Origin of the sequence: Pseudomonas sp. NPDC089422 (assembly GCF_044749405.1) — a bacterium.
GTDB lineage: Bacteria > Pseudomonadota > Gammaproteobacteria > Pseudomonadales > Pseudomonadaceae > Aquipseudomonas.
In genome coordinates, this window is record NZ_JBIVHW010000004.1 from 1 (window position 1) to 55784 (window position 55784).

51 protein-coding genes (1 of these 51 running past the window's edge) are annotated in these 55784 nt (G+C 63.8%); 26 read left to right on the top strand and 25 right to left on the bottom strand.

Annotated elements, in window-relative coordinates; translation table 11 throughout:
- Window positions 1-404: 404 nt before the first annotated feature.
- Entirely contained in the window at window positions 405-1286 is an 882-nt protein-coding gene (locus tag ACIPZ8_RS08645) for a formate/nitrite transporter family protein (protein ID WP_400721576.1), read from the top strand.
- A gap of 2 nt (window positions 1287-1288) precedes the next feature.
- On the opposite strand, the gene ACIPZ8_RS08650 is transcribed toward ACIPZ8_RS08645, so the two are convergent.
- Window positions 1289-2383, bottom strand: coding sequence for an MBL fold metallo-hydrolase (locus tag ACIPZ8_RS08650; protein ID WP_400721578.1), 1095 nt, complete (start codon window positions 2381-2383; stop codon window positions 1289-1291).
- 128 nt (window positions 2384-2511) lie between these two features.
- Here ACIPZ8_RS08650 and ACIPZ8_RS08655 point away from each other — a divergent pair, with 128 nt between their 5' ends.
- A complete protein-coding gene (locus ACIPZ8_RS08655; protein ID WP_400721581.1) occupies window positions 2512-3588 on the top strand; it encodes a diguanylate cyclase in 1077 nt (358 codons plus the stop codon).
- Window positions 3589-3643: 55 nt separating this feature from the next.
- Complete coding sequence (locus ACIPZ8_RS08660; RefSeq protein ID WP_400721584.1) at window positions 3644-6214, top strand: EAL domain-containing protein; 2571 nt, start codon at window positions 3644-3646, stop codon at window positions 6212-6214.
- Between the two features lie 6 nt (window positions 6215-6220).
- On the opposite strand, the gene ACIPZ8_RS08665 is transcribed toward ACIPZ8_RS08660, so the two are convergent.
- On the bottom strand, window positions 6221-6541 hold the full coding sequence (locus tag ACIPZ8_RS08665) for a DUF2025 family protein (RefSeq protein WP_400721586.1): 321 nt from the start codon (window positions 6539-6541) through the stop codon (window positions 6221-6223).
- Between the two features lie 87 nt (window positions 6542-6628).
- Window positions 6629-7570 carry a LysR substrate-binding domain-containing protein gene (locus ACIPZ8_RS08670; protein WP_400721589.1) on the bottom strand — a complete coding sequence of 314 codons (942 nt, stop codon included), beginning with the start codon at window positions 7568-7570 and terminating at the stop codon, window positions 6629-6631.
- 112 nt (window positions 7571-7682) lie between these two features.
- On the opposite strand from ACIPZ8_RS08670, the gene ACIPZ8_RS08675 reads away from it, so the two are divergent.
- Window positions 7683-8441 (top strand): SDR family NAD(P)-dependent oxidoreductase, encoded by a 759-nt coding sequence (locus ACIPZ8_RS08675; RefSeq protein WP_400721592.1) that lies wholly within the window; start codon window positions 7683-7685, stop codon window positions 8439-8441.
- 39 nt (window positions 8442-8480) lie between these two features.
- Here ACIPZ8_RS08675 and ACIPZ8_RS08680 read toward each other — a convergent pair whose 3' ends face one another.
- From ACIPZ8_RS08680 to ACIPZ8_RS08710, 7 genes are all read right to left on the bottom strand, one after another.
- A complete protein-coding gene (locus ACIPZ8_RS08680; RefSeq protein WP_400721595.1) occupies window positions 8481-9350 on the bottom strand; it encodes an efflux RND transporter periplasmic adaptor subunit in 870 nt (289 codons plus the stop codon).
- Window positions 9351-9361: 11 nt separating this feature from the next.
- On the bottom strand, window positions 9362-9568 hold the full coding sequence (locus ACIPZ8_RS08685; RefSeq protein WP_054886934.1) for a DUF1656 domain-containing protein: 207 nt from the start codon (window positions 9566-9568) through the stop codon (window positions 9362-9364).
- Complete coding sequence (locus ACIPZ8_RS08690; RefSeq protein ID WP_400721598.1) at window positions 9555-11543, bottom strand: FUSC family protein; 1989 nt, start codon at window positions 11541-11543, stop codon at window positions 9555-9557. Before ACIPZ8_RS08690 ends, ACIPZ8_RS08685 begins: the two co-directional genes overlap by 14 nt.
- Window positions 11544-11712: 169 nt before the next feature.
- Window positions 11713-11829, bottom strand: coding sequence for a cytochrome c oxidase subunit CcoM (gene ccoM / locus ACIPZ8_RS08695; protein ID WP_400721601.1), 117 nt, complete (start codon window positions 11827-11829; stop codon window positions 11713-11715).
- A gap of 135 nt (window positions 11830-11964) precedes the next feature.
- Window positions 11965-12126 (bottom strand): hypothetical protein, encoded by a 162-nt coding sequence (locus ACIPZ8_RS08700; RefSeq protein ID WP_165837386.1) that lies wholly within the window; start codon window positions 12124-12126, stop codon window positions 11965-11967.
- 67 nt (window positions 12127-12193) lie between these two features.
- Window positions 12194-12526, bottom strand: a complete 333-nt coding sequence (locus ACIPZ8_RS08705) for an aspartate-semialdehyde dehydrogenase (protein WP_400721604.1) — start codon at window positions 12524-12526, stop codon at window positions 12194-12196.
- A 103-nt stretch (window positions 12527-12629) separates the two neighbouring features.
- Entirely contained in the window at window positions 12630-13325 is a 696-nt protein-coding gene (locus tag ACIPZ8_RS08710; protein ID WP_400721606.1) for a M949_RS01915 family surface polysaccharide biosynthesis protein, read from the bottom strand.
- Window positions 13326-13457: 132 nt separating this feature from the next.
- On the opposite strand from ACIPZ8_RS08710, the gene rapA reads away from it, so the two are divergent.
- Together rapA and ACIPZ8_RS08720 are read left to right on the top strand one after the other, a co-directional pair.
- Window positions 13458-16304 carry an RNA polymerase-associated protein RapA gene (rapA, locus tag ACIPZ8_RS08715; protein WP_400721609.1) on the top strand — a complete coding sequence of 949 codons (2847 nt, stop codon included), beginning with the start codon at window positions 13458-13460 and terminating at the stop codon, window positions 16302-16304.
- A gap of 280 nt (window positions 16305-16584) precedes the next feature.
- On the top strand, window positions 16585-18849 hold the full coding sequence (locus ACIPZ8_RS08720) for a putative bifunctional diguanylate cyclase/phosphodiesterase (protein WP_400721612.1): 2265 nt from the start codon (window positions 16585-16587) through the stop codon (window positions 18847-18849).
- On the opposite strand, the gene ACIPZ8_RS08725 is transcribed toward ACIPZ8_RS08720, so the two are convergent.
- The gene (locus ACIPZ8_RS08725) at window positions 18749-19636 is read right to left on the bottom strand and encodes an NAD(P)-dependent oxidoreductase (protein ID WP_400721615.1); all 888 of its coding nucleotides are present in this window, start codon (window positions 19634-19636) and stop codon (window positions 18749-18751) included. The genes ACIPZ8_RS08720 and ACIPZ8_RS08725 overlap by 101 nt on opposite strands.
- Before the next feature lie 198 nt (window positions 19637-19834).
- Between ACIPZ8_RS08725 and ACIPZ8_RS08730 the strand changes: the two genes are divergently transcribed.
- Complete coding sequence (locus ACIPZ8_RS08730) at window positions 19835-22009, top strand: hypothetical protein (RefSeq protein WP_400721618.1); 2175 nt, start codon at window positions 19835-19837, stop codon at window positions 22007-22009.
- Between the two features lie 160 nt (window positions 22010-22169).
- Here the strand turns inward: ACIPZ8_RS08730 and ACIPZ8_RS08735 are convergent, their stop codons facing one another.
- Window positions 22170-22475, bottom strand: a complete 306-nt coding sequence (locus ACIPZ8_RS08735) for a DUF2288 domain-containing protein (RefSeq protein ID WP_400721620.1) — start codon at window positions 22473-22475, stop codon at window positions 22170-22172.
- Window positions 22476-22835: 360 nt separating this feature from the next.
- On the opposite strand from ACIPZ8_RS08735, the gene ACIPZ8_RS08740 reads away from it, so the two are divergent.
- The 7 genes from ACIPZ8_RS08740 to ACIPZ8_RS08770 all read left to right on the top strand — a co-directional run bounded on the left by ACIPZ8_RS08740 (window position 22836) and on the right by ACIPZ8_RS08770 (window position 30254).
- Window positions 22836-23951 carry a branched-chain amino acid ABC transporter substrate-binding protein gene (locus ACIPZ8_RS08740; RefSeq protein ID WP_400721623.1) on the top strand — a complete coding sequence of 372 codons (1116 nt, stop codon included), beginning with the start codon at window positions 22836-22838 and terminating at the stop codon, window positions 23949-23951.
- Between the two features lie 186 nt (window positions 23952-24137).
- Window positions 24138-25061, top strand: a complete 924-nt coding sequence (gene livH / locus ACIPZ8_RS08745; protein WP_167070573.1) for a high-affinity branched-chain amino acid ABC transporter permease LivH — start codon at window positions 24138-24140, stop codon at window positions 25059-25061.
- Window positions 25058-26314, top strand: coding sequence for a high-affinity branched-chain amino acid ABC transporter permease LivM (locus ACIPZ8_RS08750; RefSeq protein WP_400721626.1), 1257 nt, complete (start codon window positions 25058-25060; stop codon window positions 26312-26314). The genes livH and ACIPZ8_RS08750 overlap by 4 nt, the downstream gene beginning before the upstream one ends.
- Entirely contained in the window at window positions 26311-27078 is a 768-nt protein-coding gene (gene livG, locus ACIPZ8_RS08755) for a high-affinity branched-chain amino acid ABC transporter ATP-binding protein LivG (RefSeq protein ID WP_008097486.1), read from the top strand. Before ACIPZ8_RS08750 ends, livG begins: the two co-directional genes overlap by 4 nt.
- Entirely contained in the window at window positions 27079-27780 is a 702-nt protein-coding gene (locus ACIPZ8_RS08760; RefSeq protein ID WP_003254879.1) for an ABC transporter ATP-binding protein, read from the top strand.
- A gap of 88 nt (window positions 27781-27868) precedes the next feature.
- Window positions 27869-28543 (top strand): COG3650 family protein, encoded by a 675-nt coding sequence (locus ACIPZ8_RS08765; protein WP_400721629.1) that lies wholly within the window; start codon window positions 27869-27871, stop codon window positions 28541-28543.
- Window positions 28544-28646: 103 nt separating this feature from the next.
- Window positions 28647-30254 (top strand): NAD(P)/FAD-dependent oxidoreductase, encoded by a 1608-nt coding sequence (locus tag ACIPZ8_RS08770; RefSeq protein ID WP_110639630.1) that lies wholly within the window; start codon window positions 28647-28649, stop codon window positions 30252-30254.
- 72 nt (window positions 30255-30326) lie between these two features.
- On the opposite strand, the gene ACIPZ8_RS08775 is transcribed toward ACIPZ8_RS08770, so the two are convergent.
- The 6 genes from ACIPZ8_RS08775 to dinG form a co-directional block, all read right to left on the bottom strand.
- On the bottom strand, window positions 30327-30791 hold the full coding sequence (locus ACIPZ8_RS08775; RefSeq protein WP_400721633.1) for a glycine zipper 2TM domain-containing protein: 465 nt from the start codon (window positions 30789-30791) through the stop codon (window positions 30327-30329).
- A gap of 222 nt (window positions 30792-31013) precedes the next feature.
- Window positions 31014-31661: a pyridoxamine 5'-phosphate oxidase gene (gene pdxH, locus ACIPZ8_RS08780; protein ID WP_400721635.1), complete on the bottom strand. Its 648-nt coding sequence runs from the start codon at window positions 31659-31661 to the stop codon at window positions 31014-31016.
- A gap of 19 nt (window positions 31662-31680) precedes the next feature.
- Complete coding sequence (locus ACIPZ8_RS08785; RefSeq protein WP_400721637.1) at window positions 31681-32658, bottom strand: OmpA family protein; 978 nt, start codon at window positions 32656-32658, stop codon at window positions 31681-31683.
- Window positions 32659-32757: 99 nt separating this feature from the next.
- Window positions 32758-33903, bottom strand: coding sequence for a serine hydrolase domain-containing protein (locus tag ACIPZ8_RS08790; RefSeq protein WP_400721640.1), 1146 nt, complete (start codon window positions 33901-33903; stop codon window positions 32758-32760).
- A 144-nt stretch (window positions 33904-34047) separates the two neighbouring features.
- A complete protein-coding gene (locus tag ACIPZ8_RS08795; protein ID WP_400721643.1) occupies window positions 34048-36285 on the bottom strand; it encodes a beta-galactosidase in 2238 nt (745 codons plus the stop codon).
- A gap of 81 nt (window positions 36286-36366) precedes the next feature.
- The gene (gene dinG / locus ACIPZ8_RS08800) at window positions 36367-38511 is read right to left on the bottom strand and encodes an ATP-dependent DNA helicase DinG (protein WP_400721646.1); all 2145 of its coding nucleotides are present in this window, start codon (window positions 38509-38511) and stop codon (window positions 36367-36369) included.
- A gap of 98 nt (window positions 38512-38609) precedes the next feature.
- Between dinG and ACIPZ8_RS08805 the strand changes: the two genes are divergently transcribed.
- The gene (locus tag ACIPZ8_RS08805; RefSeq protein WP_294326291.1) at window positions 38610-39074 is read left to right on the top strand and encodes a CopD family protein; all 465 of its coding nucleotides are present in this window, start codon (window positions 38610-38612) and stop codon (window positions 39072-39074) included.
- A gap of 35 nt (window positions 39075-39109) precedes the next feature.
- Here the strand turns inward: ACIPZ8_RS08805 and ACIPZ8_RS08810 are convergent, their stop codons facing one another.
- The 4 genes from ACIPZ8_RS08810 to ACIPZ8_RS08825 form a co-directional block, all read right to left on the bottom strand.
- A complete protein-coding gene (locus ACIPZ8_RS08810) occupies window positions 39110-39868 on the bottom strand; it encodes a collagen-like protein (RefSeq protein ID WP_400721649.1) in 759 nt (252 codons plus the stop codon).
- On the bottom strand, window positions 39861-40136 hold the full coding sequence (locus ACIPZ8_RS08815; RefSeq protein WP_079226805.1) for a DUF1145 domain-containing protein: 276 nt from the start codon (window positions 40134-40136) through the stop codon (window positions 39861-39863). Before ACIPZ8_RS08815 ends, ACIPZ8_RS08810 begins: the two co-directional genes overlap by 8 nt.
- A 101-nt stretch (window positions 40137-40237) precedes the next feature.
- Window positions 40238-40951 (bottom strand): OmpA family protein, encoded by a 714-nt coding sequence (locus tag ACIPZ8_RS08820; protein WP_400721652.1) that lies wholly within the window; start codon window positions 40949-40951, stop codon window positions 40238-40240.
- Between the two features lie 88 nt (window positions 40952-41039).
- Window positions 41040-41732 (bottom strand): OmpA family protein, encoded by a 693-nt coding sequence (locus tag ACIPZ8_RS08825; protein WP_400721655.1) that lies wholly within the window; start codon window positions 41730-41732, stop codon window positions 41040-41042.
- A 160-nt stretch (window positions 41733-41892) separates the two neighbouring features.
- On the opposite strand from ACIPZ8_RS08825, the gene ACIPZ8_RS08830 reads away from it, so the two are divergent.
- From ACIPZ8_RS08830 to pdeM, 10 genes are all read left to right on the top strand, one after another.
- Window positions 41893-42387, top strand: a complete 495-nt coding sequence (locus tag ACIPZ8_RS08830) for a DUF6231 family protein (RefSeq protein ID WP_400721658.1) — start codon at window positions 41893-41895, stop codon at window positions 42385-42387.
- A 2-nt stretch (window positions 42388-42389) separates the two neighbouring features.
- Window positions 42390-42866 carry a YchJ family protein gene (locus ACIPZ8_RS08835; RefSeq protein ID WP_400721661.1) on the top strand — a complete coding sequence of 159 codons (477 nt, stop codon included), beginning with the start codon at window positions 42390-42392 and terminating at the stop codon, window positions 42864-42866.
- A 2-nt stretch (window positions 42867-42868) separates the two neighbouring features.
- Entirely contained in the window at window positions 42869-43342 is a 474-nt protein-coding gene (locus tag ACIPZ8_RS08840; protein WP_400721664.1) for an LEA type 2 family protein, read from the top strand.
- A gap of 7 nt (window positions 43343-43349) precedes the next feature.
- On the top strand, window positions 43350-43550 hold the full coding sequence (locus ACIPZ8_RS08845; protein WP_023379046.1) for an SEC-C metal-binding domain-containing protein: 201 nt from the start codon (window positions 43350-43352) through the stop codon (window positions 43548-43550).
- 337 nt (window positions 43551-43887) lie between these two features.
- On the top strand, window positions 43888-46329 hold the full coding sequence (locus ACIPZ8_RS08850; RefSeq protein ID WP_400721667.1) for a penicillin acylase family protein: 2442 nt from the start codon (window positions 43888-43890) through the stop codon (window positions 46327-46329).
- A 213-nt stretch (window positions 46330-46542) separates the two neighbouring features.
- Window positions 46543-47559 (top strand): ligase-associated DNA damage response exonuclease, encoded by a 1017-nt coding sequence (locus ACIPZ8_RS08855; protein WP_400721670.1) that lies wholly within the window; start codon window positions 46543-46545, stop codon window positions 47557-47559.
- Entirely contained in the window at window positions 47556-49214 is a 1659-nt protein-coding gene (locus tag ACIPZ8_RS08860) for an ATP-dependent DNA ligase (protein WP_400721673.1), read from the top strand. The genes ACIPZ8_RS08855 and ACIPZ8_RS08860 overlap by 4 nt, the downstream gene beginning before the upstream one ends.
- A gap of 98 nt (window positions 49215-49312) precedes the next feature.
- Complete coding sequence (locus tag ACIPZ8_RS08865; RefSeq protein ID WP_400721676.1) at window positions 49313-50428, top strand: succinylglutamate desuccinylase/aspartoacylase family protein; 1116 nt, start codon at window positions 49313-49315, stop codon at window positions 50426-50428.
- Between the two features lie 67 nt (window positions 50429-50495).
- Window positions 50496-52946 (top strand): ligase-associated DNA damage response DEXH box helicase, encoded by a 2451-nt coding sequence (locus tag ACIPZ8_RS08870; RefSeq protein WP_400721678.1) that lies wholly within the window; start codon window positions 50496-50498, stop codon window positions 52944-52946.
- Window positions 52943-53602 carry a ligase-associated DNA damage response endonuclease PdeM gene (pdeM, locus tag ACIPZ8_RS08875; protein ID WP_400721681.1) on the top strand — a complete coding sequence of 220 codons (660 nt, stop codon included), beginning with the start codon at window positions 52943-52945 and terminating at the stop codon, window positions 53600-53602. Before ACIPZ8_RS08870 ends, pdeM begins: the two co-directional genes overlap by 4 nt.
- Here the strand turns inward: pdeM and ACIPZ8_RS08880 are convergent, their stop codons facing one another.
- The gene (locus ACIPZ8_RS08880; RefSeq protein WP_400721684.1) at window positions 53603-53830 is read right to left on the bottom strand and encodes a hypothetical protein; all 228 of its coding nucleotides are present in this window, start codon (window positions 53828-53830) and stop codon (window positions 53603-53605) included.
- A gap of 99 nt (window positions 53831-53929) precedes the next feature.
- A complete protein-coding gene (gene dcd / locus ACIPZ8_RS08885; RefSeq protein WP_003258001.1) occupies window positions 53930-54496 on the bottom strand; it encodes a dCTP deaminase in 567 nt (188 codons plus the stop codon).
- A gap of 328 nt (window positions 54497-54824) precedes the next feature.
- Between dcd and ACIPZ8_RS08890 the strand changes: the two genes are divergently transcribed.
- Complete coding sequence (locus ACIPZ8_RS08890) at window positions 54825-55034, top strand: cold-shock protein (protein WP_003254922.1); 210 nt, start codon at window positions 54825-54827, stop codon at window positions 55032-55034.
- Window positions 55035-55152: 118 nt separating this feature from the next.
- Here the strand turns inward: ACIPZ8_RS08890 and apbC are convergent, their stop codons facing one another.
- Window positions 55153-55784, bottom strand: the 3' portion of a protein-coding gene (gene apbC, locus ACIPZ8_RS08895) for an iron-sulfur cluster carrier protein ApbC (protein ID WP_400721686.1). 463 nt of this gene lie beyond the right edge of the window; the window shows 632 of its 1095 coding nt (coding positions 464-1095); its start codon lies off the right edge, out of view — the gene reads right to left on this strand; its stop codon occupies window positions 55153-55155.

Here is a 55784-nt window from a genome sequence, read left to right on the forward strand (position 1 = left end):
ACTATGTGATTTCTCGCATGGCCACTTGTGATGCTGATAATCTTTGTGACTATCAGTCCGTACTCACAAGCACCCACACGAATTGCTTGATTCGACTTGTTAAAGAGCGTTTGGTTAAGAGCCTTTCGTCTCAACCGAGGCGCGCATTCTACGCTTTCCTCATTTCGTGTCAAGCGTTATTTTGAAGTTTTTTCGAAGCTGCTTTCTTTCAAAAGCGTTCAACTTCAACAACTTACCGCTTGCCTCGTTGCGTTCAACGCTGCGAGGAGGCGAATAATACGCGCTTTGAAATCAGAGTCAACACCTTGATCTGAAAAAACTTTCGATCTTCATCTACGGCCGCCTGGCAACTAAATGCATGAAGCACCGCTCTGTAGAGAAACAACCCGTGGAGCGTAACGGCCATGAGCGATGCGCAGAGCGAGAAGACCCCAGGCCTGTCGGCGGACGAAGAGAAGGAAGTCAGCCACAACCAGCCGCCGCGGGCAGCGGTATTGCACGAGATCATTCGTTACCAGGGCGACCAGGAGCTGGAGCGCACAATCGCGGCGTTGTGGTGGTCCGCCCTTGCCGCCGGCCTGAGCATGGGCCTGTCACTAATGGCCATGGGGCTGTTCTATACCCGGTTGCCTGAAGGCGACAGCGCCCAGGTCATCGCCAGCATCGGCTACAGCGCCGGCTTTCTTGCGGTGATCCTGGCACGCCAGCAACTGTTCACCGAAAACACCCTCACCGCCGTGCTGCCCGTCATGACCACACCAAGCCTGGCCAACCTCGGGCGCCTGTTGAGGCTGTGGGGCGTGGTGCTGCTCGGCAACCTGGCGGGCACCTTGCTGGTGGCCTGGGTAATGCTCGAACTGCCGATCTTCGACAGCAAGACCGACGTGGCCTTCCTCGAAGTCGGGCGCAAGGTAATGAAGAACGACATCAGTCAGATGTTCGCCAAAGGCATCGTATCGGGCTGGATGATCGCCACCATGGTCTGGATGATCCCCTCCATGGAACACGCCAAGATCTGGATCATCCTGATGATCACCTACCTGATGGCGCTAGGTGACTTCACCCATATCGTCGTCGGGTCGGTGGAAGTTTCCTACCTGGTATGGGCCGGCGACGAAACCTGGCGCAGCTTCTGGCTGGCGTTCGCCTTGCCGACCCTGGCTGGCAACATCATCGGTGGCAGCTTCATCTTCGCCCTGATCAGCCATGCCCAGGTACGCAGCGACAGCGGCAAGCCGCCATCGCAACTATTGAAGGATGAGGAAAACCAGCAAGACCGTGACTGAACTCAGCGCGCCGCCAATGCCCGTTCGACCGCCCTGCCCCGCTGACGCGCCGGGTGCGGCTGCCACCAGTTCTGCCCCTCGTGCGGTGAGTCGATACTGACCCGCTCGCCCATCTGCGGCGTACTCAGCCGCAGTTGGGCTGCAGCTGCCAGGGCGACGATGCGCTCGAAGGGCTCCTGCCAGCCATGGATGGACAGGTCAAAGGTGCCGTTGTGGATCGGCAGCAGCCAGCGCCCGCGCAGATCCAGATGTGCCTGCAGGCTCTGTTCCGGTTGCATGTGCACGTTGGGCCAGGCCACGTTGTAGGCACCGGTCTCGATCAACGTCAGGTCGAACGGCCCGAAGCGCTCGCCGATTTCAGCAAAACCGGCGAAGTAACCGGTATCACCGCTGAAGAACACGCGGGTCTGGTCATCTATGAGTACCCAGGAGGCCCACAAGGTGCGGTTGCTGTCGAACAGGCCTCGCCCGGAGAAGTGCTGCGCGGGCGTGGCGACGAAACGCACACCCTCGACTTCGGTCTCCTGCCACCAGTCCAGTTGCACGACCTTTGCAGCAGGCACCCCCCACTCGATCAGCAGGTCACCCACCCCGAGCGGTGCCAGAAAGCGCTCGGCACGTGGGGCCAGTCGGCGTATTGCCTGCTCATCGAGGTGGTCGAAATGGTCGTGGGACAGAATCACCGCCGTCAGCGGCGGCAACTCATCCAGCCCCAGCGGCGGGGCATGAAAGCGCAGTGGCCCGGCCCATTGCACCGGCGAGGCGCGTTCGGCGAAGACCGGGTCGGTAATGAAGTAGCGACCGCGCAGCTTGAGCAATACCGTGGAATGGCCCAGGCGCCAGAGGCTGTGGTCCGGCGCATCGAGCACCTGCTGGCGGGTCATGGGCTGCACGCTGATCGCGGCCGCTGGCCGGGTTTCCGGCGGCTTGCGCAGGAACAGGTACTTGAGGCCGATGCGCAGCTTTTTCAGCACGCCATCCTGGGGCAGGCTGGCCTGGTTGTGAAAACGTCCATCCCGCTGTGGCGCCGATCGGTCGCCAGGATTAGCCATCGGAGCCATGAGCAGCAACACTCCAAGCAAGAGGAAAGGCTTCATGTTACCCCACTGGGATCACATCAACCGTGAATTGGCTTGTAAGGTCATTTTTCGCTGATGAAACACTGTTCAACAATATTCACGTGAGTTATGCGATAAACGGCAACCCCAGCGGAAGAACATCGACCATGAAGGACAATCGCAGTGGCAAGGGACTTTCTTTCGTCAAGCGCATCTACCTGCCGCGTGTCATCGGCCTGGGGATCGGCCTTTTCAGCGTAGCCACTGGCGTGGCACCGCTAGCGCCGCCAACCTGGGTCTGGGTATTGCTGCTGTTCAATGGCCTGCTCTGGCCACATGTCGCCTACCAGTGGGCATCGCGTTCGGCAGCCCCTTACCAGGCGGAACAGCGCAACATGCTGCTGGACTCGCTGCTGGGCGGTTTCTGGAGCGCAGCCATGCATTTCAACCCGCTGCCGACCGTGACCGTGCTGTCGATGATGACCATGAACAACGTGGCCGCAGGCGGCAAGCGCCTGATCGTTCGCGGGGTAATGGCTCAGCTGGCTGGCATGTTGCTGGCTGGCATGCTGCTGGGCACCGGGCTGCAGTTGAACACCACGCCACTGCAGATCTACGCTTGCCTGCCAATGCTGACCCTTTACCCGTTGGCACTGGGCTGGGTCTGCTACCGCCTGGCAATCAAACTGGCCGAGCACAAGCGCCGCCTCAGTGCGCTGAGCCTGACCGACAGTCTGACCGGCCTGCTCAACCACGGCGCCTGGAAGGACCTGCTGCTGCTCAGGTTCCAGGCCTGCCGGCAACAACAGTCAGCCGCCGTGATCGCGCTGATCGACATCGATCACTTCAAGACCATCAACGACACCTTCGGCCATGTGGTCGGCGATTGCGTGCTGCGCCTGATGAGCGATGAGCTCAAGCGCATCCTGCGCGAATCCGACCAGGCCGGGCGCTATGGCGGCGATGAGTTCTGCGTGATCCTGCCCGCCACCAGCGAGGCTCAGGCCTGCCAGGCCATGGAGCGCCTGCGTGAACAAGTCGCCAGCTACCGCAACCCGCAGCTACCGCACCTGCGCATCAGCCTGAGCATCGGCCTGGCAGCTTTCCACGCCGAGCTGCAGTCTACCGAACAGTGGCTGGAACAGGCCGACAAGGCGCTGTACTGCGCCAAGCGCCGCGGGCGTGACCAGGTCAATTTCGCCCAAGGCAAGGCCACCGTGCTCAGGCTGGCCTATCCTGACTGAACCTCCTTGCTGATTGCCCGGCAGGGGACAGCAGTCAACAAGGAGTTGCTCGCGCATGGCCAGGACCGCCAGCCCCCTCCCCCGTCTCCAAGTCCGTCATCTGATTGGCGGCTTCTGCGCAGTTTTCGGCCTCGCCTGCCTGGTCACGCTAGGCGCCTTGTTCAATATCGCCGCCACGCTCGACGAACAAGAGCAGCAACGCAGTGCGTTCCATGCCACCCAGGCGCTGGAACAGCGGTTGCTGGCCTCCAGGCAGTTTCTATCGAGCTACGCGGTGTGGGACGCCGCCTTCGAACACCTGGCTGGCAAGGTCGACTGGCAGTGGGCCTATGAAGAAAAGAACGTAGGTGAGTCGCTGTACAGCGCCAGCGGCTACGAAGGGGTATTCGTGGTGGAGGACCAACGCACCACCTATGCGCTTTTCAAGGGGGCGCCAACCCAGGCGGATGCCGGCAGTTTCATCGATGCCCCCCTGGCCGCAGTCATCGATGCGGCGCGCGGGGCCGCCAGTGCCCGCGAGCAGATTACCCGCTTCGTCATGTTCAACAACTGGCCAGCAGTGCTCAGCGCTGCCGCCGTGCGCCCGGACCGGGATGTTTCCGCGCAGGAGGTGAGCCACGCACCGGTCATGCTGTTCGTCGACCAGCTCACCCAAGCCAAGCTCGAGCGCCTGGGCGCGGGTGCCGGCCTTGCGCACATGCACATCGAAAAGGACGGTGAGCACGGTCGCCCCCAGCAACACATCGCCCTGGGCGACACCGGCTACCACCTGAGCTGGACCAGCCCGCAGCCCGGGCGGCAACTGTTATGGGCCGTGCTGCCGCCGTTGATCTGCGCACTGCTGATACTGGCCTTGGTAATGCTCTATCTGTTTCGCCATGCACTGCGCAGCTCTCGTGCCATCGACCTCAGCCTCGAGCGTCTGCAGCAGAGCAACCAGGCGCTGGAGGCCAGTGAGCAGCGTTTTCGCGCGGTTGCCGAGGCTGCGTCCGACTGGATCTGGGAGACCGACCGCCGGCAAAGGCTGACCTATCTGTCACAGCGATTCGTCAAGGTCACCGGCGACCCGGTCGAAGCCTGGCTGGGCCAGCCGCTCAACCAGTTGCTCAGCTGTGAAACCACCCCCCTTTCTCCGTGGCTCGACGCCCAGGCCGAGGCCGATTCGGAACAATCAGCCAATTTGCGCTGTGCCTACCTCGACCACAATGGCCTGAGCCGCTACTGCCGGATTTCAGCCCGGGCGATTCGCTTCGATGGCAAGCTCGCGGGCTTTCGCGGCACGGCCAGCGATATCACCGACGAAGTCGAGGCCCATGCGCGCATCCAGCACCTGTCGCTGCACGACCCGCTGACCGGCCTGGCCAACCGCAACAAGCTGGCCCGGCATCTGGAACAGGCGTTGCTGCGCGGCAGCGACTCGCCGCCGCTGACCCTGCTGCTGCTCGACCTCGACAACTTCAAGCCGATCAACGACTCCCTTGGCCACGCGGCAGGTGATGCGGTCCTGCAAGAGGTCGCCGCGCGCCTGCGTGACACCACGCGCGACGTCGACCTGGTGGCGCGCCTGGGCGGTGACGAGTTCGTCCTGGTGCTCACCGGCATGGATAACCGCAGCGAGATCGACAAGCTGTGCCGGCGGCTCATCGAATTGCTGCAACAGCCCATCGCCTTCGAAAGCCATCAGTTGCACATCGGCGCCAGCGTCGGCATCGCCCAGACCCGCACCCAAGGCTTCGATGCGGGCGAGCTGATTCGCTGCGCGGACATCGCCCTGTATCAGGCCAAGGCCGATGGCAAAGGCACCTGGCGCTACTTCAGCGCCGAGATGAACCAGCAGATCCAGTATCGCCGCCAGCTGGAAAATGACCTGCGCAGGGCCCTGAACAACAACGAATTCGTCCTCCATTACCAACCACGCTACCGCCTGGGCGACCTGCGAATCGTTTCGGTCGAAGCCCTGCTGCGCTGGCAACATCCGCAAGAAGGCCTGCTTGCCCCGGACACCTTCATCCCGCTGGCCGAGCAAAGCGAGCTGATCGTCACCCTGGGACGCTGGGTATTGCGCGAAGCGTGCCGCAGTGCGCTCGACTGGCCGGACCAGCTGCTGGTGTCAGTAAACCTGTCTCCGGCGCAGTTCATGCGCAGCGACGTGGTTGCCGACATTCGCGAGATCCTTCTGGATACGCGCTTCCCCGCCCAGCGGCTGGAGCTGGAGATTACCGAGAACGTGATGCTCAACGATATCGAAGGCGCGCTGGCCACCATGCTTGCGCTGAAGGAACTGGGCGTGCGGCTGAACATGGATGACTTCGGCACAGGCTACTCGTCGCTGGGTTATCTGCGGACCTATCCGTTCGACAGCATCAAGATCGACAAGCGCTTCATCGCCGGCCTTGCCAACGCCACCGGCAACGACCGGGCCGTCGTGCAAGCCATCATCAACCTGGGTGAGGCCATGGGGCTTACCGTGACCGCCGAGGGCGTGGAAACCGAACAACAGCTGCAAACCCTGGCCAGGGACAATTGTCATGAAGTGCAGGGCTATTACCTGAGCCGGCCGCTGGACAGGGCCGGCTTCGAGCAATTGTTGCAACAAAAGCCGGGTTGCTCTGCCGATGCCACTTGAACCTGCTCAGCGCATCGAGCGCTCGGCCACGATTTCCGGCAGATCACTGCGCCGCAGGTAGATGCGTAACGGTTCGCCAATGTTCAGCCGCTCATCCACATGCTGCTCCAGCAACAGCGCCAGACGCTCCCGGCACAGTGCCATGCGCGCGCCCTGTTGCGGCCGCCAGACGAATTCGTTGCAGGGGGTGATGCTGTCATCCGCCACGTCCATGCCGAACGCGTCCTCGGAAAACCGCACGATATGGATGCCGCGCTTGCCATGAAAGCCGACAAAGCCATTGAGCTGGTCGGCAGCGCTGCAGATATCCTGGGAAGTGATGGCCATGACGTAACCTCGCAAATGAACGAAAGTGACGCACGCCAGGCAGGCAGCGGTCGCCTCTGTTGAGCGACGCGCAGTGGGCAGCCTAGCTCATGTACTCATCGTTGTGCCAAGGTTTTCGCCGTCTGGCATCGGGTCGACCTGCGACGCCAGTAGCCCGCCCAGCCAGCTCATGAAGGCCTGGACCCGGCGTGGTACATGCCGTTGCCGGGCATACAGCAAGGACACCGGCATGGCCTGTGCCTGCCAGCCGTGCATCACCGCCACCAGCTCGCCGCTTGCCAGGTGATGCGCCACGCCGACAGCCGGCACCTGGATCAAGCCGAGGCCCGCCAGGCATGCCGCCGAGTAGGCTTCGGCGTTGTTGACCGTGACCACACCGGCCATGGGCTCAAAGCACACTCGGCCGGCCTGCACGTATTCAAAGCCCGCACTGCGCGCCCCCAGGTTGCGCACATAGTGGACCAGGCGGTGCCCCGCCAGATCCTCCAGGCTCTGTGGCACGCCGCAACGGGCAAGGTAGGCGGGGCTGGCGCAATTGCGCATGCTCAACTGGCCGACAGGCCGCGCCACGACATCCAGGTCACTCAGTGCACCGATGCGCATGACGCAGTCGAAGCCTTCACGCAAAAGGTCAACCTGTCGATCAGTGCAACTGATCTCCACCTCCAGCCTGGGAAACCGCGACAAGAACTGCGGCAAGGCCGGAATGATCACACGGCGGGCCATCATGGTCGGCATATCGACCCGCAGGCAGCCGGCCAGCTCGGCATCGTTTGCGCGGAACAGGCTCTCGATTTCGTCCATGCCCGACAACAGGTCCTTGCTGCGCTCATACAGCAGAGCGCCGTCCTGGGTCGCCTGGACGCGCCGCGTGGTGCGGTTGAACAGTCGCGTGCCAAGCAATTGCTCCAGCGCCCTCACCTGCTCCGATACCGTCGAGCGCGGCAGGCCCAGGCTGTCTGCCGCCAGTGTGAAACTGCTCAGTTCGCTGACGCGAACGAACGTGCGCAGCAGTTCCAGCTTGTTCATGCCTCCCCCTACTGTTCGAAGCAGACGAACAGTATTTCCGATTCTGCTGGATTTAACAGCCTCGGCACGATCAATAACCTGTCCTTCATCCACCACCCACGAGGGATACCACATGACCCGCAAGATCGCTCTGATCACTGGCGCCAGCCGCGGCCTGGGCCGCAATACCGCCGAACACCTGGCTGCACGCGGTATCGACATCATCGGCACCTACCACAGCAAGGCCGACGAGGCCCATCAGGTGGCCAAGGCCCTCGAAGCAGCTGGCGCCAAGGCTGCCATGCTGCAGCTGGATGTAGGCGACAGCAGCAGCTTCGCCGACTTTGCCGAACGTCTGGGCACGACCTTGCAACGACACTTCGGCCGTGAGCGCTTCGATTTCCTGGTGAACAATGCCGGTATCGGCCTGAATGTGCCGTTCAGTGAAACCACTGAGGCGCAGTTCGACCAGTTGCTGAACATTCAGCTCAAGGGGCCGTTCTTCCTCACCCAGCGGCTGCTGCCGTTGCTGGTCGATGGCGGGCGCATCGTCAACATCTCGTCCGGGCTGGCGCGTTTTGCGCTGCCCGGGTATGCCGCCTATGCGGCCATGAAGGGGGCGATGGAGGTCTTGACCCGGTATCAGGCCAAGGAGCTGGGGGCACGTGGCATCCGCGTCAACATTCTCGCACCGGGGGCCATCGAGACTGACTTTGGTGGCGGTGTGGTGCGCGACAACCAGCAGGTCAATGACTTCATTGCCGGTAATACGGCGCTGGGACGGGTCGGGTTACCCGATGATATCGGCGCGGCGATCGCGCTGTTGCTCGAAGAGGGCAATGGCTGGATCACCGGGCAGCGGCTGGAGGTGTCTGGCGGGATGTTCCTTTAAGGCAGAGATTTTGGGGCCGCTTTGCGGCCCCCCTGGCCATCACTGTTCTATCTGATCCTCATGCACCTGCACGCTGGCGGTCATCCCCGCACTCAGGTGCACCCCTTCGGGAATCTGGTCCAGCCTGATCCGCACCGGTATCCGCTGCGCAAGCCGCACCCAGTTGAAGGTCGGCTCCACCACTGGCAGCAGCTGGCTGTCCGGGTTGCTGTTGCTGTCGGTGATACCGCGGCTGATGCTTTCCACATGGCCCTGCATCGCATCGCCCGCGCCCATGAGCCAGACCTTCACCTGATCGCCAACCCGAATGCGCGGCAGCTTGGTCTCCTCGAAGTAGGCCTGGATGTAGAACGTCGAATCATCCACCAGGGCCATCACCGATTGACCGGTATTCACATAGTTGCCCTGGGCCAGACGCAAGTTGGTGATATGCCCGCTGCGCGGCGCCCGTACTTCGCTACGCGCCAGGTTGATCTTCGCCACTTGCAACTGGGCTTCGGCCTCGTGCAGTTCGCCGCGGGCGACGGCGGCGTTGATCTGGGCATTCTCGCGCAGCTCGGCACTGATCGCCTCCGGGCCCAAGGCCGTGCGCCGCGCCGCCTCACGCTCGCGCAGGTGCAGCTGCTGGGCGCGGGTTTCAGCCACTGCACTGGCCTGGTCGAACGCGGCCTGGAAGCGCTCGCGATCGATGCTCATCAGCAGGTCGCCAGCCTTGACTTGCTGGTTGTCCTGCACCTTGAGTTCACGCACCCAGCCAGACACGTCCGGGGCGATCACCACCACATCGGCACGTACCCGGGCATCACGCGTCCACGGCGTGAGCATGTAGTACTGCCAGAGCTTGAAGCCGGCCAGAACGGCAATGGCGACCACGCACAAGGTCACCAGGGTACGGACGACAGCACGCATTGAATCACTCCTTACAAAGGCCCCAGCAGGCGGACTACCAGGAACAGCACACAAACGAACAACGCCGTGTCGAACAGCGCCTCATGCCAGATCCAGCGCCCCAGCGGCGTGGCCTGCACCAGCAGGCGCAGCACGCCGGTCAGCGCCAGCGCCATCAGCACATAAATCAGGAACGGGCTGAGCAGCACACCGCCCAGCTCCCACTCACGCAAGCCCATGGGCATCCTCCTGTGAACGGCACCACTTGCCCCAGCTTTTCTGCAACTGCAGTACCGCGCCCTGGGCGAGGCGCAACGGGTCGCTGGCCGGTGCCCGCTGCAAGGCGGCGATGAACTGCTCGCTGGCCGCATCCAGGCGCTGCCCGCGACCAGCAGCCGGGCCTTTGGCCAGCACCGCCTCGACCTGCTGCAAGTACTCGCGCTCGGCGCCAGCCAAAGGCACCTGGGCCACCGCCAGGCACATGCGCAGGTGCACCAGCTCGTCACCGATATCCAGCCCATGCAGGCCGTCATCCCAGCGCTTGCGCTCGGTGGCCGGCAATTCGCTGGCATGCCGGGCCAACTGCATCAGGCGGTCGGCCATGCGCCCGCCAAACCAGCTGTCGGCACCGCGCAGATCGCGCCGGGTCAGGCGTACCAGGTCGCTCTGGGTCGCGGCGCGCAGGCGCCGGCCAAGCCAGGCCGGGTGGCGGAACACCAGCAGGCGAAACGCCAACACGGCAGCGCCCACGCCCACCAACATGGCCAGGGCACTGTTGAGCAGGGTCGCCACACCGAACGTCATGGCATTGAGCGGTGAGACCAGCACGATGAAGTGCAGGCAATAAGAGGTCGCCGTGGCGCCGGTACGCGGATGGGCCATGCCCAGCGCGCCGAAGAACAGCGGCACGCCCATGCCCAGGCAAAGCATGGCAAAGCTGCTCCACTGCGGCAGGATGATCTGCCCGACCAGGAAGGCCGCCGGGATCGCCAGGAAGATCCCGCGCAAGAAACTCAGGCCGATCTGCGCACCGTTCTCGCGGCTGGCGAACAGGCTGCAGACCACGCAGGTCAACACCAGGCCGCCAGGCGCCGACGGCCAGGCAGTGGCCAGCCAGAAGCTGCTCATCACCAGGAAGGCCAAGGCACTGCGTGAACCGAACAACAAGGCCAGCGACCAGTCGCGGTGCACCGCCAGGCCCTGGGCGACATCCTTCGGCGCCCTGCCCGCCTCGACATCGTCCAGGGCCTGGGTGGCGGCCATGGTGAAGTCCAGCAGCAAGGCCATGCGCGCCAGGCAGAAGTGCTCGGCAGAGCTGATCTGCTCGTCATGCGCGGCGTCCCAGATGCGCTGGCGCAACACCAGCAGGCTCGGCTGATCGGGGTTGACCAGTCGGGCCCGCACATCCTCAAGCCAAGGACCGAGGCGCCCGGCTTCATGCGCGTCCAGTTGCCGCCACTGCCGGCGAACCGAGCGTGAGATACGCAGCAGCACCATAAGCTTCTGGCTCAGCCCGCGAATGGCCTTGGCCCGCAGCCGCCCGCGCGGGCCCTCGAACCAGGCATGCTCGCGCTGGGTATCGATGGCAACAATGCGGCCGAGGCTGTCGAGCAACCCTTTGCGCGCTTCGTCTTCGCCGCCAAGCATGGCGCTTGCCGCCTGCAAGCCGTTCTGCCAGGCCTGACGGGCCTGCCCGGCGAGCTGCTGCTCGACCCGCATCGGCCAGATCAGGGCACTGCTGGCGGTGGCGCAGAAGATCCCCAGGCAGATTTCGGTACAACGCGCCACCGCCTGGTCGAACACCTGCAAGGGATGATTGATGGCGGGCAAGGCAATGATGGCTGCGGTGTAGCCGGCCAGTACGAACGAATAGGCCCAGGCACTGCGCAACTGCGTGGACGCCGCCGTGCACAGGGCCAGCCACAGCGCCAGGGTGATCAGGAACAGCCATGGGGTCTGGGCGAACAGTCCGATGAACACCACCGACATGACCGTGCCGACCAAGGTCCCGGCCAGACGCGCCAGGCCCTTCTGCACCACCATTCCCGACAACGGCTGGGCGACGATGAATGCGGTCATCAACGCCCAGGACGGTTGCTCCAGCCCCCAACGCATGGCCAGCCACAGCGCCAGGCCAGCCCCAAGCAGGGTCTTGATGGCGAACTTGATGGCGAGGCTGCTGGGCGCGAACAGGGCCTGGAGGGTGATGGGCACGAATCGGACCTTGCGGGGGATGGTTACATGAACGATAGACAACGGAGCGAAGGATACTGTCGAGACGATTAATTAGCTAGCTAATCATCTTTATCGACAAAAAATGCAGACAAAAAAATAGGCGACCGAAGTCGCCCTAAATGCCTTGCGTGCTCGTGGATCCGAAAGGTCAGCGCTGCTTGCGCTTGTGCGAGTCCTTCCAGATGAAAATGCCCAGACCGGCAAAGAATGCAACCATCAACCCGACCGTTACCACGCCCGCGATAACCACATTGTCGAAGAACATGCTGGCCTCCCGATTCGTTTGCCGTTGTCCGATGGATGCAAGGTAACGAATACGGGGGCGGGGAAAATTGATCAGGGTCAATACTGCCCGGGACCGGGCACGCGAGGCGGGTGCAGGGTTGACCTGCGTCAAGTTTCAGCGCTTCTTGGGCTTGCCCTTGGGCTTCTTTTTCTTCGCGGTGGCAAGCGGCATGGCCTGCTCGAACGCCTGGCGCACTTCGTTCAGGCGTTTTTCCTTGAGGTCATGGATGCGCTTGGCGCGCTCGGCATCGAAGTCGATGAGGTTGTCTTGGCTCATGGGTGGGCTCGACGATCTACAGAGACTTGCATCATGAAGCCAGGCGCCGGCCGTGACCAGCCCCGCGTCAGACTTCGATATCGACCAGCAGGCCCTGACGCGGGTGCTCGCCCATCAGCGGCGCCACCGGCACGGTATTGTCGGCGTTGACTTCATCGCCAGGCACCGCGCTGTATCGCTCCTCATCGCCCTTGTTGTTGCGCCGTTGCTGCTGCCGGCGCTGCTCTTCACGCAGCAGCAAGGCCTGCTCCTGCGGGTCGCGCTGCTGCTTGAGGTCGATGGCGCTTTCGTTGGACGAAGGCTGCACGGGCACCACCGGCTTGATGTCGGGGGTCTGCCTGACCGGGTCCTGTTGTGAGGTCACGGGGGCGGCACTGAGCGGGATGATCGGCGGCAACATGGAAGTTCTCCTGTGCCCACTGTATCGGCCGTCCATTAGCCAGCTTGAGCGTGAAGGGCAGGAATGTGCGGCCGGTCACGGCCGCCTCATGCATGGACAGCTGTCACTGGGTATCGTCTTCAGGGTCGTCGTCGACCGGCGGGCTGGCTTCGCTCCAAGGCCGCTTGTAGACCTGCTGCCAGACCGAGTCCATGTGCTCACGCAGCACCTGTGGCGCGTTCTTCAACGAAGCGCTGTCTTCGCGTTCGCCGCCAACCGGTTCTTCACCTGCCGGGGTGATCAGCGACTGGCCAGTGATGGTGTAGGCGCTTTGCCCTTCGCGCATTTCGATGGCGATGTCATGGGGGTCGATGCCGCCACCACAGAAGGCATGGCTGGCCACGGTCACTTCGGCGACACCGTCCTTGTTCAGGTCACTGACGTCGCTGACATCGGTATAGAAATCGACATCCAGGTCCAGCCCCGGGCAGGTGGTTTCCTGTTCGATCTGCCAGCGCGGCTTGAATGCCTCGCTCTCGGCGGTGCGCCCGTACAGGGTGGCCTTGAGCACCACCTTGTCGACTTCCTGCTCGGACTCGGCATCGACCGCCTGGCCATCGCTGCGGCTGAGCACCAGCAGCCCCTCGCCGTCGCGGTCGCGGAAGTGCACGCTCTTGATCGGCGTCTGCACGCCCAGCACTTCGAGCTGCTCGACCGGGATCGCAGGCAAGGTTTCAAAATTTTTCTGTTCACAGGCAGCCAGCAGCAGCAAGCTGCCCAGGGCCAGGGAGGTGTGCAACCAGCGGTGCTTGAGCGGCATATCGGTGCGTAGCCCTCGTCAGCAAGACGGTGTTCTGCGATGAAACAGCTAGACTCATGGACTTCTGGTCTATGGTCCGCCCGGCCTATCCGTTAACATAGCCGGCTTTTTCATCGCGGGAGTTCAGGCAGTATGGCGCAGCAGTATCAACCGGGGCAACGCTGGATCAGCGACAGTGAAGCGGAGCTTGGCCTGGGGACTATCCTGGCGCAGGATGGCCGCCTGTTGACCGTGCTCTACCCGGCCACTGGCGACACCCGCCAGTATTCCCTGCGCAATGCGCCGCTGACCCGCGTGCGTTTCTCGCCGGGTGACCAGATCACCCACTTCGAAGGCTGGAAGCTGACCGTACGCGAGGTCGAAGACATCGACGGGCTGATGGTCTACCACGGCCTGGATGGCCAGAACCAGGCGCGCACCCTGCCAGAAACCCAGCTGTCGAACTTCATCCAGTTCCGCCTGGCCAGCGACCGCCTGTTCGCCGGGCAGATCGACCCGCTGTCGTGGTTCAGCCTGCGTTACAACACCCTGCACCACACCAGCAAGCAGATGCAGTCGTCGCTATGGGGCCTGGGCGGTTGCCGCGCGCAACCGATCGCCCACCAGTTGCACATCGCCCGCGAAGTCGCCGACCGCAGCGCCCCGCGCGTATTGCTGGCCGACGAAGTCGGCCTGGGCAAGACCATCGAGGCCGGCCTGGTGATTCACCGCCAGCTGTTGTCCGGCCGCGCCAGCCGCGTGCTGATCCTGGTGCCGGAGAACCTCCAGCACCAGTGGCTGGTGGAAATGCGCCGGCGCTTCAACCTGCAAGTCGCCCTGTTCGACGCCGAGCGCTTCATCGAAAGCGACGCCAGCAACCCGTTCGAGGATGCCCAGCTGGCGCTGGTCGCCCTGGAATGGCTGGTCGATGACGAAAAGGCCCAGGACGCGCTGTTCGCCGCTGGCTGGGACCTGATGGTGGTCGACGAGGCGCACCACCTGGTGTGGCACGAAGAACAGGTCAGCGCCGAGTATGGCCTGGTCGAACAACTGGCCCAGGTGATCCCGGGCGTGCTGCTGCTGACCGCCACCCCCGAACAGCTTGGCCAGGACAGCCACTTCGCCCGTCTGCGCCTGCTCGACCCCAACCGCTTCCATGACCTCGCGGCGTTCCGCGCCGAGAGCGAAAACTACCGCCCGGTGGCCGAAGCCGTGCAGGAGCTGCTTGAAGAAGGCCGCCTGTCACCCAAGGCCCATGCCACCATCCAGGGCTTCCTCGGTGCCGAGGGCGAAGCCCTGCTGGCCGCAGTCAACGATGGCGATACCCAGGCCAGTGCCCGCCTGATCCGCGAACTGCTCGACCGCCACGGCACCGGCCGCGTGCTGTTCCGCAACACCCGTGCGGCCGTCCAGGGCTTCCCCGAGCGCCAGCTGCATCCGTATCCGCTGGCCAACCCCGCGCCTTACCAAGACCTGCCAGCCGGCGAACACGCCGAGCTGTACCCGGAAGTGGCCTTCCAGGCCCAGGGTGAGGTCAGCGATGACGAACGCTGGTGGCGCTTCGACCCACGGGTCGACTGGCTGATCGACACGCTGAAGATGCTCAAGCGCACCAAGGTCCTGGTGATCTGCGCCCACGCCGAAACCGCCATGGACCTGGAAGACGCCCTGCGCGTGCGCTCCGGCATCCCGGCCACGGTGTTCCACGAGGGCATGAGCATCCTTGAGCGCGACCGCGCCGCGGCCTACTTCGCCGACGAGGAATTCGGCGCCCAGGTGCTGATCTGCTCCGAAATCGGCAGTGAGGGCCGCAACTTCCAGTTCGCCCATCACCTGGTGATGTTCGACCTGCCGGCCCACCCGGACCTGCTCGAACAGCGCATCGGCCGCCTCGACCGGATCGGCCAGAAGCACACCATCGAACTGCACATTCCGTATCTGCAGGACAGCCCGCAGGAACGCCTGTTCCAGTGGTACCACGATGGCCTGAACGCCTTCCTCAATACCTGCCCGACCGGCAACGCCCTTCAGCACCAGTTCGGCCCGCGCCTGCTGCCGATGCTCGAAGGCGGCGATGCCAAGGCCTGGAGCGCGCTGGTCAGCGAGGCCCGCGGCGAGCGCGAGCGCCTGGAGGCAGAACTGCACAGCGGCCGTGACCGCCTGCTGGAGCTCAACTCCGGTGGCGCCGGTGAAGGCCAGGCGCTGGTCGAGGCGATCCTCGAGCAAGACGACCAGTTCGCCCTGCCGATCTACATGGAAACCCTGTTCGACGCCTTCGGCATCGACAGCGAAGACCACTCGGAAAACGCCCTGATCCTCAAGCCGAGCGAGAAGATGCTCGACGCCAGCTTCCCGCTGGGCGACGACGAAGGCGTGACCATCACTTACGACCGTGCCCAGGCCCTGTCGCGTGAAGACATGCAGTTCCTCACCTGGGAACACCCGATGGTGCAGGGCGGCATGGACCTGGTGCTGTCTGGCTCGATGGGCAACACCGCGGTCGCGCTGATCAAGAACAAGGCGCTCAAGCCGGGTACCGTGCTGCTCGAGCTGCTGTTCGTCAGCGAGGTGGTGGCACCCCGCAGCCTGCAGCTGGGCCGCTACCTGCCGCCAGCGGCGCTGCGCTGCCTGCTCGATGCCAACGGCAACGACCTGGCGTCGCGGGTGGCGTTCGAAACCCTCAACGACCAGCTCGAAAGCGTGCCGCGGGCCAGCGCCAACAAGTTCGTCCAGGCCCAGCGTGACGTGCTGGCCAAGCGCATCAGCGGTGGTGAAGCCAAGGTCATGCCGGTCCACGTCGAGCGCGTGGCCGAAGCCCAGCGCCGCCTGGTCGCCGAGGCCGATGAAGAGCTGGCACGCCTGACCGCACTGCAGGCCGTCAACCCAAGCGTGCGTGACAGCGAGATCGATGCGCTGCGCAAGCAGCGTGAACAGGGCCTGGCGATGCTGGACAAGGCCGCGTTGCGCCTGGAGGCCATTCGCGTCTTGGTCGCGGGCTGATCGACCTGTCATATAGCTGGGGCCGCTTTGCGCCCCTTTCGCGACACAAGGCCGCTCCTACAGGAAACTGCAATCACCTGTAGGAGCGGCCTTGTGTCGCGAAAGGAGCACGAAGCGGCCCCAGTTCGTTATGCCGACTGGCTATCGACTTCAGAGCCAAATCATTGAAGCCAAAGTGCCACTAGTCAGGAAGGTTTAACCACCTGTTTCTATACTGCCCCAGAACAGTCTCCACAGGGCTTGAACGGAGACGAGTGAAAACTCGAGCAAAGGGCAAGCAATGGACTGGCTGGGTCTGCAACTGTTCACCGAACTGCCGGTATCCGGGCGCATCGTCATCGACTGCCGCCATGAGCCGCTATTGATCCTGATCGCCTTTGCGGTGGCCAGCGCGGCCTGCTTCGCCACCCTCGACATGGCCGAGCGCCAATCCCACAGCGAACACCCCGCCGCCCAGCGGCAATGGCGCATGCTCGGTGCCTGCTGCCTGGCAGGTGGCATCTGGGCCATGCACTTCATCAGCATGCTGGCCTTCCAGGCTCCGGTGGAAATGCACTACGACGCGTCGCTGACCGGCCTTTCGCTGCTGATCGCACTGGTGGTGGCGTGGATGGCGATGACCAGCCTCGACCGCAGTGAAATGCGTCTGCGCCATTACCTGCAGAGCGCCCTGCTCATCGGCCTGGGCATCATCCTCATGCATTTCGTCGGCATGGCCGCGCTGCAGACCGGTGCCCAGCAGTACTACCAGACCGCCCTGCTGCTGGGCAGCGCCGCCATCGCCCTGCTCACCAGCCTTGCTGCCTTGCTGCTGGCCCGTTACTTTCGCAATGGCAGCGGCAACCTGCACCAGACCATGAAGTATGGCGCCAGCCTGCTGATGGCCGGCGGCATCGTCGCCACCCACTTCACCGCCATGGCCGGGATGACCCTGGTCATCCCGGCCTCCACCGCCCTGAGCCTGCCATCCACCGACAACAGCCTGCAGCTGGGGCTGACCATCGCCTTCATCACCTTGCTGATCAGCGGCAGCAGCATCAGCGCCGCCCTGGCCGACAAGAAGCTGCAGAGCAAGGAAGACGACCTGCGTCGCTACGGCGTGCTGCTCAGCCAGCTGGACCAGGCCCGCGAGTCACTGCAACAGGCCGCCCACTACGACGCACTGACCAACCTGGTCAACCGCCGTGGTTTCAACCAGCTGTTCGCCGAACGCCTGGCGGAACAGGACGCCAGCGATAGCCGCCTGGCCGTGATGTTCCTCGATATCGACCATTTCAAGCGGATCAACGACAGCCTGGGGCACGACGCCGGCGATCAACTGCTCAAGGTGATTGCCAACCATATCAAGGCCGCCACTCGCAGCCATGACCTGGTGGCGCGCTTCGGTGGCGACGAGTTCTGCGTGGTTACCAGCCTCAACAACCCTGAAGAGGCACGCCACCTGGCCCAGCGCATCATGCAGCGGATGAAGGAGCCGATCGATCTGGCGGGCAGGCGCATGGTGATGACCACAAGCATCGGCATCAGTATTTTCCCTGATGACGGTATCACCTCTGAAGAACTGCTCAAGCATGCCGACCTGGCCCTTTATCAGTCCAAAGGCAGCGGACGCAACAGCCTGCACTTCTTCAACAGCAGCCTGAAAAGCCGTGCCAGCCTGGAGCTGCAGCTGGAAGAGGAACTGCGTATCGCCCTGCTGGAAGAACGCGGACTGTGCGTACACTACCAGCCGATATTCGACCTGCGCACCGGCCAGGTGTCCAAGCTCGAAGCGCTGGTGCGCTGGCAGCACCCGCAGCACGGGCTGATGGGGCCGGATCGCTTCATCGGTATTGCCGAAGCCAATGGCCTGATCGTCGACCTCGACCTTTGGGTACTGCGCCATGCCTGTCAGGACCTGGCCCAGTTGCACCGCAACGGCTTTGCCAGCCTCAGGGTCACGGTCAATTGCTCGGCGGTGACCCTGGGCCACGAAGCCTTGCCCAACGAAGTGGAAGTTGCACTGTTCCAGGCCGGCCTGGCGCCCCGCCATCTGGAACTGGAGGTCACCGAGAACGCCCTGATGGGCGATATCCAGCACACCGTCAACCTGCTCAAGCGCATTCGTGGCCAGGGCGTGAACCTGTCGATCGACGATTTCGGCACGGGTTATTCATCGCTGGCCTACCTCAAGCGTCTGCCCCTGGACGTGCTGAAGATCGACCGCACGTTCCTGCAGGATGTGCCCGGTAGCCTCAAAGATCGCCAGATCATCCAGGCCATCATCGCCATGGCCCATACCCTGCACCTTCAGGTAGTCTGCGAGGGCGTCGAAACCGTCGAGCAGTACGAGTTCCTTGCCAGCAATGGCTGTGACTACCTGCAAGGCTACCTGCTCAGCCGCCCGGTACCGATGTCGGGGCTGCGACCGGTCCTCGACCAGCTCGATCGTCAGGAAGCGTTGCTCAGCCCTTGTTGCGATACAGCTCTACCAGGGTCGCCGGATCTTTTTGCAGATACCCCTGGCTACCGTGCAGGCGCATCAACTGCGCGGCAAGGCCACTGAGCGGCGTTGCCGCGCCCTGCTCGCGGGAAAGCTTGACGGCACCGTCGAGGTCCTTGAGCAACGTGCGTACGTGCCACTTGATCGGTTCGAAACGGCTTTCGGCCATCTGCGGCGCCAGGATCTGCAGCGGCTTCGAGTCGGCAAAGCCACCGGCAAGGGCCTCGGCGATCAAGGCGGCGTCGACGCCTGACTGTTCGGCCAATGCCACCACCTCGGCAATCACCAGGGCATTGCAGGCCACGATCATCTGGTTGCAGGCCTTGGTCACCTGGCCTGCCCCCACACCGCCCATGTGCGTCACCCGCTGGCCAAGTACCTGCAGAACCGGGCGCGCACGCTGCAGGTCAGTGGCCTCGCCACCCACCATGATCGCCAAGGTGCCCGCCTCGGCCCCTGGCGTGCCGCCGGAAACCGGCGCATCCAGCCAGGCCATGCCACACAGCGCAGCCAGCTCGGCAGCCATTTCCCGGGTAGCGGTCGGTTCGAGGCTGGAGAAGTCCACCAGCAATTGCCCGCTGCGCCCGCCCTCGGCGATGCCTTGCTCGCCAAACACCACCTCGCGCACCACCGCCGTGTCGGCCAGGCACAGCAGCACCATGTCGCTGTCACGGCACAGCTCGGCCGGGCTGGCCGCCAGGCGGGCGCCTGCTGCGACCAACGCGGCACATTTGTCCGGGCTGCGGTTCCACACCGTCAGCGGATAACCCGCGGCCAACAGGCGCCGGCACATCGGCAGGCCCATCAGGCCAATCCCGGCAAATCCCAGCGAAGGCAGTGCAGTACTCATGAACGACTCCAGGCAGACGATTAAAGAAGCGTGACAAACGGGCGATGCAATGCCAGCTCGACAAAAAAATACCTAAAACAAGTAAGGGAAACCCCTATCGCACCCGCAAATGGCGCACTGATAGAGTCGCGGCGTTTCGCGTGATGGCCATATGGCATAACCCACTGATAATCACTGACACCAGGCAAATGGCGCACTATGACCTCTACGAACACTTCTGCCAATGCGGTCCCCGAGTCTTCGACTCTCTCCAACCCCAGTGGTGTTCGTGACACACTGCCGACACGCACCCCACCGACACAGCAGTACCTGTACTTCACCGAGCAGGACATCCAGCGCATCCTCGACAACCTCGACGGCCTGCGTGACCTGGTGTTCCCCAGTAACCAGCACATCGAAGTCGACGACCCACTGCGCCTGGAGCAGCAGTTCCCGTCGGTCTGCCTGATCGGCCTGGGCCGTTGCGGCTCGAACATCGCCCTGGACGTGGCCGAACTGGTCTACAACGCCCGTACCTTCTTCCTCAACGAGTTCAACAACGAGGACCGCCTCAAGGGTGAGTCGGGCTACAGCCCGGCACGCTGGATCCGCCAGAACCTGCGCCTGGTGCAGAACAAGGGCGTCAAGCCGGTGTTCCTGGTCGAACCACTGGTGATGCTCGGCGACCTGGACAAGGACATCGCCGGGCGTATCCGCTTCTCGCGCAAGGGCGAGCGCGGCGAGTTCCTGCGCGACTACAGCAAGATGAAGATCATGGACCTGTCCGAAGTGCACGCTGGCGGTGCCGGCAACGCGCCGATCCTCGGCCAGTACCTGGCCAAGATCATCCTCAACAAGGACACCCAGCGCTTCTCCAGCGCCGACTGGAAGCTGATCCACTCGTACCTGATCGACTCCTGCGGCATCAAGGCCAACCAGTCGCGGTTGTATTTCTACATCTTCAGTGCCGGTGGCGGTACCGGTTCAGGCATGGCGTCGGAGTTCGGCCTGGCCCAGCAGTACTCGTACATGAACAAGACCTTCGACACCAAGCCTGCCGACGAGAACGACGGCAAGAGCGGGCACTCGTTCGTCTTCGAGCCGATCTTCACCAGCGGCATCTGCGTGCTACCCAATGCGACGGACCATCGCAGCGAAATGTCCGAGGCCCTGCACATCAACGCCGGTCGGTTGTTGTGCAAATACCTGTCAGAAGAATGGGACTTCTCGTACAACTTCGATAATGAGGACAGCAGCGAAGCCAGCGTGATGGGGCGTATCCGCCCATGGAACGCGATGATGCTGATCTCCAACGACATCATGCGCTACGCCGAAGAAAGCGATGACGGCACCATCCACAACATCGACGTCAACGCCATGGAGAAGCACGCCAACCAGTACATCTCCCAGCAGATCTTCAACATCCTTACCGCCCAGGCGGTAACCACCGACTACGACCAGAACTACTTCCGCCGCGCGGGCATCGACATTGGTGAAACCATCCGCCTGGACGCCAACGACCTGTTCATGAGCCTGGCCGGCCCGGTAGCGATTGCCTATGCCGAATCGGTGGTACCCGAAGTACCTGCGCCAGGCACGGACAAGTTCAAGGTGTTCGAGCGCGAAACCCCGCGCCTGGACATCGACGACCTGTTCTTGCGTTCCATCGACCTGCCGCACTTCAACAAGCAGACCCAGGCCATCGAAGGCATCAGCCTGCTGCCGATCGAGTCGCGCCGCTACCGCGCAGCCCTGGAGCAATACCAGGCCTCGGGTTACGACGCGGCCGCACTGCATGACCTGCACTTCTTCAAGAACTGCTCGTCGGTGGTGTCGATCGTCTCGCTGCCCAAGGACTACAAACTGTCGTACATGGACTTGAACCGGCTCAAGACTCACCTCAACAGCCTGTTCCCCAATACCACGCTCAAGCGTTACGCACTGGTGATCGGCGCCTCGGCCAACCTGTCGCTGACCACCCTGATCGCCAAGAGCCCATGCCTGTCGGACGACTTCCTGACCCTGATCGTGGCCTTCATCAAGCGTTGCTTTGCCCGCACTCCGTATCGCTTCGATGACACCCTGGACAACGCCATCCTCGAGTTCATCACCAGCGAGCACTTCGCGGAGGAGCGCATAGACGACCTGCTCAGCGAGTTCGAGAACCCGGCGAAGATCCTCGACACCAACTGGTACGCGATCAAGCCGATGTACGAAAAGAAGTATCGCGAGCTGATCAACGACAAGAGCCGCTTCGTGTCGATCAACGATATTCGCCTGTCGCGCGAATGCGTCAAGAAAGCGGTGAAGTACCTGCGCGAGATTTTCCGCCACCGCATCGGCAAGACCCGGGTGATTTCGCTGAACAGTCATACCGGCCGGGTCGACTACTGAGGCAACGGGGGCTGCCCTGCAGCCCCCATTACGCATGCCGTAAACTGTTACCGCAGCGCCGAATCAGCCCACCACTGTTACCAACTTCCACCTTACGTGAGCGTCAACAAGCACCGATATGGGGCGGCTGTGCGTTTTTACGCACTAAAAAAGCGCGCCGTTATTCCGGTTGCTTGGCCTGAATCACGATGAACGGTGAAACCACCACGGCCCAGATCTCTGGATCGCGGCTTTGCAGGTCGAGCGCCTGCTCGGCGCTGACCGGCCCGACAGTGCCATCACTACGCCACTTGGCGAAGATCTCGCTGCGATTCTCGGCCATTGCCGCTGCAACCTCGATCAGGTCGAGACTGGGGTCGACCCAAATCAGGTCACCCTTGGCCCAGAAACGCTCCAAAGCCTTCCACTCGATTGTCGCGGTCTCGCCGAGCAATTTGGCATAGAGGGTGCTTGTTTGATCAGTCATGGGTTTGTACCCGCAAATTCGGCCAATGAAAAAAGGCCGGCATTTTTGCAGAAAAACCCGGTTTCAAATATGTAATTTGGTCGATTGGCCCCGAAGTTGTGGGGTGGGGCCGGGGATACAGGCAAAGTGATGGCGCTTTTCTGTATCTTTGTGTCGATCATGCGACAACCCGCGGAACAGGCAGTTTTTGCCCGCTTTTCAAGCGCGCAAACAGCGCTCTACACTGTACCGGTACAGTTCCGGGACATGTTCCGGGGGAAGGTGGGCATGCAGTGTGGCGTGGCCATGCCGCAAATCCCGCCCGGTCTGTAGCCCTGGCCGCCAGGACTATAAGAATTACAACAGAATGAGTGGAGCACTATGATCAAGATTTCCAAGCTGTTCGCCGCAATGGTACTGGCCGGGGTAGCCAGCCATTCGTTTGCCGCCGATACCATCAAGATCGGGATCGCGGGCCCTAAAACCGGCCCTGTGACCCAGTACGGCGACATGCAGTTCATCGGCGCCAAGCAAGCCATCAAGGATATCAACGCCAAGGGCGGCGTCGATGGCAAGATGCTCGAAGCCAAGGAATACGACGACGCCTGCGACCCTAAACAGGCCGTGGCAGTCGCCAACAAAGTGGTCAACGACGGCGTCAAGTTCGTCATCGGCCACCTGTGCTCCAGCTCCACCCAGCCAGCGTCCGACATCTATGAAGACGAAGGCGTGATCATGATCACCCCGGCCGCCACCTCGCCGGAAATCACCGCCCGTGGCTACAAACTGATCTTCCGCACCATCGGCCTGGACAGCGCCCAGGGCCCGGCTGCCGGCAACTACATCGCCGACCACGTCAAGCCGAAGGTAGTTGCCGTTCTGCACGACAAGCAGCAGTACGGTGAAGGCATCGCCACCGCGGTCAAGCAGACCCTCGAGAAGAAAGGCACCAAGGTTGCCGTCTTCGAAGGCCTGAACGCTGGTGACAAGGACTTCTCCTCGATCATCCAGAAGCTCAAGCAGAACAACGTCGACTTCGTCTACTACGGCGGCTACCACCCCGAGCTGGGCCTGATCCTGCGCCAAGCCCAGGAAAAAGGCCTGAAAGCCAAGTTCATGGGCCCGGAAGGCGTGGGTAACGACTCCATCTCGCAGATCGCCCAAGGTGCTTCCGAAGGCCTGCTTGTGACCCTGCCGAAGTCGTTCGACGCCGATCCTGAGAACAAGGCCATCGTCGACGCCATCAAGGCTGACGGCAAGGACCCGAGCGGCCCGTTCGTGTTCCCGGCCTACTCGGCTGTCGAGCTGATTGCCGAAGGCATTAAAGCTGCCAAGTCCGAAGACACCGACAAGGTGGCAGCTGCCATCCACGCCGGTTCCTTCAAGACCCCGACCGGCACCCTGTCCTACGACGAGAAAGGCGACCTGAAAGACTTCAAGTTCGTGGTCTACGAATGGCACTTCGGCAAGCCGAAGACCGAAGTCTCCCCTCAGTAACTGCGTGACTAATAGCTGACCGTAGAAGCCCACTGTGCGAGCAGTGGGCTTTGTTTTACGAGGTTCATGGGCCTGATCCCCGCGATCCGGGGGCCGACCCACCTGAAAATCTTAAAACCGTCACCCGCGGTTTCCTGGCCGTACCCCGGCCAGCGAAATGCAAATCAGGTTTTTAGGAGCGCTGTAATGCCTGAGATCTACCATTTCTTCCAACAACTGGTTAATGGATTGACCATCGGCAGCACCTATGCCTTGATCGCCATCGGCTACACGATGGTGTACGGCATCATCGGCATGATCAACTTCGCCCACGGCGAGGTGTACATGATCGGTTCCTACGTGGCCTTCATCGCCCTGGCGGGCCTGGCCATGATGGGTATCCATTCGCTGCCGATCCTGATGACCGTCGCTTTCGTCGCGACGATCTGCGTCACCAGTGCCTATGGCTACAGCATCGAACGGGTTGCCTACCGCCCCCTGCGCAACAGCAACCGCCTGATCCCGCTGATTTCCGCCATCGGCATGTCGATCTTCCTGCAGAACACGGTCTTGCTGTCGCAAGACTCGAAGGACAAATCCATCCCCAACCTGATCCCGGGAGCCTTCTCCTTCGGGCCGGGCGGTGCTGAGGAAGTACTGATCAGCTACATGCAGATCCTGGTGTTCGTGGTCACCCTGGTGGCCATGACCTGCCTGACCCTGTTCATCTCCCGTTCCCGCCTGGGCCGCGCCTGCCGCGCCTGCGCCGAGGACATCAAGATGGCCAACCTGCTGGGCATCAACACCAACAACATCATCGCCCTGACCTTCGTCATCGGTGCCGCCCTGGCGGCCGTGGCGGCCGTGCTGCTGAGCATGCAGTACGGGGTGATCAACCCCAACGCCGGTTTCCTGGTGGGCCTGAAGGCCTTCACCGCGGCGGTACTGGGCGGCATCGGCAGCATCCCGGGCGCCATGCTCGGCGGGCTGGTGCTGGGCGTGGCCGAAGCCTTCGGCGCCGACATCTTCGGCGACCAGTACAAGGACGTGGTGGCATTCGGCTTGTTGGTTCTTGTCCTGCTGTTCCGGCCGACCGGCATCCTGGGCCGCCCGGAGGTTGAAAAAGTATGAACAGAAATCTCAAACAGGCGTTCTTCAGCGCCTTGCTGGTCTGGGCCGTGGCCTTCCCGGTGCTGGGCCTGAAACTGAGCATCGACGGCATCAGCCTGGCGGTGCACAGCCAAGGGTCGTTCACCATCAGTATCATCGCCGTGTGTTCGGTGCTGATGTTCCTGCGCGTGCTGTTCGACAAGCAGTGGAACTCGGTGATGGGCCGTCGCTCGGATCGCAAGCTGATCCCGCCAGCCGTCAGCAACTACCTGACCCTGCCGAAAACCCAGCGCTACGTGATCATGGGCCTGATCGTCGCGGCTTTAGTGTGGCCGTTCTTCGGCTCGCGCGGGGCGGTGGACATCGCCACGCTGATCCTGATCTACGTGCTGCTGGGCCTGGGCCTGAACATCGTGGTCGGCCTGGCCGGTCTGCTCGACCTCGGCTATGTCGGTTTCTACGCCGTCGGCGCCTACAGCTACGCGATGCTCTCGCACTACCTGGGCTGGAGCTTCTGGGTCTGCCTGCCGATCGCCGGCCTGATGTCGGCCACCTTCGGCTTCCTGCTCGGGTTCCCGGTACTGCGCCTGCGCGGTGACTACCTGGCAATCGTGACCCTCGGCTTCGGCGAGATCATCCGCCTGTTCCTGCGCAACCTCACCGACTGGACCGGCGGCCCCAACGGCATCAGCAACATCCCCAAGCCGGAGTTCTTTGGCCTGACCTTCGAGCGCAAGGCCGCCGAGGGGATGCAGACCTTCCACGAGTTCTTCGGGCTGGAATACAACTCGATCAACAAGGTCATCTTCCTCTACCTGGTCGCCCTGCTGCTGGCCCTGCTGGCACTGTTCGTGATCAACCGCCTGCTGCGCATGCCGATCGGCCGTGCCTGGGAAGCGCTGCGCGAGGACGAGATCGCCTGCCGTGCGCTGGGCCTGAACCCCACCGTGATCAAGCTCTCGGCATTTACCCTGGGTGCCTGCTTCGCCGGTTTCGCCGGCAGCTTCTTCGCGGCGCGCCAAGGCCTGGTGACACCGGAGTCGTTCACCTTCATCGAGTCGGCGATCATCCTCGCCATCGTCGTGCTCGGCGGCATGGGTTCACAACTGGGCGTGATTCTCGCGGCCATCGTGATGATCCTGCTGCCGGAGCTGATGCGTGAGTTCAGCGAATACCGGATGCTGATGTTCGGTGCGCTGATGGTGTTGATGATGATCTGGCGTCCGCAAGGCCTGCTGCCTATGCAACGCCCCCATATGGAGCTGCATCGATGAGCCGTGAAATTCTGCAAGTCAGCGGCCTGAGCATGCGCTTCGGTGGCTTGTTGGCGGTCAACGGCGTGGCCCTGACCGTCAAGGAAAAACAGGTGGTGGCGCTGATCGGCCCGAACGGTGCCGGCAAGACCACGGTGTTCAACTGCCTGACCGGCTTCTACAAGCCCAGCGGCGGTACCATCCTGCTCGACGGCCAGCCGATCCAGGGCCTGGCCGGCCACCAGATCGCCCGCAAGGGCGTGGTGCGGACCTTCCAGAACGTGCGCCTGTTCAAGGAAATGACCGCGCTGGAAAACCTGCTGATCGCCCAGCACCGTCACCTCAACACCAACTTCTTCGCCGGCCTGTTCAAGACCCCGAACTTCCGCCGCAGCGAGAAGGAGGCCATGGAGCGCGCGCAGTACTGGCTGGAAAAGGTCAACCTGACCGAGTTCGCCAACCGTACCGCCGGCACCCTCGCCTACGGCCAGCAACGCCGCCTGGAAATCGCCCGCTGCATGATGACCCAGCCACGGATCATCATGCTCGACGAACCCGCCGCCGGCCTGAACCCCAAGGAAACCGAAGACCTCAAGGCGCTGATCGCCTACCTGCGTGAGTCGCACAACGTCACCGTGCTGCTGATCGAGCACGACATGAAGCTGGTGATGAGCATCTCCGACCACATCGTCGTGATCAACCAGGGCACGCCCCTGGCCCACGGCACGCCGGAGGAGATCCGCGACAACCCTGATGTGATCAAAGCCTACCTGGGGGAAGCGTAAATGCTGAAGTTCGAGAACGTTTCCACCTTCTATGGCAAGATCCAGGCGCTGCACAGCGTCAACGTGGAGATCAACCAGGGTGAGATCGTCACCCTGATCGGTGCCAACGGCGCTGGCAAGTCGACCTTGCTGATGACCCTGTGCGGCTCGCCGCAGGCGCACAGCGGCAGCATCAAGTACCTGGGTGAGGAGCTGGTCGGCCAGCCGTCCTCGCACATCATGCGCAAGAGCATCGCGGTGGTGCCGGAAGGCCGCCGCGTGTTCGCCCGCCTGACCGTCGAGGAAAACCTGGCCATGGGTGGCTTCTTCACCGACAAGGGCGACTACCAGGAGCAGCTGGACAAGGTCCTGCAGCTGTTCCCGCGGCTGAAGGAGCGTTACATCCAGCGTGGCGGCACCATGTCCGGTGGCGAGCAGCAGATGCTGGCCATCGGCCGGGCACTGATGAGCAAGCCCAAGCTGTTGCTGCTCGACGAGCCTTCGCTGGGCCTGGCGCCAATCATCATCCAGCAGATCTTCGACATCATCGAACAGCTGCGCCGTGATGGCGTGACGGTGTTCCTGGTGGAGCAGAACGCCAACCAGGCGCTGAAGATCGCCGACCGGGCGTATGTGCTGGAGAACGGCCGGGTGGTGATGCAGGGCACCGGCGAGGCACTGCTGACCGACCCGAAGGTGCGCGACGCCTACTTGGGTGGTTGAATGAAAAAGGGCCTTCGGGCCCTTTTTTCTGCCCGCAGGACGTGTATCGTGGCCAGCTCTTTGGCAAAGATTCTCCGGAGCCCGCCCCATGCGCCTCACCCCTACCCTGCTGCTCTCTGCCCTGCTGCCCCTGTTCGCCGGCTGCCAGTTGCTGGCCGAGCAGCCCCGTGACCCGAACATCGGTACCACGCGCATGCAGGGCGAACTGAGCGCAGGCGGCGGCCGGCTATTGTTCAAACCCTGCGGTGAAAGCCGCCACTTCGTGGTCAATGACCTCGCTGGCACCGGCATCCTCCAGGAGTCCGTCAACCTGGCCAAGGACGCCAACGCCAAATTGTTCGCCGACGTACGCGGGCGCCTCAGCGGCAGCAAGCAGGCCGACAACGATGGCCAGCTGGGGGTCAGCCGCCTGTACCGGCTGGAGCCCTCCACCCGTGCCTGCGACGACCCCAACTTCAAGCAACTGACCCTGCGCGCCAATGGCCACGAACCGGACTGGGACATCAAGGCCAGTGGCAAGGGCATGGTGCTCAACCGTGTCGGCAAGGACCCACTGCCCCTGCCGTTCCTCGAAGAAGAAGTGCCCGGCGGCGGCCTGACCCTGACCAGCGAAGCCAACGGCCAGCACGTTGAGCTGTGGGTCGCCCCGCAGCGCTGCGTCGATAGCGCCACCGGCGCCGTGCGTCACCTGCGCGCCGAGCTGCGCATCGACGGCCAGACCCTGCGCGGCTGCGGTTACTACGGCGGTGCGCGCGACAACTGATCGCCGGGCGCTTTTATCCTGCCAGTCGGGGCGGCTAACAGCTTATACTTGGCGGTTTGTGTAAAGCCGCCGGCCGCCCATGGCCGGGATACTGGACCCTGCCATGCTACGAATCACCGAACTCAAGCTGCCCCTGGACCATCCCGACGAAGCCCTGCGTGAAGCCATCGTCCAGCGCCTGGGCATCCGCGACGAGCAACTGCTCAGCTTCAACCTGTTCAAGCGCAGTTACGATGCGCGCAAGAAGAACAGCGAGCTGCTGTTCATCTACACCATCGACCTTGAAGCCAGCAACGAAGCCGAGCTGCTCAGCAAGTTCGCCGACGATCACAACATTGGCGTGGCACCCGACGTCACCTACAAGTTCGTCGGCCAAGCCCCGGCCGACCTGCAGGAACGCCCGATCGTGGTCGGCTTCGGCCCGTGCGGCATCTTCGCCGGCCTGCTGCTGGCACAGATGGGCTTCAAGCCGATCATCCTCGAGCGCGGCAAGGAAGTGCGCCAGCGCACCAAGGACACCTGGGGCCTGTGGCGCAAAAGCGTGCTCAACCCCGAGTCCAACGTGCAGTTCGGCGAAGGCGGCGCCGGGACCTTCTCCGACGGCAAGCTCTACAGCCAGATCAAGGACCCGAACCACCACGGCCGCAAGGTCCTCGAAGAGTTCGTCAAGGCCGGTGCGCCGGACGAGATTCTCTACATCAACAAACCGCACATCGGTACGTTCCGCCTGACCGGCATGGTCGAGCAGATGCGCCAGGACATGATCGCCCTCGGCGCCGAAGTGCGCTTCCAGGAAAAGGTCACCGACCTGCTGATCGAAGACGGCCAACTGACCGGCGTAGTGCTGGAAAGCGGCGAGCAGCTGCACTCGCGCCATGTGGTCCTGGCCCTGGGCCACAGCGCCCGTGACACTTTCCGCATGCTGCACGCCAAGGGCGTGTACATGGAAGCCAAGCCGTTCTCGGTGGGCTTCCGTATCGAGCACCCGCAAACGCTGATCGACAAGGCTCGCCTGGGCAAATACGCCGGCCACCCGAAACTCGGCGCCGCCGACTACAAGCTGGTCTACCACGCCAAGAACGGCCGTTCGGTGTACAGCTTCTGCATGTGCCCGGGCGGCACCGTGGTCGCCGCCACCAGCGAACCGGGCCGGGTGGTCACCAACGGCATGAGCCAGTACTCGCGTAACGAGCGCAACGCCAACTCCGGCATCGTCGTCGGCATCGACCCCGAGCGCGACTACCCGGGCGGCCCACTGGCCGGCATCGAGCTGCAGGAGCGGCTGGAAGCTCACGCCTACGTCATGGGTGGCAGCAACTACCAGGCTCCGGCGCAGCTGGTTGGCGACTTCGTCGCTGGCAAGCCGTCCACCGCACTGGGCAGCGTCGAGCCGTCGTACAAGCCGGGGGTAACCCTGGGTGACCTGGCGCCGAGCCTGCCGGACTTTGCCATCGAGGCCATCCGCGAAGCGCTGCCGGCGTTCGACCGCCAGATCAAAGGTTACAACCTGCATGATGCGGTGCTGACCGGCATCGAGACGCGCACCTCGTCGCCACTGCGCATTACCCGTGGAGCGGACTTCCAGAGCCTGAACATGAAGGGGCTGTTCCCGGCAGGTGAAGGTGCGGGGTATGCCGGTGGCATTCTTTCGGCGGGTGTGGATGGTATCCGCATTGCCGAAGCCGTGGCTCGCGATATCCTCGGCCTTTAAAGCTACTGGCCCAGGACAACAAAAAACCCCGAACTGGCATGGCCCGTTCGGGGTTTTTATTTGCCGCTACGATCAGTGCGAAACGCGGCTGGTACCGTCAACGGTCATGATGCGCACACGGTCACCAACGCGGAAGATTTCGTTCTGCTGCACAGCCTGCACATAGGCACGCATGCTGCCATCATCCTCACGCACGGTGATTTCCACGCCCTGGGTACGGGTGATGCCTTCCTCGGCAGCGGAACCTGCCAGGCCACCAGCCACCGCACCAATCACGGCGGTGACGATGCTGCCACGGCCACCGCCAATGGCACTGCCGGCCACGCCACCAACGATGGCGCCAGCACCACCACCGATCGGCGTCTTGGTGCCTTCAATCTTGACTGGACGCAAGGATTCGATGGTCCCCATGCGCACGGTCTGCACGCGACGGGCCTCATCACGGGAGTAGCTGTCACCGGTCAGGCTGGAGGCACAGCCACCAAGCAACAGCGACATGGTGGTGAAAGTCGCCACCAGCAAAGCGGATTTACGCATGGGTACAATCTCCAAAAAACAGGTGTCCATTAGACGCTGCGCGTTGACGGCTGTCACGGCGCCAGCACAAAAAAATTATTTCCATTCAGCCCCTGTACAGCCTTGTAGCGACAGTAATGCGGGCGTTACAGCTCAGACCAAGGATAGCCACGGATTACTTCATCGTCTGTGAAGAAGTGTGGTTTGAGGAGGGAACGGGGCTGCCAGGCAGCCCCGGGGATGTCAGGGCGCCAGGCGCTCCCGCGTCCACTGCCCGTCGACCAGGCGATAGTTCAAGCGGTCATGCAGCCGGCTGGCCCGCCCCTGCCAGAACTCGATCCGCTCAGGCAGCAAGCGATAGCCACCCCAATGTTCCGGGCAATGCGGCTGGGTATCGGAGAAGCGCGCTTCGGTGGCCTTGACCAGGCCTTCGAGCTCCTCACGATTGGCAATGACACGGCTCTGCGGCGAAGCCCAGGCCCCCAGACGGCTGCCCAGCGGGCGCACCTGGTAGTAATCATCCGACTCTTTGGCCGTGACCTTTTCCACCCGCCCTTCGATCCGCACCTGGCGCTCCAGCGCCGGCCAGAAGAAGGTCATGGCAGCGAACGGGTTGGCCAGCAGTTGCTGGCCCTTGGCGCTGTCATAATTGGTGAAGAAGGTGAAACCACGGTCATCGAGGCCCTTGAGCAGCAGCACACGACAGTGCGGGCGGCCCTCGCCATCGACCGTGGCGAGGGTCAGGGCGTTGGCCTCCACCGGGGGCTGCTCGGTCTTCACCGCGTCGGCAAACCACTGGTGAAACAGGGCGAACGGCTCACCCGGGGCCTGGGCTTCGGCCAGGCCATCACGGGTGTAGTCGCGGCGCATATCGGCCAGGGATTGGGTCATGGCTGCGTTTCCTTGACGATCAGTTGGTCTTCGCAGGGCTGTTGGCGGCTACTTTCTTGTCAGTGGTAGCGGCTTTCTTGGCGGCCGGCTTGGCTGGCGCGGCTTTCTTCTTGGCAGTGGCCTTGGCCGCAGGCTTGGCAGCGGCTTTCTTCGCAGCTGGCTTGGCGGCTGGTTTCTTGGTCTCGGCCGGCTTGGCGGCAGGCACCTTGGCATCCTGCACCGCAACCATCGAAGCCGGGGTGGCTACCGGAGCCGCCTGTTGATACTTGGCCAGCAGGGCAACCATGGTGTTCTGCGGCGTCAGCAGCATTTCCACACGGCGGTTCAGGGCACGGCCTTCGGCGCTGTCGTTGGCGGCACGTGGCATTTCCGAGCCCATGCCCTTGAGCGACAGGCGGTCACGCTGCAGGCCACTCAGACGGAAGATCGCCGATACCGAGGCGGCGCGCTCCAGGCTCAGCTTCTGGTTGGCAGCGGCCACACCGCTGTTGTCGGCATGGCCGAGGACCAGCACGGCAGTCTTCGAGTCGCCTTCCACGGCCTTGGCCACACGGGTGATCGGCGCCAGGGTCATCGGCAGCAGCATGTTCGGACGATCCGGGTTGTACGAGCCGTCGACCGGAATGGTCACCACCAGCACGTTGTCGCGGCGCTCCAGCTGCAGCTTGCTGTCCTTGACCGCTTCACGCAGCTTCGGCTCGTACTGGTCCAGCCAGGCCTGGGTGGCCTTTTCGTCGATCTTCGGCACCACCGGCCCTTTGGCCTGCTTGTCGTCACCGCCGAACGGCCACCACCAGTGGCTGGCGCTCTCGGACTTGGCGTCGGCCTTGGCGACCTTCTCTGTAACCGCTGCTTTCACTTCCTTGTCGGCAACCTTGTCCGAACCGAATGGCCACCAGCTGCTGCCGCCGTCCTTGGAGGTGTCCTGGGAGTGGCTGGCGCAACCGGTCATAGCGGCCAGGCACAGGGCGAGAGCTAAGGTTTTATGTGAAGACATCAGCGATACACCATGAAATTGAAAGATATTTTGCCAACGCATTTCGGGCGTTGGCATTGAGGATAGTCAAAGGGGTTGCGTAATACCCGCTTTACCCGATCAAAGGCAAGTGCCAAGCACGCGTACCAGCTGCTGGGCTCTTGGATCCATGAGCACATAAGGGCCGAGGGTATTGACCACGAAACCAAAAGCCACGTCGTGCTCCGGATCGGCAAAACCAACCGAGCCGCCAGCGCCTGGATGGCCAAAGGCTCGGGCGCCGAGGCCGAAGGTGGCGTTGGCCACATCGGGCTGGTCGAGCATGCATCCCAGGCCAAAACGGGTCTGGGTCAACAAGGTGCGATCCTGGCCAAGGCTGTGTTCACGGGTCAGTTCGTCGAGCAGTTCGGATTCGAGCAGGCTGCCGTCGAGCAGGCCTGCGTAGAAGCCTGCCAGGCTGCGCGCATTGCCGTGGCCATTGGCCGCCGGCTGCTGCATGCGCCGCCATTCGGGCTTGTTGGTGCTGGTCAGGATTGCCGGCGGATTGGTGAAGGCGCGAGTCGACAGCGCCTCGGGCTCACGCATGGTCACCTGCAGCAGGCGCTGGGCTGCGGCATCACCCGCGTTGCCCTTGCCACGGGCAATATGCGCCACACGGTGGAACGCTTCGTCGGCCAGGCCGACATGGAAGTCCAGCCCCAGCGGCCGGGCGGTACGGGCGACGATCGACTCACCCGGGCCACGGCCATCAGCGCGGCGGATCAGTTCGCCGATCAGCCAACCGTAGGTGATGGCGGCATAGCCGTGCTCGGTGCCGGGCGTCCACCAGGGCGTTTCGGCGGCCAGGGCATCGACCATGGTTTGCCAGTCATACAAGGCTTCAGCCGGCAGCAGATCACGGATGGCCGGCAAGCCGGCACGGTGGCTGAGCAACTGGCGCAGGGTGATGTTCTGCTTGCCGGCCTGGGCGAATTCCGGCCAGTAGCGCGCCACCGGGGCATCCAGGGCAAGCTTGCCCTCACCCACCAGTTGCAGCGCCGTCACGGCGGTGAAAGTCTTGGTGCAGGAGAACAGGTTGGCGATGGTGTCGCTGTGCCAGGCCTGCTGGCCGTCCTTGTCGGCACTGCCCGCCCACAGGTCGACCACGGTCTCGCCACCGACCTGGATGCACAGCGCCGCGCCACGCTCCTGGGGATCCTCGAACAATGCCGCAAACGCTTCGCGCACCGCTTCGAACTTCAGCTCATAGTGACCCTGGATCTGCACCCGCTGTTCTCCGTACGACCTTGCTGACAAAGGCGTGCATTGTTTCAGCAGTTGGCGGTTTTGCCTACTGGGCAAGGGCGGATGGTCGGTGCCGAAACAGCAGTTTCATCTGTGCCAGGGGGCGCAAGCGCCCCCGGTAGACCTTCAGGGGGCGTTTTTCTCCAGCTCGGCGCGTAACTGACCAACGGCCTGCAGGTTGCTCTTGCGCACTGCCTCGACGAACCCCGGGTACGGCACATCGGTGATCGCCACCAGGCCCAGGTGGCCGTTCTCGCCATCAAGCAAACGCCCGCTGGCCGGTTGGTCGAGGTACTGGAACCAATGCACGCCGACGATCATCGGCTGTGCCAGGGCAGCCTTGAGGAAGTTGCCGTAAGCAGGCCCACGGTCCTCTTCCCTGGCCACTTCCACCGGCCCGGGCCAGAACGGCCCACGGTCGCGCGAACCGAACTGGAACTCAGACACCAGCACCGGCTTGTCGAGTTCGACCAGGCGGGCAAAGTCATATCCATCCTCGGGCTTGAGGGTATAGAAGTTGAAACTCAGGACATCGCAGAACTCGGCGCAGGCCTTGACCGCTTCCGGTGTGCTCACGGCGTAGCGACCGCCCAGCAGCAGGTGGTTGGGCGCATGCCACTTCAGCGCATCGGAAATGGTCTTGAAGTAGGTCTCGGCGAATACCTGCTGGAAATATTGGTAATCACGCTCGATTTCCGGGTGCTCGGGGTTGGGCAGCGGTGCCTCGAAGCCTGGGTCTTCCATCAGCTCCCAGGCCTGCAGGTCGATGCCCCAGGCCTTGGACAGCCCCTCCTGGTTGCGATACTTGTCGCGCAGCTGCTTGAGGAAAGCGCGCTTGGCCGGCACGTCGGTGGTCAGGCGCAGGGTGCCATAGGCCAGGCCATAGCGCGCCTTGGGGTCGCTGCCGGGTGCAGCCCAGGCCAATTCGTTGTCGGCGAAATAGCCGATCAGCCAGGGGTCGTCACGGTGATCGCGTGCGGCAATGGCCACGGCGCGTTCCGTGGCCATGGCAAACCGTGGGTCGAACGGGTCAGGCATGCGGCCCCACCAGTCCATGCCAGTGCTGATGCTGGCATAGTCACCGACGATCGACAGCGGCAAGGTATAGGCCATGCGTTTGGCCTGGCCGACGGCCGGGTCACTCCAGTTACCCAGGGTATTGAAGCCCCAGGCCTGCAGCCGGTCCAGCGTGTGAGCCTGCCAACGCTCGCCGTCCAGCGCCAGCGGTGGGCAAACGGGAGGTGCTTGCCCCTCCACGGCTGGCGGGCAAGGCTTGCCATAGGTGCGCTGGATATTCGCGGCGTAGAAGTCGAACCAACGCCCCTGCTTGAAGCTGCGCCCTTGCGACGAGGCGTTGCCATCGTCGTTATTGCCTTCACCATAAAAGGCCGTCAGCGCGTCGCCTTCACCTGGCAAGGCCTTGAACATCCCCTCGCGGCCGGCAACGTAGGTGCGCCCGCCATCAGCGGCCACGGCATTGACGCCCAACGAATAGAACGGGTGGCCTTCCGGCGTGACCAGGTACCAGCGGCCATCGCGCTTCTCCGTGCGGAAAAAACCCTTGGCTGCGAACGCCGGCCCGGCCAGCAAGCCCCCGTAGCTGTCCAGCTGCTGCTTCTGGCGGTCAGCCAGCCAGCTCTTGAGCTGCTGCTGTTCGCGAGTGTCAGCAGCCTTGAGCTGATCGTCGCTGGTGATCTTCTCGGGCCAATGCCCCCGGGTGGACTGGCCGAAGGTATCGATCAACTCGTGGTAGGCCGCCTGGTAGGCCTGGTCGTCGTCCTGGATGCCGACCTTCTCGATCAGCAGGTTCTGCGCCACCTTCGGGTTGGGTATGGTCAGGCTGACCGATACCACCTGCTTGAGGTCAACCTCACCGGCACTGCTGGTCAACAGCAACCGCTGCCCTTCGTAGACCCAGGGCATGGGCGGACCGGCACGCATGCCCTGGCTCAGCGGCGAACTGGCCTTGAGCGGCACCATGACCGTTTGCGCAGGCCCTGCAGGCAGGTCGATACGGCTGCTCAGCGTGCGCCCATCGCTGGCGAGCACCGTGACATCAACGGTCAAGGCCCAGTCCTGGGCGCTTTGCATGCGCAAGGTGAGGAACTGCCCAGCCGACCAGTCCCACACGCCGCTCTGCGGGCTCAGGCGCAAGGTGGGCCGTTCGACCGGGTTGAACACCACCCGCCTGAGCACCTCGCCTTCGGCCGTCTGCTCCGCGTTGTACTGCGGCATGCCGGTGCCTTCGGTCGCCACATTGACCACCGAGGCCGGGCGGACGAAGCTGAACAGCGTCTGTTGCCCGGCCAGCAAAGGCGTGCTGAACAACAGAGTGAATACCACGGGCAAGCTGCGGCGAATCATGGGGCTGAGGCTCTCCTTCCAGGCCCTCATGGGCCCGCGACTGAGTCATGGACAACGGGCCGGTGCTTCATGCTCCGGCCGTCAGGAAATTTCCCGCCGGAATGGCGGCAGCGCATTGAGAATAGCCTTGCCGTAGCGCTGCGTGACCAGACGCCGATCCAGCAAGGTGATGACGCCGCGATCCTGTTCGGTACGCAACAGGCGACCGCAGGCCTGGATCAGGCGCAGCGAGGCGTCGGGGACGGCAATCTCCATGAACGGGTTGCCACCGCGGGCTTCGATCCATTCGGCCAGTGCCGCTTCGACCGGGTCGTCGGGCACGGCGAAGGGGATCTTGGCGATGACCACATGCTCACAATAGGCACCTGGCAGGTCGACACCCTCGGCGAAGCTGGCCAGGCCGAACAGCACGCTGTGCTGACCATCGTCGACCCGTGCCTTGTGCTTGTTCAGGGTTTCCTGCTTGGACAGGTTGCCCTGGATCAGTACCAGCTTGCGCCAGTCGCGGTCCAGGCCGTCGAACACTTCCTGCATCTGCTTGCGCGAAGAGAACAGCACCAGTGCGCCACGGGCATCTTCGACAATGCTCGGCAGCTCGCGGATGATCGCCGCGGTGTGTGCCGCCGCGTCGCGCGGGTCGGCCTTGAGATCGGGGACCCGCAACAGGCCGGCATCGCCGTGCACGAACGGGCTGGGCACCACGCAAGTGACGGCATCGCGGGGAAGCCCCGAGCGCATGCGGAAGCGGTCGAACTTGCCCAGTGCGGTCAACGTAGCCGAGGTCACAAGGGCGCCGTGGGCGACACTCCAGAGGCTGCGCCGTAGCATTTCAGCGGCCAGAATCGGGCTGGCATTGACCTCGATGTCGAACAGCGCGCCGCTTTCGGCCAGGGTCAGCCAACGCGCCATGGGCGGGCTGTCTTCCGGGTCTTCGGCGGTGAACGCGGTCCACAGCTCCCAGTTGCCCTGGGCGCGGGTGACCAGGCTGCCGAACAGCGGGTACCACTCCTCGGCCTGGTGGCTGGCGATGCCGATGTTGACCTCACCGTCCATACCTTCCTTGAGCAGGTCGGCCAGGCGGGTGAACAGGTCATTGAGGCGGGCGAAGCCCTTTTTCAGCTCGATGCCGACTTCGCGAATCTGCTCCGGCACCACACCGCCCTCGAAACGGTAACGCGGGCGCTCCCGGCCTTCGGTGTCCTCGCTCGGGCGGAAGTCGGCAACCTGCTCGCACAGGGTGAACATGAACTGCTGCTGGGTGCGCACTTCCCGCGCCAGCTCCGGCACCTGTTCGATGTACTTGCCCAGGTCGCCCGGCAACGGGTGCTGGGCCAGCAGCTTGGTCAGGTTCTTGGCCGTCTGCTCCAGCCAGTCGGCAGTGGAGCGCAGGCGCGAATAATGGGCAAAGTGGCCGATGGCCTTGTCTGGCAGGTGGTGGCCTTCGTCGAACACGTACAGGGTGTCGCGCGGGTCAGGCAGCACCGCGCCACCGCCCAGGGCCAGGTCGGCCAGGACCATGTCGTGGTTGGTGACGATCACATCGACCTTGCCCATGCCCTCACGGGCCTTGTAGAACACGCACTGCTGGAAATTCGGACAGTGGCGGCCGGTGCACTGGCTGTGGTCAGTGGTCAGCCGCGCCCAGTCCTGGTCCTCGATCGCCTCCGACCAGCTGTCGCGGTCGCCGTCCCAACGGTTGCCGGCGAGCTTTTCGATCATGCTGTTGAACAGCTTCTGGCTACGCTCGTCGACCTCGATGTGGAAGCCTTCTTCTTCGAACAGCTGGGCAGTGGCCGACTGCGCGTGGCCCTCCTGCAGCAGGATGTCGAGCTTGGACAGGCACAGGTAACGGCCGCGGCCTTTGGCCAGGGCGAAGCTGAAGTTCAGGCCGCTGTTACGCATCAGGTCCGGCAGGTCCTTGATGACGATCTGCTCCTGCAAGGCCACGGTCGCGGTGGCAATCACCAGGCGCTTGCCGGCGGCCTTGGCAGCCGGGATCGCGGCCAGCGCGTAGGCGACCGTCTTGCCGGTACCGGTGCCCGCCTCCACCGCAACCACGGCGGGTTCGCCAGCACGGCGCCCTTCGTCGTCACAGGCGATGTCGCCGAGCACCTTGGCCACTTCGGCGATCATCAGGCGCTGGCCGTACCGCGGCTTGAGGCTCTTGGCTTCGAGAAAACGCGTGTAGGCGCCCTGGATGGTGGCTTTGAGTTCGTTGCTGATCATGGTCTGCAGGCGCCCGGAGGGCTGGATATATTTTCAGTGTTTCGCATGGGGCAGCTATCATACCCCGCTATTGCCCTTTGTGCCGCATGGAGATCCGGATGCTAGCCTTTGCCCTGCCCTACACACTGCATGTTCTCGCCGCCCTGGTATGGGTCGGCGGCATGTTCTTCGCCTGGCTGGTGCTGCGCCCGGCAACGGTTGCAGCCCTTGAAGGGCCTGCCCGGCTGCGGTTGTGGGTGGAAGTTTTCCGACGCTTCTTCGTCTGGGTCTGGCTGGCCGTGGCGATTCTGGCGATAAGTGGTATCGGCATGTTGCACATGCGCTTCAGCGGCTTCGAGACTGCGCCCAAGTATGTCCAGGTGATGATTGGCGGCGGGATTGCCATGTTCGCGTTGTTCATGCGCATCCAGGCATTGCTGCTGCCGGAGCTCAAGGCGGCGGTGCAGGCCGAGGACTGGCCGGCAGGGGCCGCCGTGCTGGGGCGCATTCGGCGGATGGTGGGGATCAACCTGCTGCTTGGCCTTGCGGTCGTCGCAGTGGCCAGTTCGCGACTGCTGATGTGATGTTGCGGGTGCCGGCGGTGGGCCGGCATCCGTTATCAGAGGCGCTGCAGGATCAGTTCACCCTCGGCGCCAGCCAGCCCCGGCTGCCCCTCCTGCCCCGGTCGGCCATTGGCCCCGGCATCGGTGCGATACACCAGGCAACCCTTGCTCGCCCCGCCTTTACCGGCCTTGCCGGCAGCCCCGGCCTTGCCCGGCGCACCGCCTTCCAGGCGCACCACGACGCGCTCCTGCGGGAACCCCTGCGGCAGACTCAGGCGAATCCGCCCGCCAGGCGCACCGTCATGGCCGTTGCCACCATCATCGCCATTCGCCCCTTTGCTTGCCTGGCCCCAGGCACAACCTCCCGCCTGGCCATTGGCGCCATCAAGGCCCACGTAACCTGGCGCTCCAGCGCCACCACGGGCATCGATGGCCAGGCGCTCGGCATCCACCTTGGCGAGCCTCAGCTCCAGGCTGCGCCCCGAGCGTGCAGCCCGTTCATAGCTGCCGGGCGCCCCTGGCGCGCTGATCTCGCTGCCCTCGCCCAGCACAGCATTGCGTACATCAATCAGCAGCGATGCTTCGGCGGGCGCAATGGCAATCCGCGCATCGCGGCCCAGTTGCAGATGATCGACCTTCAGCTCGGTCAATGTGGCCGGCAACAGCAAGGTCGCCGAGTCCGCCACTCGCAATTGCTCCAGGTGCACGCTGGCCGATTTGTTCGGCAGGCGCAGCATGGAATGGGCGGCAACCTCCAGGCTCTGCGCCTGGGCCATGGGCGCGGCCAACATCGCCAGCAACATCAATTTACGCATGGCGAGGCGCCTCCTGCGGACGGGGAATGGACATGACATGGAAGATGCCGGTCAGCAGGATCTGCAGCCGGTCGAACCAGCGATGGCTACGGCCTCGCAGGCTGCCATTGAAAAACAGCACTTCAAGAAAATGCAGGCTCAGCACCAGAATGCCCAAGGCATTGATCAACAGATTCAACGGCAACGGTTGCGGCATCATCAGGTTGAACAGCACCACGCCCCAGAACGCCACGGTCAGGACCTTGCCCAGGCCCAGGATGAACTTCATATCCCGCCCCTACGTGTCTATTTATTGTTATGTCTACGCGGCCCGAGCAAGCGTGCCGCGCAGCCAACACTACCTGCAAGCCCAGGCACGCGCCAGCACAGTCAGTTGAGGTGCAAGTCCACCCGTCGGTTGTGCGCACGCCCTTCATCGGTGGCGTTGTCGGCGATTGGCTCGTGGGCACCATGGCCCTCGCTGGTCACCTTCTGCGGCGCCAGGCCCTGACTGATTAGGTACTCGGCGACACTGGCAGCGCGGCGTTCGGAAAGCGCCTGGTTATAGCTGTCGGAGCCAACGTTGTCGGTATGCCCTACCACCTTGATGCGCGTGACCCCCAGCTCGTTGAGGCGTGGCAGCAGGCTTTTCAGGCGCTCCTCGCTCCCCGGGGTGAGGTCGGCGGAATTGAAGGCGAACATCACCTGACCCTGGTCGTCGAGGGTGATCACCTCGGGCTTGGGCTCTGGCGCGGGTTGGGATGGCGGATAGTGCGGCAGCGGGCAACCCATGTGGTCAACCGGGGTGTTGGCCGGGGTATCGGGGCAGCGATCACGACGGTCGAACACGCCGTCGCCATCTTCGTCGCCATCCTGGGCATAACAGATCAGCCCGCCGGTGATCGCGCCCAGTGCACCGAGACCCGCCGCCCAGCTCGAGTTCTCGATGGCGCCCAGGCCACCCCCCACCGCGCCACCGCGCAGGCTGCAGATGGGCCAAGTCCTTTGATTGAGAGGCGCACTGCCGTCACTGTGGGTGGCGCAACCTGCAAGCAGGCTGGTGACCACCAGCAACGGCATCGCCGCCTTCGACATTACACTCATGATGAATGCTCCTGTGTCATCGGCCGCAACCGGCTAGCAGGATTAAAGACGCGCCCGCGCCACTTCTCAAGGCGCGGGCGCAGGGTCGTCAACGCTGGATCTTGATCTCGGTACGACGGTTCATGGCACGCCCCTCGGCCGTGGCATTGTCTGCCACTGGCTGGGTTTCGCCAGCACCCACCACCGAAACGAAGCTGGCGCGAGGTACACCACTGTCGATCAGGTAATCGGTTACCGCGTGGGCACGGTGCTCTGACAACTTCTGGTTGTACTTGTCGGAGCCCACGCTGTCAGTGTGGCCGGTCACGGTCAGACGGGCGCTCGGGGCCTCTTGTTTCAGGCGCGTAGCGACCGTATTCAGGCGCTCCTTGTCGGCCGCAGTCAGGCGCGAGGAATTGAACTCGAAGTGCACATCACGAATGACGATCACTTCTTCTTTCTGCACCACCACTTCCTCGACCACAGGCGCCGGCTCAGGCGGACAACCATTGGCATCGACCTTCACGCCGCGCGGCGTATGCGGGCACTTGTCACGGCTGTCCGGCACGCCATCACCGTCCTCGTCGCCATCGCCGTGGGCCCAGCAATAGCCCGCCGCCAGGCCACCGCCGAGCAGCGCGCCCCAGCCAGCCCAGCTGGAACTCTCGATGGCACCCAGGCCGGCACCGGCGACGCCCCCGACGGCAGCACACTTCGGCCAGTCGGTTTTTTGCAAACCTGCACAACCAGTCAACACACTGGTGAGCAGTACCAGGGGTAACGCTGTGCGTACTATGCTCATTTTCGTAGCTTCTCCTAGGGGGAATCGGCATAAGACCGATCTCTGGGAGTAAAGACCGCGCAATCCATCCCTGCCAGCAATAAGCCACGACGCGGCCACTTGCCTCTATGCCGGCGGACAGCAGCCCGCTAGTCTTGGATGACTTGAACGAGGATTGGCAATGACCGACGGTTTTTCCCAGCGCACCCCGCAACAAGCCCTGGCCGCCCTGCTAGAGCGCTTCACCCCGCATCGCCTGCTGCTGGTGGGCACCCGCTTCCCGGCCCTGGACGCCTTTGCCCAGGCTCATCCCCAGGTGACCATCGAAACCTGCGCGCCGGGGCCATTGCCGGCAGCGCTGGCAGCGCAACGCTTCGACCTGGCGGTGCTGGTGGACTGCCTTGAACACTTGCCCAAACGCACCGGCCTGCAACTGCTGGGCGGCATCCGCAACCTCAACGCAAGCCGGGTTGCCGTGCTGGCCGACCTGCCCGCCTGCGGTTGGCAAGACACCGATTTCTTCTCCCTGGCGCTGTCGGCCAGCGAGAAATTCCGCCGTGACGAGCAGGTGTTGAGCTTGTTCACCTATGATCTACATGATTACAAGCAGGTCCCGGACTGGCTCAACGCCAAGTTCTGGGCCAACCCTGAAAACTTCGGCAAGTATTGGTGGTGATGATGAGTGTCTTGGTTTGCCCTTGTGGCAGCGGCAACCTGCTCGACGCCTGCTGCGGGCACTACCATGCCGGCACCCCGGCTCCCGACGCCCAGACGCTGATGCGTTCGCGTTACAGCGCTTATGTGTTGGGGCTGGTCGACTACCTGGTCGCCACCACCCTGCCGGCCCAGCAAGCCGAGCTGGACCGTGCCGCCATGGCGGCCTGGAGCGCCCAGAGCACCTGGCTGGGGCTGGAGGTGGAAAGCGCCGAGGTGCTCGGCGGCCAGCCCGAACACGCCTTCGTGACCTTTACCGCGCGCTGGCATGACCAGGAGGGCGACCATCAGCACCGCGAGCGGTCTGCTTTCGTGCAGCACGAGCGACGCTGGTACTTCATCGACCCCACCGTTGCGCTCAAGGCCGGCCGCAACGACCCCTGCCCCTGCGCCAGCGGGCAGAAATTCAAGAAATGCTGCGCCAGCTACGTCGGTAACTGAGCATGATCGCCGCCACCCGCCTGCTCTTGCTCAGCGCCTTGCTGGCACTGCTGGCGGGCTGTGCCAGCTGGGGCGAAGACTGGCGCGAGCCGCAGCTGCACCTGGACAAGGTGGAAACAGTGAAGGCGCGGCTGCTGCAACAGGAGTTCGTCCTGCACTTGCGCGTCGACAACCCCAACGACAGCCGCCTGTTCATTCGCAATCTGAACTATTCGGTATGGCTCGACGACCTGCTGCTGGCGCAGGACGAAGTCAGCCTCTGGCGCAGCGTCGGCGGGCATGCCCGGCGCACGTTCAAGATCACGGCGCGGACCAACCTGTGGCAACACCTCAAGCCACTGGCCAAGCTGCTCAAGAGCGGGCAGCCGCTGCATTACCGCCTGCAGGGCGAGCTGGAGACCGGGCTGATCTTCCATCAGGACCTGCACTTGTCGCGCAGTGGTGAGATAATCCCCGGCGATCTCATACCGGAGTAACCCTGCAATGACCCAGCAACCCCATGTTCATGGCCCGGACTGCAACCACGGTCACGATCATCATGATCACGACCACGGCCATGTACACGGCCCGCACTGCAACCACGGCCACCAGGAGCCGGTGCGCAACGCCCTAAAGGACGTCGGCCGCAACGACCCGTGCCCGTGCGGCAGCCAGAAAAAGTTCAAGAAGTGCCACGGCGCTTGATTTGCATGCCTTAAGCCATGTAGCGCCTGTGAGACCGAGCGCCGCCCGCGCGGCGCATCGCAGGCAAGCCTGCTCCTACATCTGTTTCGGGCCAGTAAATCCTGTGTCATTCGCGCGCGTACCCTTGGTGCATGACTCGAAATTGCGTCGTACAAACAAGGGATCGCGCGCCAATGCTTCAGGAGTAACTGGCCCGAAACAGATGTAGGAGCAGGCTTGCCTGCGATGCGCCGCGCGGGCGGCGCTCGATCTCACAGGCGCCGAAACTTTTTCGGCATGCTACCTTTAGCGCCTCTTAAACAACCCCTCTCCACGCCCTCCCGCAGGAGCCCTTGTCATGGCCGCCCCCGTCCTTCCTCCCTTCCGCCCGCGGTTCACTGCCGCCGCCACGCTGCTCGGCATGCTCGGGCTCGCCGGCTGCCAGATGGGTGGCTATCAGGACAGCGTGCCACCGACCACCGGTGTGCAGCCGCTCAAGGGCCTGGCGCAGAACGTCTCGGTCCGGCGCAATGCCATGGGCGCGCCGCTGATTGAAAGCAGCAGCTTCCATGACGCCCTGTTCACCCTCGGCTACGTGCATGCCGGCGATCGCATCGAGCAGATGCTCGCCATGCGCCTGCTCGCCCAAGGCCGCCTGGCGGAGCTGGCCGGCAGCGAAGCGCTGGATATCGACCGGCTGATGCGCGCCGCCAACCTCAAGCAGAGCGCCGCCCAGCAGTACGCTGATGCCTCGCCACGCCTGAAACGCTTCTTCGAGGTGTATGCCCGCGGGGTCAACGCCTACCTGTTCCGCTACCGTGACAAGCTGCCGGCCAACCTGGCCAGCAGCGGCTATCGCCCGGAGTACTGGAAGCCTGAAGACTCGGCACTGGTCTTCAGCCTGTATGCCTTCAGCCAGTCGGTAAACCTGCAGGAAGAGCTCAGCGCCCTGACCCTGGCGCAGAAAGTCGGCAACGACAAGCTGCCCTGGTTGCTGCCCGGCGCACCGGACGAGCCCCTGGCTGAGGCCGAGGTGGAAAAACTCAAGGGCCTGAACCTGAGCAGCCAGCTGCCAGGTTTGCCCGCGCTGGCAGCGGCCAGCCAGAAACTCGCGGACCTCGACCTGCTCGGCAGCCCCGGTTCCGCCAACCTGGCGCTGGGCCCGCAACGCAGCCGCAGCGGCAAGAGCCTGCTGGCCAGCGACAGCCGCGCAACCTGGGCACTGAGCCCGGTACAGATGCACACCGGCAAGTACCAGGTCGCCGGCCTGTCATTGCCGGGCCTGCCCATCGTGCTGGCCGGCTACAACGGCAAGCTGGCCTGGAGCAGCAGCGCGGTGATGGCCGACAACCAGGACCTGTACCTGGAACAGCTGCGTCATACCGGCAACCAGGTGACCTACCTGGCCGACGGCAAGTGGCTGCCGGCCCGCGCCCGCAGCGAAACCTTCTTCATCCGCGGCCAGCGCCCCGTGCGCGAGGTGATGTACGACACCCGCCACGGCACCCTGCTGCCCCAAGCGGGGAATGCCAGCCTGGGCCTGGCCCTGGGCCTGCCGCAGCTCAAGGGTGACCGTAGCCTCGACGCGCTGTTCGACCTGACCCGCGCACAGAATGTAGAGCGCGCCTTCGACAGCACCCGTGAAGTCGCCACTGCCGCGCTCAACTTCGTCTTCGCCGAGCCCGAACATATCGGCTGGCAAGTCAGCGGGCGCTACCCGAACCGCCGCGAAGGCCAGGGCCTGCTGCCGTCACCGGGCTGGGACGGGCGCTACGACTGGGATGGCTATGCCGACCCGATGCTGCACCCCTATGACCAGGACCCACCGGCCGGCTGGATCGCCCACGCCAACCAGCGCAGCCTGCCGCGTGGCTACGGCATGCAGCTGTCCAGCACCTGGTACTACCCTGAGCGCGCCGAGCGCCTGGGCCAGCTGGCCGCTAACGGCCGTCACGACAGCCGCAGCCTGATGGCCCTGCAGAACGACCAGGTGACGCTGCTGGCCGACAAGCTCAAGCAGATGTTCGACGCCCCCGGCATGGCCCAGCCGCTCAAGCAGGCGATCGACGCCCTCCCCACAGCCCAGCGTGACAAGGCGCGCGACGCCCTGGCCCGGCTGAAAGCCTTCGATGGCCGCCTGAGCCCGGTGTCGGCGGATGCGGCCCTGTACGAGCTGTTCCTCCAGGAAGTGACCCGGCAGACCTTCCTCGACGACCTCGGCCCGGAATCGAGCCCCGCTTGGCAAGCATTCGTCAGCAACGCCCGCCTGTCGTACTCGGCCCAGGCCGACCACCTGCTGGGCCGCGACGACAGCCCGTTCTGGGACGATCGCAACACGCCACAAAAAGAAGACAAACCGGCCATCCTCGCCCGCAGCCTGGCGGCTGCCGTGGATGCCGGCACCGCACAACTGGGCAGCGACCGCCGTGCCTGGCAATGGGGCAAGCTTCACCAGTACCGCTGGCCCGCCCCTGCCTACCACGGCCTGGGTGACGCACTGAGCCGCTCGCCGATGGCCGCCGGTGGCGACTTCAGCACCGCAGCCCTGACCCCTTACGCCTGGGGCAGCGATTTCGACACCCGCCTGCCGGCCTCGGCGCGGATGATCGTCGACTTCGGCCAGGCCGAGCCGCTGCAGGTATTGACCAGCAACGGCCAGTCGGGCAACCCGGCCAGTTCGCACTACAGCGACGGGCTGGATGCCTGGTTCAAGGGGCGGTTCATGAGCCTGCCGCTGCAGCCGCAGAACTTCGGGCGGGCCTACGGCAACCAGCGGTTAACGTTGGTGCCGGGGCGGTAAGGGATTTCGGAAACATCAAAAGGTGAGTCAGGGCAACCAAGTGCTCGCCGCTAGATTTTCAGCGCCTGTGAAATCGAGCGCCGCCCGCGCGGCGCTCGATCTCCCAGCCGCTGAAAACCTCCCGGCAGGCACTTATCAGCGCCAACTCCATCCGAACTTCCACACCCAGCCACGGCTCCTAACTGGTAACCCCCAAACCAGCGCACCCAAGCCATGGACCTCGTCATCGCCCGCCCCGAAGGCCTGTACTGCCCGCCCGGTGACTTCTACATAGACCCCTGGCGCCCGGTCGAGCGCGCCGTGATCACCCATGGCCATGGCGACCATGCCCGCACCGGCAATCATCACTATCTGACAGCCGCCCCTGGTGCCGGCATCCTGCGCAGCCGGCTGGGTCAGGACATCGACCTGCAGACCCTGCCCTACGGTGAACGCATCCAGCATCAAGGCGTCACCCTCAGCCTCCACCCGGCCGGACATGTGCTGGGGTCGGCACAGGTGCGCCTTGAGTATCAGGGCGAAATCTGGGTCGCTTCGGGTGATTACAAAGTCGAGCCGGACGGCACCTGCGCTGCCTTTGAACCCGTGCGCTGCCATACCTTCATCACCGAGTCCACGTTCGGCCTGCCCATCTACCGCTGGCCCAGCCAGGCGAACATCTTTGCCAGGATCAATGCCTGGTGGCGGGGCAACGCTGAGCAAGGCAAGGCCAGCGTGCTGTTCTGCTATGCCTTCGGCAAGGCTCAGCGAATTCTCCATGGCCTGGCCCCGGACATCGGGCCGATTCTCGTGCATGGTGCTGTCGAGCCACTGAACCGGGTATACCGTGAAGCCGGTGTGCACCTGCCGAGCACCCGTTATGCCGGTGATGTCCCGCGCAACGACCCACTGATGCGCCAGGCGTTGATCCTGGCACCACCGTCTGCTGCAGGTAGCAGCTGGATGCGCCGTTTCGGCGACTACAGCGATGCCTTTGCCAGCGGCTGGATGCTGTTGCGCGGTACCCGGCGACGGCGTGGTGTCGATCGTGGCTTCGTGTTGTCCGACCACGCCGACTGGCCGGGTTTGCTGTGGGCCATCGGCCAGACAGGTGCCGAGCGCGTCATGGTCACCCACGGCTCGGTGAATGTGCTGGTGCGCTACCTCAACGAACAAGGCCTGGATGCCCGCGCCTTCGTCACCGAATACGGCGAAGAAGATGACACCACGGTCGCGGAGCCTGAGGCATGAAAGCCTTCGCCGAACTGTACCTGCGCCTGGACGCAACCACCTCCAGCAATGCCAAGCTCGAAGCCTTGCGCGACTACTTTGCGGCAGCGCCCGCCGTGGATGCCGCCTGGGCCGTCTACTTTCTCGCAGGCGGGCGCCCACGCCAGATGGTGCCGACCCGTGTGCTGCGTGAGCTGGCCACGGCGTTGGCAGGGTTGCCCGAATGGCTGTTCGAGGAAAGTTACCAGGCCGTCGGCGACCTGGCTGAAACCATCTCGCTGCTGTTGCCGCAAGCCGCCCATGCCAGTGACGACGGCCTGGCACACTGGGTCGAAGCCCATCTGCTGCCCTTGCGCGGGCTGCCTGCTGAAGAAGTCCAGCAGCGCCTGCCGCCCTTGTGGGCGCAACTGGACCGCCCCAGCCTGATGCTGTGCCTGAAGCTGATCACCGGCAGCTTTCGTGTCGGGGTGTCCAAGCTGCTGGTTACCCGCGCCCTGGCACAACTGGCGGGGCTGGATGCCAAGCGCGTGGCCCAGCGACTGGTCGGCTATACCGACATCGGCCATCGCCCGACAGCCGCCAGTTACCTCAAGCTGATCGCCGAAGAATCCGCTGATGAACATCGCCAACGCGGTGGCCAGCCTTACCCATTTTTCCTGGCTCATGCCCTTCAGGCCCCGCTGGAGCAGTTCGAAGCCCTGCTCGGTCAGCCAGCTGCGTGGCAAATCGAATGGAAGTGGGATGGCATTCGCGCCCAGGTCGTCAAACGCGAGGGTCAGCTGTGGGTCTGGTCACGGGGTGAGGAGCTGGTCACCGAGCGCTTCCCAGAGCTGCACGGCCTGGCCGAAAGTTTGCCGGACGGCACGGTGCTCGACGGCGAGATCCTGGTCTGGAAACCGGGCGTCAGCGCCGAGGTACCGGCTGTGCAACCGTTCGCGGTGCTGCAGCAGCGCCTTGGCCGCAAGACCTTGGGCAAGAAACTGCTGGCTGACGCTCCAGTTGTGCTGCAAGCCTATGACTTGCTGGAATGGCAAGGCGAGGACTGGCGCAGCCGCCCGCAACATGAACGGCGCCAGCAGTTGCAGCGTCTGGTCGACGAGTGCCCGTTGGCCCCCCTGCTGCTTTCACCGCTGCTCGAAGGCAACGACTGGCGCGACCTGGCCCGGCAACGCGAGCAGTCGCGCAACCTGGGGGTGGAGGGGCTGATGCTCAAGCAGCGCGATGCCCTGTACGGTGTAGGTCGGACCAAGGACATGGGCCTGTGGTGGAAATGGAAGATCGACCCGTTCAGCGTTGATGCGGTGCTGATCTATGCCCAACGCGGCCATGGCCGCCGCGCCAGCCTCTACAGCGATTACACCTTCGCCGTATGGAACGCCCCACCCGGCACGCCCGATCGCGCGCTGGTGCCCTTCGCCAAGGCCTATTCGGGGCTCAGCGACGAAGAGATGCGCAAGGTGGATGCGATCATCCGCAGGACCACGGTGGAAACCTTCGGGCCGGTACGTAGCGTCACGCCTACCCTGGTGTTCGAGCTCGGCTTCGAGGGCATTGCGCTGTCCAAACGCCACAAGAGCGGTATTGCCGTCAGGTTTCCGCGGATGTTGCGCTGGCGCCTGGACAAGCCGGTCGAGGAAGCCGACGACCTGGCCAGCCTGCAGGCATTGCTGGTCTGAAAGAAGGCAACGCGGTGAGGCGCGTTATCGGAAATTATGCTTCTATCTTTGAGCCGACCCGTGTCGCAGACCGTTTTCGCCACGCAGCCAGGACCACCATGCACCATTCGACCCACGACCTGCTTTCGCCCGTACCGGGCATTACCCGCCAATTGCACAGCTTCCACTTCGGCCCACGCGGTGGCGCCAAGGTGTATATCCAGGCCTCGCTGCATGCCGACGAACTGCCCGGCATGCTGGTGGCCTGGCATCTCAAGCGCCGCCTGGCCGAACTGGAACAGCAGGGTCGCCTGCTGCGCGAGATCATCCTGGTCCCGGTGGCCAACCCGGTCGGCCTGGAGCAGGTGATGCTGGACGCGCCCCTGGGCCGTTTCGAACTGCAGAGCGGCGAGAACTTCAACCGCAATTTCGTCGACCTGTCCGACAGCATCGGCGACCAGATCGAAGGCCACCTGACCCAGGACCCGGCCCACAACCTGGCCCTGGTCCGCGAATACCTGCGCCGTGGCCTGGACGCCCACCCAGCGCGCACCCCGCTGCAGTCCCAGCGCCTGACCCTGCAACGGCTGGCCTGCGATGCCGATCTGGTACTGGACCTGCACTGCGACTTCGAAGCGGTCGAACACCTCTACACCACGCCGGAAGCCTGGCCGCAGGTCGAACCCCTGGCGCGCTACCTGGGCGCCCAGGCCAGCCTGCTGGCCACCGATTCCGGCGGGCAGTCGTTCGACGAATGTTTCAGTCTGGTCTGGTGGCAGCTGCAGCAACGCTTTGGCAAGCACTTCCCGATCCCGCTGGGCAGCGTTTCGGTCACCGTCGAACTGCGTGGCCAGGCCGACGTCAGCCATGACCTGGCCAGCCAGGACTGCCAGGCCATTCTCGACTACCTGACCCACGCCAGTGTCATCGAAGGCACTGCCGCCCCCCTGCCGGAGCTAGCACGCGCGGCCACGCCACTGGCCGCCGTCGAACCCGTGACCGCGCCCTTGGGCGGGCTGCTGGTGTACCACGCCCGCCCAGGTGAGCACCTGGAGGCCGGGCAGCTGATCGCCGAAGTCATCGACCCGCTCAGCGACCGGGTGACTGCCGTGCGCAACAGCCAGCCCGGCCTGCTGTATGCCCGCAGCGTGCGGCGCATGGCCACGGCCGGCATGGTCATTGCCCATGTCGCCGGTGAACAGGTGTTGCGCAGCGGTTACCTGCTGGCCAACTGATCAGGTAAAACCAATGCGTGCGGCGCATGGTCTGTAGAAGCACAGCCTTCTCAGGACTGCCGCACGCATGCCCACCTCTCCCGACCTTGCCAATGCCTGGTTCACTGCCCGTGGCTGGAAGCCCTTCGCCTTCCAGCGCCAGGTATGGGCCGCGGTTGGCCGGGGTGACTCCGGGCTGCTGCATGCCAGCACCGGAGCGGGCAAGACTTATGCAGTCTGGCTGGCGGCATTGCGTGCCTTCGCCAAGCCCTCCACCGAGCGCCAGCCCGCGGCACTGCAAGTGCTGTGGATCACGCCCATGCGCGCACTGGCCGCTGATACTGCGCGCGCCCTGCAAACGCCGCTGGATGAGCTTGGCCTGAACTGGACGGTCGGCGTGCGCAGCGGCGATACCGGCAGCGCCGAGCGCGCTCGCCAGGCCCGGCGCCTGCCAAGCACCCTGATCACCACGCCAGAAAGCCTGACCCTGCTGTTGACCCGGGCCCAGGCCACCAGCGATTTCGCCAGCCTGCGCCTGGTGGTGGTGGATGAATGGCACGAACTGCTCGGCAACAAGCGTGGCGTACAACTGCAACTGGCCTTGGCCCGATTGCGTCGCTGGCATCCGGGCCTGATGACCTGGGGCTTGTCGGCCACGCTCGGCAATCTGCCGCATGCCCTCGAGGCACTGTTGCCGGGGGGTGGCCAACTGGTGAAAGGCCGCCAGGACAAGCAGCTGGTGGTCGACACCCTGCTGCCCGCTGCCATCGAGCGCTTCCCCTGGGCCGGGCACATGGGCCTGAAGATGCTCGACCAGGTTGCCCAGCAACTCGACGCCAGCGCCAGCAGCCTGGTGTTCACCAATACCCGTGCCCAGGCCGAACTCTGGTACCAGGCCTTGCTCGACGCCCGCCCCGATTGGGCCGGGCAGATTGCCTTACATCATGCCTCACTGGCCCGGGCGACCCGCGACTGGGTCGAGCAGAGCCTCAAGCAGGGCACGCTCAAGGCCGTCATCTGTACATCAAGCCTGGACCTGGGGGTGGACTTCCTGCCGGTCGAACGGGTGCTGCAGATCGGTTCGGCCAAAGGTATTGCCCGCCTCATGCAGCGCGCCGGGCGCTCTGGCCACGCGCCTGGGCGCTGCTCGCGCATCACCCTGGTGCCAACCCATAGCCTGGAACTGGTGGAAGCTGCCGCAGCCCGCGCCGCACTGGCTGCCGGCCACATTGAAGCGCGGCGCTCGCCGCGCCTGTGCCTGGACGTTTTGGTTCAGCATCTGGTCAGCATGGCCCTGGGCAGCGGCTTTCGCCCCGGCGAACTGCTCGAGGAAGTGCGCAGCACCTGGGCTTACCGTGACCTGCGCGACAGCCAGTGGCAATGGGCACTGGCGTTCGTCAATCATGGCGGCCACGCACTGACAGCCTACCCCGATTACCAGCGTGTCGAAGCGCACCCCGACGGGGTCTGGCGGGTGGCCAGCGAGCGCCTGGCGAGGCGTCACCGCATGGGCATCGGCACCATCGTCAGCGACGCCAGCCTGCAGCTCAGGTATTGGAGCAAGGGTGGCGGCGGCAAGCACCTGGGCAGTGTCGAGGAAGCCTTCATTGCCCGCCTGCGCCCTGGCGATACGCTGGTATTTGCCGGCCGGGTCCTGGAGTTGGTGCGGGTAGAGGGCATGACCGCCTACGTGCGCCGCAGCACCGCGCGCAAGGCCGCCGTGGCGCGCTGGAATGGCGGGCGCATGCCGCTGTCCAGCGAACTGGCCGACGCACTGGTCGAACAACTCGATGCTGCCGCCCATGGGCGCTACCTCGGCCCGGAGTTGCAGGCCGTACGGCCACTGCTGGCCGTGCAGGCGCAGTGGTCGGCCTTGCCCACCTGCAACACGCTGCTGGCCGAAACACTGGGATCGCGCCAGGGCTCGCATCTGTTCCTCTACCCCTTCGCCGGGCGCATGGCCAACCTGGGCCTGGCCACCCTGATCGCCTGGCGGGTGAGCCGGGTGCAGCCACTGTCGGTCTCCATCGCAGTGAACGACTATGGTTTCGAACTGCTCAGCCCCAGTACCGTGGATTGGGCCCGCTGCCTGCCTGAGGCGTTGTCTGGCGACAACCTGCTGGAGGATGTGCTGGCCAGCCTGAACGCTGGCGAGATGGCATTGCGACGGTTCCGTGAAATCGCCCAGATCGCCGGGCTGGTATTCGGCGGCTACCCGGCCGCGCAAAAGAGCACGCGGCAGATTCAGGCCTCCAGCGGGTTGTTCTATGAGGTATTTCGCAAACATGATGCCGGCAACTTGCTGCTCGGCCAGGCCCGCGATGAAGTATTGAGCGAAGAGCTGGAGATCGAGCGCCTGCACCGCCAGTTGCTCAAGATGCAAAGCCTGCAACTGGACCTGCGCGCGCTGCAGCGGCCCGGCCCTCTGGCCTTCGCCCTGCTGGTCGAGGGCATGCGCGAGACCTTGAGCACGGAAAAGTTGGCAGACCGCATTGCGCGAATGGTGGCCGACCTGGAAAAAGCGGCAAACCGGTCATGAACAGTTATTTGTCGATCGAGCACTGCGGCGAAACGCTCTGGCTGTTGCCGGACAAGGCCATCTACTGGCCGGCCCGCCGCACCCTGCTGGTGGCTGACGTCCATATCGGCAAGGCCGCAAGCTACCGAGCCCTGCATCAACCCGTCCCGCGAGGCACCACAACCGCCACCCTGGCACGCCTGGATGCGTTGCTGAACAGCTATGACTGCGAGCAGTTGGTCATCCTCGGTGACTTCCTTCATGCGCGCGCCGCACATTCGCCCGGCACGCTGGCCAGTCTGTGCAGGTGGAAAAATAGCCATGGGGCGGTGAAGGTGGTGCTGGTGCGTGGCAACCATGATCGCCATGCTGGCGACCCGCCTGTGGAGCTGGGTATCGAGGCAAGGGATGAACCTTTGCTGCTGGAACCCTTCGCCCTGCAGCACGAACCTGTGCCTCACCCCACCCACCCGGTGCTGGCCGGCCATGTGCATCCGGCCTATGTGTTGCGAGGGCGGGCACGACAACGTCTCAGGCTGCCTTGCTTCCTGATCGACGCTCAGGTCAGCCTGCTGCCGGCGTTCGGTGAATTTACCGGGGGATGCTCGATTGAGCCTGGCTCAAGCGCCCGCGTGTTCGTCGCCGGGGGCGATCGGGTGTGGGCACTTGCCAACTAGTCAGGCTACGGGAGAGGGTGGCGGCTCGTCCGGCAGGGTCGGTTCACCCGGCTCCATGGGCGGATGTTCGCCTGGCTCCGGTGGTTGCGGCGTATCGGGGTCAGGCTGGTGCGGAACGCCTCCGGCCTGCAATGGCAGGGGGTGCGCCAGCAGTGACCATGCCAGCAACCCGATCTGGTTGGGCTGCAGTACGGCCAGCTTGGCACTGATTGCGGGGTTGAGTTTCATTGGCAGCTCCTGGACAAGGGCCGACACGCTGCATACGTATCGGCACTGTTCAAACTCTTGGAGTGCCATCAGGGAAACTAATTCCCCGCGCTCGTCGGATCAGGTGCGTGGCAGGGTGACGCCGCGCTGCCCCTGGTACTTGCCGCCGCGGTCCTTGTACGACACTTCGCATTCTTCGTCGGACTGCAGGAACAGCATCTGCGCCACGCCTTCGTTGGCATAGATTTTCGCCGGCAGCGTGGTGGTGTTGGAGAACTCCAGGGTCACGTGGCCCTCCCACTCCGGCTCGAGCGGGGTGACGTTGACGATGATGCCGCAACGGGCGTAAGTGCTCTTGCCCAGGCAAATGGTCAGCACGTCACGCGGAATGCGGAAGTACTCGACGGTGCGGGCCAGGGCGAAGGAGTTTGGCGGAATGATGCAGACGTCGCTCTTGATATCGACGAAGCTGCCGGCGTCGAAGTTCTTCGGGTCGACGGTGGCCGAGTTGATGTTGGTGAACACCTTGAATTCATCGGCGCAGCGCACGTCGTAGCCGTAGCTGGAAACGCCGAAGGAGATGACACGGCTGTCCTGCTCGCCGCGCACCTGGCGCTCGACGAACGGTTCGATCATGCCGTGTTCCTGCGCCATGCGGCGAATCCACTTGTCCGATTTGATGCTCATGGCGGGGTGTCCTGAAGAGTTGCGAGGGGAAAATCCAGACGCGCATCTTACCGGTCCCGGCGCCCGGGTTAAAGTTCCAGTGCCTGATCCCGCGCCGGACGGGGGCTGCAGCCGCCGTCGATCCGAATTTGCGTAAAGCGTTCACAGACCATTGGCAGCTCGTGGAAAGTGGGGTAAGGTGGCGCCACTGTGCTGCACGTGACACCGAGAATCTCTAGTTTGATGCACGATCCTGATCGGCCCATCGCTGAATTTTCTGCTCTCTTTGCGCTCAGTCCCGGCCAGGGTTTTTCCTGACCGTTATCAAATTGTCCAAGGAGACAGAAAAATGTCCAACCGTCAATCCGGTGTTGTTAAGTGGTTCAACGATGAGAAAGGCTACGGCTTCATCACCCCTCAGTCGGGCGACGACCTGTTCGTGCACTTCAAAGCCATCCAAGCTGACGGCTTCAAAACCCTGAAAGAAGGCCAGGCTGTTACTTTCGTCGCTACCCGCGGCCAGAAAGGCATGCAGGCTGAAGAAGTTCAAATCGCCTAAGTCGATTTAGCTTCCTAGCTTTCAAAAAAACCCGCCTTCTGGCGGGTTTTTTTATGTCTCAGCGAAAGCCGCTGCTGGCCTCTTCGCGGGCGAGCCCGCGAGAAGGCCAATTCGAGCTTCAGTCTTCGCTGATGGTAATGCTCGGCATCGCTGGCGCCGCCGCTTCCTGCAGCACGATCCGTGCGCCCACCTGGCGGGCCAGTTCCTGGTAGACCATGGCAATCTGGCTTTCCGGTTCGGCGATCGCCGTCGGCTTGCCGCTGTCGGCCTGCTCGCGGATCAGCATCGACAGCGGCAGCGAGGCCAGCAGGTCGACGCCATACTGCGCCGCCAGCTTCTCGCCACCGCCCTCACCGAACAAGTGCTCGGCGTGGCCGCAGTTCGAGCAGATGTGCACGGCCATGTTCTCGACTACGCCCAGTACCGGGATATTGACCTTGCGGAACATCTCCACGCCCTTCTTGGCATCCAGCAGGGCCAGGTCCTGCGGCGTGGTGACGATTACCGAACCGGCCACCGGCACCTTCTGCGCCAGGGTCAGCTGGATGTCGCCGGTACCCGGCGGCATGTCGATGACCAGATAATCCAGGTCGTCCCAGGCAGTCTGGGTCACCAGTTGCAGCAACGCACCGGACACCATCGGCCCACGCCAGACCATCGGCGTGTTGTCATCGGTGAGGAACGCCATGGACATCACCTCTACGCCATGGGCCTTGATCGGCACGAACCACTTCTGCTCACGGATCTGCG

What these genes read in the sequence shown, in the direction of transcription:
- ACIPZ8_RS08730 (WP_400721618.1), top strand. Translation starts at nt 19,835, where the DNA reads ATGACCTCTACGAACACTTCTGCCAATGCGGTCCCCGAGTCTTCGACT.
- livG (WP_008097486.1), top strand. Translation starts at nt 26,311, where the DNA reads ATGAGCCGTGAAATTCTGCAAGTCAGCGGCCTGAGCATGCGCTTCGGT.
- pdeM (WP_400721681.1), top strand. Translation starts at nt 52,943, where the DNA reads ATGAACAGTTATTTGTCGATCGAGCACTGCGGCGAAACGCTCTGGCTG.
- dinG (WP_400721646.1), bottom strand. Translation starts at nt 38,511, where the DNA reads ATGATCAGCAACGAACTCAAAGCCACCATCCAGGGCGCCTACACGCGT.
- ACIPZ8_RS08830 (WP_400721658.1), top strand. Translation starts at nt 41,893, where the DNA reads ATGACCGACGGTTTTTCCCAGCGCACCCCGCAACAAGCCCTGGCCGCC.
- ACIPZ8_RS08650 (WP_400721578.1), bottom strand. Translation starts at nt 2,383, where the DNA reads ATGAAGCCTTTCCTCTTGCTTGGAGTGTTGCTGCTCATGGCTCCGATG.
- ACIPZ8_RS08825 (WP_400721655.1), bottom strand. Translation starts at nt 41,732, where the DNA reads ATGAGCATAGTACGCACAGCGTTACCCCTGGTACTGCTCACCAGTGTG.
- ACIPZ8_RS08670 (WP_400721589.1), bottom strand. Translation starts at nt 7,570, where the DNA reads ATGAACAAGCTGGAACTGCTGCGCACGTTCGTTCGCGTCAGCGAACTG.
- ACIPZ8_RS08855 (WP_400721670.1), top strand. Translation starts at nt 46,543, where the DNA reads ATGGACCTCGTCATCGCCCGCCCCGAAGGCCTGTACTGCCCGCCCGGT.
- ccoM (WP_400721601.1), bottom strand. Translation starts at nt 11,829, where the DNA reads ATGTTCTTCGACAATGTGGTTATCGCGGGCGTGGTAACGGTCGGGTTG.
- rapA (WP_400721609.1), top strand. Translation starts at nt 13,458, where the DNA reads ATGGCGCAGCAGTATCAACCGGGGCAACGCTGGATCAGCGACAGTGAA.
- livH (WP_167070573.1), top strand. Translation starts at nt 24,138, where the DNA reads ATGCCTGAGATCTACCATTTCTTCCAACAACTGGTTAATGGATTGACC.
- ACIPZ8_RS08705 (WP_400721604.1), bottom strand. Translation starts at nt 12,526, where the DNA reads ATGTTGCCGCCGATCATCCCGCTCAGTGCCGCCCCCGTGACCTCACAA.
- ACIPZ8_RS08835 (WP_400721661.1), top strand. Translation starts at nt 42,390, where the DNA reads ATGAGTGTCTTGGTTTGCCCTTGTGGCAGCGGCAACCTGCTCGACGCC.
- ACIPZ8_RS08660 (WP_400721584.1), top strand. Translation starts at nt 3,644, where the DNA reads ATGGCCAGGACCGCCAGCCCCCTCCCCCGTCTCCAAGTCCGTCATCTG.
- ACIPZ8_RS08815 (WP_079226805.1), bottom strand. Translation starts at nt 40,136, where the DNA reads ATGAAGTTCATCCTGGGCCTGGGCAAGGTCCTGACCGTGGCGTTCTGG.
- ACIPZ8_RS08870 (WP_400721678.1), top strand. Translation starts at nt 50,496, where the DNA reads ATGCCCACCTCTCCCGACCTTGCCAATGCCTGGTTCACTGCCCGTGGC.
- ACIPZ8_RS08775 (WP_400721633.1), bottom strand. Translation starts at nt 30,791, where the DNA reads ATGCGTAAATCCGCTTTGCTGGTGGCGACTTTCACCACCATGTCGCTG.
- ACIPZ8_RS08820 (WP_400721652.1), bottom strand. Translation starts at nt 40,951, where the DNA reads ATGAGTGTAATGTCGAAGGCGGCGATGCCGTTGCTGGTGGTCACCAGC.
- ACIPZ8_RS08765 (WP_400721629.1), top strand. Translation starts at nt 27,869, where the DNA reads ATGCGCCTCACCCCTACCCTGCTGCTCTCTGCCCTGCTGCCCCTGTTC.
- ACIPZ8_RS08720 (WP_400721612.1), top strand. Translation starts at nt 16,585, where the DNA reads ATGGACTGGCTGGGTCTGCAACTGTTCACCGAACTGCCGGTATCCGGG.
- ACIPZ8_RS08890 (WP_003254922.1), top strand. Translation starts at nt 54,825, where the DNA reads ATGTCCAACCGTCAATCCGGTGTTGTTAAGTGGTTCAACGATGAGAAA.
- ACIPZ8_RS08880 (WP_400721684.1), bottom strand. Translation starts at nt 53,830, where the DNA reads ATGAAACTCAACCCCGCAATCAGTGCCAAGCTGGCCGTACTGCAGCCC.
- ACIPZ8_RS08850 (WP_400721667.1), top strand. Translation starts at nt 43,888, where the DNA reads ATGGCCGCCCCCGTCCTTCCTCCCTTCCGCCCGCGGTTCACTGCCGCC.
- ACIPZ8_RS08700 (WP_165837386.1), bottom strand. Translation starts at nt 12,126, where the DNA reads ATGAGCCAAGACAACCTCATCGACTTCGATGCCGAGCGCGCCAAGCGC.
- ACIPZ8_RS08675 (WP_400721592.1), top strand. Translation starts at nt 7,683, where the DNA reads ATGACCCGCAAGATCGCTCTGATCACTGGCGCCAGCCGCGGCCTGGGC.
- ACIPZ8_RS08805 (WP_294326291.1), top strand. Translation starts at nt 38,610, where the DNA reads ATGCTAGCCTTTGCCCTGCCCTACACACTGCATGTTCTCGCCGCCCTG.
- ACIPZ8_RS08865 (WP_400721676.1), top strand. Translation starts at nt 49,313, where the DNA reads ATGCACCATTCGACCCACGACCTGCTTTCGCCCGTACCGGGCATTACC.
- ACIPZ8_RS08785 (WP_400721637.1), bottom strand. Translation starts at nt 32,658, where the DNA reads ATGTCTTCACATAAAACCTTAGCTCTCGCCCTGTGCCTGGCCGCTATG.
- ACIPZ8_RS08725 (WP_400721615.1), bottom strand. Translation starts at nt 19,636, where the DNA reads ATGAGTACTGCACTGCCTTCGCTGGGATTTGCCGGGATTGGCCTGATG.
- ACIPZ8_RS08685 (WP_054886934.1), bottom strand. Translation starts at nt 9,568, where the DNA reads ATGGGCTTGCGTGAGTGGGAGCTGGGCGGTGTGCTGCTCAGCCCGTTC.
- ACIPZ8_RS08665 (WP_400721586.1), bottom strand. Translation starts at nt 6,541, where the DNA reads ATGGCCATCACTTCCCAGGATATCTGCAGCGCTGCCGACCAGCTCAAT.
- ACIPZ8_RS08710 (WP_400721606.1), bottom strand. Translation starts at nt 13,325, where the DNA reads ATGCCGCTCAAGCACCGCTGGTTGCACACCTCCCTGGCCCTGGGCAGC.
- ACIPZ8_RS08750 (WP_400721626.1), top strand. Translation starts at nt 25,058, where the DNA reads ATGAACAGAAATCTCAAACAGGCGTTCTTCAGCGCCTTGCTGGTCTGG.
- ACIPZ8_RS08860 (WP_400721673.1), top strand. Translation starts at nt 47,556, where the DNA reads ATGAAAGCCTTCGCCGAACTGTACCTGCGCCTGGACGCAACCACCTCC.
- ACIPZ8_RS08795 (WP_400721643.1), bottom strand. Translation starts at nt 36,285, where the DNA reads ATGATTCGCCGCAGCTTGCCCGTGGTATTCACTCTGTTGTTCAGCACG.
- ACIPZ8_RS08655 (WP_400721581.1), top strand. Translation starts at nt 2,512, where the DNA reads ATGAAGGACAATCGCAGTGGCAAGGGACTTTCTTTCGTCAAGCGCATC.
- ACIPZ8_RS08810 (WP_400721649.1), bottom strand. Translation starts at nt 39,868, where the DNA reads ATGCGTAAATTGATGTTGCTGGCGATGTTGGCCGCGCCCATGGCCCAG.
- ACIPZ8_RS08645 (WP_400721576.1), top strand. Translation starts at nt 405, where the DNA reads ATGAGCGATGCGCAGAGCGAGAAGACCCCAGGCCTGTCGGCGGACGAA.
- ACIPZ8_RS08735 (WP_400721620.1), bottom strand. Translation starts at nt 22,475, where the DNA reads ATGACTGATCAAACAAGCACCCTCTATGCCAAATTGCTCGGCGAGACC.
- ACIPZ8_RS08840 (WP_400721664.1), top strand. Translation starts at nt 42,869, where the DNA reads ATGATCGCCGCCACCCGCCTGCTCTTGCTCAGCGCCTTGCTGGCACTG.
- dcd (WP_003258001.1), bottom strand. Translation starts at nt 54,496, where the DNA reads ATGAGCATCAAATCGGACAAGTGGATTCGCCGCATGGCGCAGGAACAC.
- ACIPZ8_RS08770 (WP_110639630.1), top strand. Translation starts at nt 28,647, where the DNA reads ATGCTACGAATCACCGAACTCAAGCTGCCCCTGGACCATCCCGACGAA.
- ACIPZ8_RS08680 (WP_400721595.1), bottom strand. Translation starts at nt 9,350, where the DNA reads ATGCGTGCTGTCGTCCGTACCCTGGTGACCTTGTGCGTGGTCGCCATT.
- pdxH (WP_400721635.1), bottom strand. Translation starts at nt 31,661, where the DNA reads ATGACCCAATCCCTGGCCGATATGCGCCGCGACTACACCCGTGATGGC.
- ACIPZ8_RS08740 (WP_400721623.1), top strand. Translation starts at nt 22,836, where the DNA reads ATGATCAAGATTTCCAAGCTGTTCGCCGCAATGGTACTGGCCGGGGTA.
- ACIPZ8_RS08845 (WP_023379046.1), top strand. Translation starts at nt 43,350, where the DNA reads ATGACCCAGCAACCCCATGTTCATGGCCCGGACTGCAACCACGGTCAC.
- ACIPZ8_RS08760 (WP_003254879.1), top strand. Translation starts at nt 27,079, where the DNA reads ATGCTGAAGTTCGAGAACGTTTCCACCTTCTATGGCAAGATCCAGGCG.